At 53.7% G+C, this 56345-nt stretch carries 57 protein-coding genes and 3 tRNA genes (2 of these 60 only partly in view); 31 read left to right on the top strand and 29 right to left on the bottom strand.

Features of this window, described 5'->3' with window-relative positions:
* From deoD to deoC, 4 genes are all read right to left on the bottom strand, one after another.
* Positions 1–572, bottom strand: the 5' portion of a protein-coding gene (gene deoD, locus OGY35_RS11020; protein ID WP_061075292.1) for a purine-nucleoside phosphorylase. It extends 148 nt beyond the left edge of the window; only the first 572 of its 720 coding nucleotides appear in the window; the start codon lies at positions 570–572; its stop codon lies beyond the left edge, outside the window.
* Between the two features lie 105 nt (positions 573–677).
* Complete coding sequence (gene deoB, locus OGY35_RS11025; protein ID WP_286632289.1) at positions 678–1901, bottom strand: phosphopentomutase; 1224 nt, start codon at positions 1899–1901, stop codon at positions 678–680.
* 51 nt (positions 1902–1952) lie between these two features.
* Complete coding sequence (gene deoA, locus OGY35_RS11030) at positions 1953–3275, bottom strand: thymidine phosphorylase (RefSeq protein ID WP_286632290.1); 1323 nt, start codon at positions 3273–3275, stop codon at positions 1953–1955.
* 122 nt (positions 3276–3397) lie between these two features.
* Positions 3398–4177, bottom strand: coding sequence for a deoxyribose-phosphate aldolase (gene deoC / locus OGY35_RS11035; protein WP_286632291.1), 780 nt, complete (start codon positions 4175–4177; stop codon positions 3398–3400).
* Positions 4178–4438: 261 nt separating this feature from the next.
* On the opposite strand from deoC, the gene OGY35_RS11040 reads away from it, so the two are divergent.
* Positions 4439–5986, top strand: a complete 1548-nt coding sequence (locus OGY35_RS11040) for a YjjI family glycine radical enzyme (protein ID WP_286632292.1) — start codon at positions 4439–4441, stop codon at positions 5984–5986.
* Positions 5961–6824 carry a YjjW family glycine radical enzyme activase gene (locus OGY35_RS11045; RefSeq protein WP_286632293.1) on the top strand — a complete coding sequence of 288 codons (864 nt, stop codon included), beginning with the start codon at positions 5961–5963 and terminating at the stop codon, positions 6822–6824. Before OGY35_RS11040 ends, OGY35_RS11045 begins: the two co-directional genes overlap by 26 nt.
* 127 nt (positions 6825–6951) lie before the next feature.
* Here the strand turns inward: OGY35_RS11045 and OGY35_RS11050 are convergent, their stop codons facing one another.
* From OGY35_RS11050 to OGY35_RS11085, 8 genes are all read right to left on the bottom strand, one after another.
* Complete coding sequence (locus OGY35_RS11050; protein WP_286632294.1) at positions 6952–7728, bottom strand: metal-dependent hydrolase; 777 nt, start codon at positions 7726–7728, stop codon at positions 6952–6954.
* Positions 7725–8798: a patatin-like phospholipase family protein gene (locus OGY35_RS11055; protein WP_286632295.1), complete on the bottom strand. Its 1074-nt coding sequence runs from the start codon at positions 8796–8798 to the stop codon at positions 7725–7727. Before OGY35_RS11055 ends, OGY35_RS11050 begins: the two co-directional genes overlap by 4 nt.
* 121 nt (positions 8799–8919) lie before the next feature.
* The gene (locus OGY35_RS11060; RefSeq protein WP_003019081.1) at positions 8920–9081 is read right to left on the bottom strand and encodes a DUF1328 domain-containing protein; all 162 of its coding nucleotides are present in this window, start codon (positions 9079–9081) and stop codon (positions 8920–8922) included.
* 125 nt (positions 9082–9206) lie between these two features.
* Positions 9207–9824 (bottom strand): molecular chaperone OsmY, encoded by a 618-nt coding sequence (gene osmY, locus OGY35_RS11065; RefSeq protein ID WP_178826297.1) that lies wholly within the window; start codon positions 9822–9824, stop codon positions 9207–9209.
* 413 nt (positions 9825–10237) lie between these two features.
* Entirely contained in the window at positions 10238–11827 is a 1590-nt protein-coding gene (gene prfC / locus OGY35_RS11070; protein ID WP_178825928.1) for a peptide chain release factor 3, read from the bottom strand.
* Positions 11828–11919: 92 nt separating this feature from the next.
* Positions 11920–12597 (bottom strand): pyrimidine 5'-nucleotidase, encoded by a 678-nt coding sequence (gene yjjG, locus OGY35_RS11075; RefSeq protein ID WP_178825930.1) that lies wholly within the window; start codon positions 12595–12597, stop codon positions 11920–11922.
* Positions 12598–12611: 14 nt separating this feature from the next.
* Positions 12612–13058 carry a ribosomal protein S18-alanine N-acetyltransferase gene (gene rimI, locus OGY35_RS11080; RefSeq protein ID WP_152402075.1) on the bottom strand — a complete coding sequence of 149 codons (447 nt, stop codon included), beginning with the start codon at positions 13056–13058 and terminating at the stop codon, positions 12612–12614.
* Entirely contained in the window at positions 13027–13440 is a 414-nt protein-coding gene (locus OGY35_RS11085) for a DNA polymerase III subunit psi (protein ID WP_152402073.1), read from the bottom strand. The genes rimI and OGY35_RS11085 overlap by 32 nt, the downstream gene beginning before the upstream one ends.
* A 102-nt stretch (positions 13441–13542) precedes the next feature.
* Between OGY35_RS11085 and rsmC the strand changes: the two genes are divergently transcribed.
* The 4 genes from rsmC (at position 13543) to OGY35_RS11105 (ending at position 15030) form a co-directional block, all read left to right on the top strand.
* Positions 13543–14574: a 16S rRNA (guanine(1207)-N(2))-methyltransferase RsmC gene (gene rsmC / locus OGY35_RS11090; protein ID WP_286632296.1), complete on the top strand. Its 1032-nt coding sequence runs from the start codon at positions 13543–13545 to the stop codon at positions 14572–14574.
* Between the two features lie 136 nt (positions 14575–14710).
* Positions 14711–14797, top strand: a tRNA-Leu gene (locus tag OGY35_RS11095).
* Between the two features lie 28 nt (positions 14798–14825).
* Positions 14826–14912: transfer RNA gene (locus tag OGY35_RS11100), tRNA-Leu, on the top strand.
* A 31-nt stretch (positions 14913–14943) separates the two neighbouring features.
* Positions 14944–15030: transfer RNA gene (locus OGY35_RS11105), tRNA-Leu, on the top strand.
* Positions 15031–15066: 36 nt separating this feature from the next.
* On the opposite strand, the gene OGY35_RS11110 is transcribed toward OGY35_RS11105, so the two are convergent.
* Entirely contained in the window at positions 15067–15303 is a 237-nt protein-coding gene (locus OGY35_RS11110; protein WP_084196628.1) for a DUF1435 domain-containing protein, read from the bottom strand.
* A 262-nt stretch (positions 15304–15565) separates the two neighbouring features.
* Between OGY35_RS11110 and OGY35_RS11115 the strand changes: the two genes are divergently transcribed.
* Positions 15566–16630, top strand: a complete 1065-nt coding sequence (locus tag OGY35_RS11115) for a GGDEF domain-containing protein (protein ID WP_286632297.1) — start codon at positions 15566–15568, stop codon at positions 16628–16630.
* Positions 16631–16743: 113 nt separating this feature from the next.
* A complete protein-coding gene (gene fhuF, locus OGY35_RS11120; protein WP_286632298.1) occupies positions 16744–17532 on the top strand; it encodes a siderophore-iron reductase FhuF in 789 nt (262 codons plus the stop codon).
* A 25-nt stretch (positions 17533–17557) separates the two neighbouring features.
* On the opposite strand, the gene OGY35_RS11125 is transcribed toward fhuF, so the two are convergent.
* Positions 17558–18907, bottom strand: a complete 1350-nt coding sequence (locus tag OGY35_RS11125) for a PTS sugar transporter subunit IIC (RefSeq protein WP_152402065.1) — start codon at positions 18905–18907, stop codon at positions 17558–17560.
* A 235-nt stretch (positions 18908–19142) separates the two neighbouring features.
* Here OGY35_RS11125 and OGY35_RS11130 point away from each other — a divergent pair, with 235 nt between their 5' ends.
* Complete coding sequence (locus tag OGY35_RS11130; protein ID WP_152402063.1) at positions 19143–19601, top strand: YbaK/EbsC family protein; 459 nt, start codon at positions 19143–19145, stop codon at positions 19599–19601.
* A gap of 26 nt (positions 19602–19627) precedes the next feature.
* Here OGY35_RS11130 and bglJ read toward each other — a convergent pair whose 3' ends face one another.
* From bglJ to pobA, 4 genes are all read right to left on the bottom strand, one after another.
* Positions 19628–20260 carry a DNA-binding transcriptional activator BglJ gene (bglJ, locus tag OGY35_RS11135; RefSeq protein WP_286632299.1) on the bottom strand — a complete coding sequence of 211 codons (633 nt, stop codon included), beginning with the start codon at positions 20258–20260 and terminating at the stop codon, positions 19628–19630.
* Positions 20221–20943, bottom strand: coding sequence for a helix-turn-helix transcriptional regulator (locus tag OGY35_RS11140; RefSeq protein ID WP_178826216.1), 723 nt, complete (start codon positions 20941–20943; stop codon positions 20221–20223). Before OGY35_RS11140 ends, bglJ begins: the two co-directional genes overlap by 40 nt.
* A gap of 270 nt (positions 20944–21213) precedes the next feature.
* Positions 21214–22089, bottom strand: a complete 876-nt coding sequence (locus tag OGY35_RS11145; protein ID WP_286632327.1) for a helix-turn-helix domain-containing protein — start codon at positions 22087–22089, stop codon at positions 21214–21216.
* A complete protein-coding gene (gene pobA, locus OGY35_RS11150; protein ID WP_152402057.1) occupies positions 22089–23276 on the bottom strand; it encodes a 4-hydroxybenzoate 3-monooxygenase in 1188 nt (395 codons plus the stop codon). The genes OGY35_RS11145 and pobA overlap by 1 nt, the downstream gene beginning before the upstream one ends.
* A 295-nt stretch (positions 23277–23571) precedes the next feature.
* Between pobA and OGY35_RS11155 the strand changes: the two genes are divergently transcribed.
* From OGY35_RS11155 to opgB, 6 genes are all read left to right on the top strand, one after another.
* A complete protein-coding gene (locus tag OGY35_RS11155) occupies positions 23572–24348 on the top strand; it encodes a threonine/serine exporter family protein (protein ID WP_286632300.1) in 777 nt (258 codons plus the stop codon).
* The gene (locus OGY35_RS11160) at positions 24339–24812 is read left to right on the top strand and encodes a threonine/serine exporter (protein ID WP_152402053.1); all 474 of its coding nucleotides are present in this window, start codon (positions 24339–24341) and stop codon (positions 24810–24812) included. Before OGY35_RS11155 ends, OGY35_RS11160 begins: the two co-directional genes overlap by 10 nt.
* A 96-nt stretch (positions 24813–24908) precedes the next feature.
* A complete protein-coding gene (gene dnaT / locus OGY35_RS11165; protein ID WP_152402051.1) occupies positions 24909–25448 on the top strand; it encodes a primosomal protein DnaT in 540 nt (179 codons plus the stop codon).
* A gap of 2 nt (positions 25449–25450) precedes the next feature.
* Positions 25451–26188 (top strand): replicative helicase loader DnaC, encoded by a 738-nt coding sequence (gene dnaC / locus OGY35_RS11170; RefSeq protein WP_042321989.1) that lies wholly within the window; start codon positions 25451–25453, stop codon positions 26186–26188.
* Positions 26189–26245: 57 nt separating this feature from the next.
* Complete coding sequence (locus tag OGY35_RS11175; protein WP_152402048.1) at positions 26246–26740, top strand: YjjA family protein; 495 nt, start codon at positions 26246–26248, stop codon at positions 26738–26740.
* Positions 26741–27012: 272 nt separating this feature from the next.
* Complete coding sequence (gene opgB / locus OGY35_RS11180) at positions 27013–29304, top strand: phosphatidylglycerol--membrane-oligosaccharide glycerophosphotransferase (protein ID WP_286632301.1); 2292 nt, start codon at positions 27013–27015, stop codon at positions 29302–29304.
* A 56-nt stretch (positions 29305–29360) separates the two neighbouring features.
* On the opposite strand, the gene OGY35_RS11185 is transcribed toward opgB, so the two are convergent.
* Positions 29361–30383 carry a zinc-binding alcohol dehydrogenase family protein gene (locus OGY35_RS11185; RefSeq protein WP_286632302.1) on the bottom strand — a complete coding sequence of 341 codons (1023 nt, stop codon included), beginning with the start codon at positions 30381–30383 and terminating at the stop codon, positions 29361–29363.
* A 139-nt stretch (positions 30384–30522) separates the two neighbouring features.
* Here OGY35_RS11185 and OGY35_RS11190 point away from each other — a divergent pair, with 139 nt between their 5' ends.
* The 5 genes from OGY35_RS11190 to OGY35_RS11210 all read left to right on the top strand — a co-directional run bounded on the left by OGY35_RS11190 (position 30523) and on the right by OGY35_RS11210 (position 34993).
* A complete protein-coding gene (locus OGY35_RS11190; RefSeq protein ID WP_178825967.1) occupies positions 30523–31428 on the top strand; it encodes a GntR family transcriptional regulator in 906 nt (301 codons plus the stop codon).
* A gap of 171 nt (positions 31429–31599) precedes the next feature.
* Positions 31600–32571, top strand: coding sequence for a C4-dicarboxylate TRAP transporter substrate-binding protein (locus OGY35_RS11195; protein WP_046487101.1), 972 nt, complete (start codon positions 31600–31602; stop codon positions 32569–32571).
* 66 nt (positions 32572–32637) lie between these two features.
* Positions 32638–33111, top strand: coding sequence for a TRAP transporter small permease (locus OGY35_RS11200; protein ID WP_152402040.1), 474 nt, complete (start codon positions 32638–32640; stop codon positions 33109–33111).
* Positions 33108–34379 carry a TRAP transporter large permease gene (locus tag OGY35_RS11205; protein WP_286632303.1) on the top strand — a complete coding sequence of 424 codons (1272 nt, stop codon included), beginning with the start codon at positions 33108–33110 and terminating at the stop codon, positions 34377–34379. Before OGY35_RS11200 ends, OGY35_RS11205 begins: the two co-directional genes overlap by 4 nt.
* Positions 34380–34477: 98 nt before the next feature.
* Positions 34478–34993, top strand: coding sequence for a GNAT family N-acetyltransferase (locus tag OGY35_RS11210; protein WP_286632304.1), 516 nt, complete (start codon positions 34478–34480; stop codon positions 34991–34993).
* Here OGY35_RS11210 and tsr read toward each other — a convergent pair.
* Entirely contained in the window at positions 34990–36654 is a 1665-nt protein-coding gene (gene tsr, locus OGY35_RS11215; RefSeq protein WP_286632305.1) for a methyl-accepting chemotaxis protein, read from the bottom strand. The genes OGY35_RS11210 and tsr overlap by 4 nt on opposite strands.
* A gap of 165 nt (positions 36655–36819) precedes the next feature.
* Positions 36820–37827, bottom strand: a complete 1008-nt coding sequence (locus tag OGY35_RS11220; RefSeq protein ID WP_286632306.1) for an Ldh family oxidoreductase — start codon at positions 37825–37827, stop codon at positions 36820–36822.
* 296 nt (positions 37828–38123) lie between these two features.
* On the opposite strand from OGY35_RS11220, the gene btsT reads away from it, so the two are divergent.
* From btsT to yjiA, 3 genes are all read left to right on the top strand, one after another.
* Positions 38124–40274: a pyruvate/proton symporter BtsT gene (btsT, locus tag OGY35_RS11225; protein WP_152402030.1), complete on the top strand. Its 2151-nt coding sequence runs from the start codon at positions 38124–38126 to the stop codon at positions 40272–40274.
* Between the two features lie 107 nt (positions 40275–40381).
* Positions 40382–40585, top strand: coding sequence for a YbdD/YjiX family protein (locus tag OGY35_RS11230; protein ID WP_024130742.1), 204 nt, complete (start codon positions 40382–40384; stop codon positions 40583–40585).
* Positions 40586–40597: 12 nt separating this feature from the next.
* A complete protein-coding gene (gene yjiA / locus OGY35_RS11235; RefSeq protein ID WP_152402028.1) occupies positions 40598–41557 on the top strand; it encodes a GTPase in 960 nt (319 codons plus the stop codon).
* 100 nt (positions 41558–41657) lie between these two features.
* On the opposite strand, the gene OGY35_RS11240 is transcribed toward yjiA, so the two are convergent.
* From OGY35_RS11240 to OGY35_RS11265, 6 genes are all read right to left on the bottom strand, one after another.
* A complete protein-coding gene (locus tag OGY35_RS11240) occupies positions 41658–41960 on the bottom strand; it encodes a BrnA antitoxin family protein (RefSeq protein ID WP_152402026.1) in 303 nt (100 codons plus the stop codon).
* Entirely contained in the window at positions 41947–42234 is a 288-nt protein-coding gene (locus tag OGY35_RS11245) for a BrnT family toxin (RefSeq protein ID WP_178823202.1), read from the bottom strand. Before OGY35_RS11245 ends, OGY35_RS11240 begins: the two co-directional genes overlap by 14 nt.
* A gap of 142 nt (positions 42235–42376) precedes the next feature.
* Positions 42377–43441, bottom strand: a complete 1065-nt coding sequence (locus OGY35_RS11250) for a DUF2955 domain-containing protein (protein ID WP_286632307.1) — start codon at positions 43439–43441, stop codon at positions 42377–42379.
* A complete protein-coding gene (locus OGY35_RS11255) occupies positions 43431–44498 on the bottom strand; it encodes an HlyD family secretion protein (protein ID WP_286632308.1) in 1068 nt (355 codons plus the stop codon). Before OGY35_RS11255 ends, OGY35_RS11250 begins: the two co-directional genes overlap by 11 nt.
* A 6-nt stretch (positions 44499–44504) precedes the next feature.
* Positions 44505–44969, bottom strand: coding sequence for a MarR family transcriptional regulator (locus OGY35_RS11260; RefSeq protein WP_286632309.1), 465 nt, complete (start codon positions 44967–44969; stop codon positions 44505–44507).
* A 150-nt stretch (positions 44970–45119) separates the two neighbouring features.
* Positions 45120–45284, bottom strand: coding sequence for a DUF1127 domain-containing protein (locus OGY35_RS11265; protein WP_152402016.1), 165 nt, complete (start codon positions 45282–45284; stop codon positions 45120–45122).
* Between the two features lie 176 nt (positions 45285–45460).
* On the opposite strand from OGY35_RS11265, the gene OGY35_RS11270 reads away from it, so the two are divergent.
* The 4 genes from OGY35_RS11270 (at position 45461) to mdtM (ending at position 50003) form a co-directional block, all read left to right on the top strand.
* Positions 45461–46903 (top strand): aminotransferase-like domain-containing protein, encoded by a 1443-nt coding sequence (locus OGY35_RS11270; protein ID WP_286632310.1) that lies wholly within the window; start codon positions 45461–45463, stop codon positions 46901–46903.
* A 35-nt stretch (positions 46904–46938) separates the two neighbouring features.
* A complete protein-coding gene (locus tag OGY35_RS11275; RefSeq protein WP_152401981.1) occupies positions 46939–47754 on the top strand; it encodes a helix-turn-helix transcriptional regulator in 816 nt (271 codons plus the stop codon).
* Between the two features lie 48 nt (positions 47755–47802).
* A complete protein-coding gene (locus OGY35_RS11280; RefSeq protein WP_286632311.1) occupies positions 47803–48444 on the top strand; it encodes a LysE family translocator in 642 nt (213 codons plus the stop codon).
* A 326-nt stretch (positions 48445–48770) separates the two neighbouring features.
* Complete coding sequence (gene mdtM / locus OGY35_RS11285) at positions 48771–50003, top strand: multidrug efflux MFS transporter MdtM (RefSeq protein ID WP_187697500.1); 1233 nt, start codon at positions 48771–48773, stop codon at positions 50001–50003.
* Between the two features lie 33 nt (positions 50004–50036).
* Here the strand turns inward: mdtM and metC are convergent, their stop codons facing one another.
* Positions 50037–51227, bottom strand: a complete 1191-nt coding sequence (gene metC / locus OGY35_RS11290) for a cystathionine beta-lyase (protein ID WP_286632312.1) — start codon at positions 51225–51227, stop codon at positions 50037–50039.
* A 25-nt stretch (positions 51228–51252) separates the two neighbouring features.
* On the bottom strand, positions 51253–52491 hold the full coding sequence (locus OGY35_RS11295; RefSeq protein ID WP_152401972.1) for a dicarboxylate/amino acid:cation symporter: 1239 nt from the start codon (positions 52489–52491) through the stop codon (positions 51253–51255).
* Positions 52492–52715: 224 nt separating this feature from the next.
* Here OGY35_RS11295 and OGY35_RS11300 point away from each other — a divergent pair, with 224 nt between their 5' ends.
* From OGY35_RS11300 to OGY35_RS11315, 4 genes are all read left to right on the top strand, one after another.
* Positions 52716–53642 carry a LysR family transcriptional regulator gene (locus OGY35_RS11300; RefSeq protein WP_286632313.1) on the top strand — a complete coding sequence of 309 codons (927 nt, stop codon included), beginning with the start codon at positions 52716–52718 and terminating at the stop codon, positions 53640–53642.
* A gap of 50 nt (positions 53643–53692) precedes the next feature.
* A complete protein-coding gene (locus tag OGY35_RS11305; protein WP_152401968.1) occupies positions 53693–54976 on the top strand; it encodes a DUF445 domain-containing protein in 1284 nt (427 codons plus the stop codon).
* Positions 54977–54985: 9 nt separating this feature from the next.
* Complete coding sequence (locus OGY35_RS11310; RefSeq protein ID WP_046487156.1) at positions 54986–55225, top strand: DUF2164 domain-containing protein; 240 nt, start codon at positions 54986–54988, stop codon at positions 55223–55225.
* Between the two features lie 96 nt (positions 55226–55321).
* Positions 55322–56345 carry the 5' portion of a double-cubane-cluster-containing anaerobic reductase gene (locus OGY35_RS11315; RefSeq protein WP_286632314.1) on the top strand. It continues 128 nt past the right edge of the window, so the window shows 1024 of its 1152 coding nt (coding positions 1–1024); its start codon is at positions 55322–55324; the stop codon falls past the right edge of the window.

The raw sequence follows: 56345 nt of genomic DNA on the forward strand, positions 1-56345 counted from the left end.
GCCGCCACGCCGTAGATACCCGCCGCTTCCATTTCCACGCCCAGGATGCCGTACTTTTCCATGACGTCGAACATTTCGCCGTCTGGAGAGTAGAACAGATCCGCAGAGAACAGGTTGCCGACGCGCGCGTCCACACCCAGTGCTTTCGCCGCTTCAACCGCGTCACGCACCATGCCGAAATCAGCAATCGCGGCAAAATCATGGTCTTTGAAACGAATACGGTTCACTTTGGAATCGGTGCAGGCACCCATACCAATCACCACGTCACGCAGTTTCACATCGGCACGCACGGCACCACAGGATCCTACGCGAATGATTTTCTTCACGCCGAAATCGGTGATCAGTTCTTTGGTGTAGATGGAGCAGGACGGGATACCCATACCGTGACCCATCACGGAAATCTTACGACCTTTGTACGTCCCGGTGAAACCTAACATGCCGCGAACGTTGTTTACTTCGCGCACATCTTCAAGGAAAGTTTCCGCAATGTGCTTTGCGCGCAGCGGGTCGCCCGGCATCAAAACAACATCCGCGAAATCGCCCATTTCTGCATTAATATGTGGGGTAGCCATCTTCAGTTCCCTTTTAATTTGAGTTTCTTTACCCGGCGGCGCTTCGCTTACCGGGCCTACGGTTTTGTAGGCCGGGTCAGGCGCAGCCGCCACCCGGCAATGACCTTAGAACATGGCTTTGCCATATTCCATGTCGGACGTACCAAAGTATTTCGCCAGCGTCTGACCGATATCCGCAAAGGTTTCACGGTGACCTAACGAGCCCGGTTTCACTTTCGGGCCGTACACCAGCACCGGAATGTGTTCACGGGTATGGTCAGTACCGGTCCAGCTCGGGTCGCAGCCGTGATCGGCGGTCAGGATCAGAATGTCATCTTCACCCACCAGCGCCATCAGTTCCGGCAGACGGCGGTCGAACAACTCCAGACCGGCGGCATAACCGGCAATATCGCGGCGATGGCCCCAGGAGGAGTCGAAGTCCACGAAGTTGGTGAAGACAATCGTCTTGTCACCGGCTTCTTTCATCTCTTTGACGGTGGCGTCAAACAGCGCGTCCAGCCCCGTGGCTTTCACTTTTTTAGTGATGCCGCAGTTGGCGTAGATGTCCGCGATTTTACCGACGGAAACCACGTGGCCGTCTTTCTCTTCGACCAGTTTCTGCAACACGGTCGGCGCAGGCGGTTCAACGGCCAGATCGTGACGGTTACCGGTACGCTGGAAGTTACCCGCTTTGTCGCCAATAAACGGACGCGCGATAACGCGACCGATGTTATAGCCGCCTTCGGTCAGCTCTTCACGGGCGATTTCACACAGCTCGTAAAGTTTATCCAGGCCAAAGGTCTCTTCGTGACAGGCAATCTGGAACACGGAGTCAGCGGAGGTATAGAAAATCGGTTTGCCGGTTTTCATGTGCTCTTCGCCCAACTGGTCCAGAATCACCGTACCGGAAGAGTGGCAGTTACCGAGATAGCCCGGCAGGTTCGCACGTTTGACCAGCTTATCCAGCAGTTCCTGCGGGAAGCTGTTTTCGTGATCGCTGAAATAACCCCAGTCGAACAGCACCGGCACACCGGCAATTTCCCAGTGGCCAGACGGCGTATCTTTACCGGAAGAGAGCTCATGCGCCCAGGCGTATGCGCCAATCACTTCCGCGTTAGCGTCCATACCGGCTGCGATTTTGCCGGTAGACCCTTCATGCGCTTTCACCAGACCCAGGCGGGTAAGGTTTGGCAGATTCAGTGGGCCTTTACGACCTTTGTCAGCCTCGCCTTTGGCACAGGCTTCAGCGATGTGCCCCATGGTGTCGGAACCGACGTCGCCAAAGCGATCCGCGTCTTCCGTCGCACCAATACCAAAGGAGTCCAGCACCATAATAAATGCACGTTTCATCTTGTTCTCCATTCATCTGCGCTGCAAAAAAGCGATCAGATCAGTATATCGCTATTCGGTAATGCGACGATAGACCGTTGGTGTGCTTTCCGGCGCTTTATCGTCAAAGATTATTGCCGCTTTGACGGCTTTCGCCGCCTCCTGCCAGCTGGCTTCATCTTTCGCGTGGATCACCGCCAGCGGACGCTGTCCGTCAACGCTGTCGCCCAGACGGGCCATATCGGTAAAGCCGACGCTGTAATCAATGGTATCCGAAGCCTGGCGACGGCCGCCGCCCATCGACACTACCGCCATGCCCAGTGCACGGGTATCCATCGCACTGACGAACCCTTCACTATCAGCATAAACCGCTTTACTGAGCATTGCCGTCGGCAGGTATTTCGCGTAGTTCTCAACGAAGTCGGTCGGGCCTTTCTGGGCGGCAACCATACGTCCAAAGACATCAGCCGCTTTACCGTTATCCAGCACCGCCTGTAGTTTCGCCCGCGCGTCGGCATCGTCTTTCGCCAGGTTGCCGGAAATCAGCATTTCAACACACAGCGCCATCGTCACATCGAACAGGCGTGGATTGCGGTATTCGCCGGTCAGGAACTGCACCGCTTCGCGCACTTCCACCGCGTTACCCGCACTGGATGCCAGTACCTGGTTCATGTCGGTTAGCAGTGCGGTTGTGCGCACGCCCGCGCCGTTGGCCACGCCAACGATCGCTTCCGCCAGCGCTTCAGAGAGTTCATAGGTCGGCATAAACGCGCCGCTGCCGACTTTCACGTCCATGACCAGCGCGTCCAGCCCTTCCGCCAGTTTTTTCGCCAGAATGGAGCCGGTGATAAGCGGAATAGAATCCACCGTCGCGGTGATATCGCGGGTGGCATAAAAACGTTTGTCCGCCGGTGCGAGCGAGCTGGTTTGCCCGATGATCGCCACACCCACGTCCTTAATGATTTCGCGGAAGCGGTTGTCGTCCGGGAAGATATCAAAGCCCGGGATCGCTTCCAGTTTATCGAGCGTACCGCCGGTATGACCCAGCCCGCGGCCCGAGATCATCGGAATGTAGCCGCCGCAGGCCGCTACCATTGGGCCAAGCATCAGCGACGTCACATCGCCCACGCCGCCGGTGGAGTGTTTATCCACGATCGGTCCGTTCAGATTCAGGCTCTTCCAGTCCAGGACAGTTCCTGAATCCCGCATTGCCATGGTCAGCGAAACGCGTTCTGGCATAGTCATATCGTGGAAGAAAATGGTCATCGCCAGGGCAGCAATCTGCCCCTCAGAGACTGTGTTGTCACGAATACCGTTGATAAAGAAACGAATTTCTTCATCGCTCAGCGCATGACCATCACGTTTTTTACGAATAATTTCTTGTGCGAGAAACAAGGGAACCTCCATGGGGAAAAGAGTTTGCAGGCGGTTTTGCCGGATGGCGGCTAACGCCTTATACGGCCTACGGTGATATGTCGTAGGCCTGATAAGCGAAGCGCCATCAAACACTTAGCACCTTAGTAGCTGCTTGCGCTTTTACCGTCGCCGTGGCCGAGCGCTTTCAACAGGCTTGCCAGCAGACTGGATGCGCCAAAACGGTAGTGACGGGAATCCGCCCAGTCAGCGCCAAACAGTTCGTCAGCAATAGCGAGAAACTGCTGAGCGTCTTCTGCACTACGCACGCCGCCTGCCGGTTTGAAACCCACGGTTTTGGATACGCCCATATCGCGGATCACTTCCATCATGATGCGTGCACTTTCCGGCGTGGCGTTCACTGGCACTTTACCGGTAGAGGTTTTGATGAAATCCGCACCGGCTTTAATCGCAATTTCTGATGCTTTACGAATAAGTCGCTCTTCTTTCAGCTCACCGGTTTCGATGATCACTTTAAGCAGTACGTTTGCCGCCGCACAGGCGTCTTTACAGGCTTTAACCAGATCGAAACCGACCTGTTCATTACCGGCGATCAGCGCGCGGTACGGGAATACCACGTCCACTTCGTCCGCCCCGTAGGCAATCGCCGCACGGGTTTCCGCCAGCGCGATCTCAATGTCGTCGTTGCCATGCGGGAAGTTGGTAACGGTTGCAATACGGATATCCGGGGTGCCCTGCTCTTTCAGCGTTTTACGTGCAATCGGGATAAAACGCGGATAGATGCAGACTGCTGCTGGGTTGCCGACCGGGGTTTTCGCCTGATGACACAGCGCGATCACTTTTTCATTGGTGTCGTCGTCATTCAGGGTGGTCAGGTCCATCAGTTTCAGTGCGCGCAGGCTGCTTGCAGTTAAATCGCTCATAACATTCTCCAACGGCGTCGCCGTATAAAATTTTCACCTTGCGAGGCTGTTAGTATTCTAACATCCACTCGCTATTACACTTCGATATACATCACAGTTAATGAAAACTACGTACAAATTTGCATTACTGTAATGAGATCAACTTCAAATAATCTCCCTTTTCTGTCGCTTTCTTCTCCACTCAGCCGCATCAGGATCAAAGTGCCGACAGCACATCTTTCTACAATGACATGATGATCTTCGGCCGATAAAGGAATCACGATGCCCACGCCCCATGAAACCGCGCTGCAACAACGTTGTCAGCAAATCGTCACCAGTTCACTCCTCAGCCCAGAACAGAAACGCCATTTTCTCGCTCTGGAAGCAGAGAACAACCTGCCTTATCCCGCACTGCCCGCCGGGGCCCGTCAGGCGCTGGACGACGGGGTTATCTGCGATATGTTCGAAGGTCACGCGCCGTATAAACCGCGCTATGTACTTCCCGATTACGCCCGTTTTCTGGCCAACGGTTCAGCCTGGCTGGAACTGGAAGGGGCGAAAGATCTGGACGATGCGCTGTCCCTGCTGACCATTCTGTATCACCACGTGCCTTCCGTTACATCGATGCCGGTTTACCTGGGGCAACTGGATACGCTGCTGCAACCGTATGTTAGAATTCTAACACAAGAAGCGATCGATATTCGAATAAAACGTTTCTGGCGTTATCTCGACAGAACGCTGCCTGACGCATTCATGCATGCGAATATTGGCCCCGCCGATACCCCCATCACTCGAGCCATTTTACGCGCCGATGCAGAGTTAAAGCAGGTTGCACCTAACCTGACGTTCATCTACGACCCGGAGATAACACCCGATGATCTCCTGCTGGAAGTGGCGAAAAACATTTGTGAATGCAGCAAGCCACATATTTCCAACGGGCCGATAAATGATAAAATTTTCACAAAAGGCCACTATGGCATCGTCAGCTGTTACAACTCTCTGCCCCTTGCCGGCGGCGGCAGCACGCTGGTTCGTCTCAATCTGAAAGCCATTGCCGAGCGCAGTACCTCTGTCTATGACTTCTTTAACCGCACGCTGCCGTACTATTGCCAGCAGCAAATCGCCATCATCGATGCGCGATGTGAGTTCCTTTATGAAAAATCACATTTCTTTGAGAATAGCTTCCTGGTGCAGGAAGGACTGATCGATCCACAACGTTTTGTACCGATGTTCGGTATGTATGGTCTGGCGGAGGCGGTTAATCTGCTGTGCGAAAAAGCGGGTATGAACGCGCGCTACGGCAAAGATGAGACGGCGAACGATCTGGGCTATCGCATCAGCGCCCAGCTTGCTGATTTTGTTGAAAACACGCCGGTGAAATACGGCTGGCAGCAGCGCGCCATGCTGCATGCTCAGTCGGGGATCAGTTCGGATATCGGTACCACCCCAGGCGCGCGTTTACCCTATGGTGATGAACCGGATCCAATCACCCACCTACAGACCGTCGCGCCGCATCATGCCTATTATCAGTCCGGTATCAGCGACATTCTGACGCTCGATGAAACCATCAAGCGCAACCCACAGGCGCTGGTACAACTCTGTCTGGGCGCGTTCAAAGCGGGAATGCGAGAGTTTACCGCCAATGTTAGCGGCAACGATCTGGTCCGCGTCACGGGGTATATGGTGCGCCTGTCCGATCTGGAAAAATACCGCGCCGAAGGCTCGCGAACCAATACCACCTGGCTGGGTGAAGAGGCCGCGCGTAATACGCATATTCTGGAACGCCAACCTCGTGTCGTGAGTCATGAACAGCAGATGCGCTTTCGTTAGTAAGGTTATTCCTTTCTCCTGTGTGGACGGGCCGGGCAGTCGTCTGGCCCTGTTTCTGCAAGGGTGTAATCTGCGCTGTAAGAATTGCCACAACCCGTGGACGATGGGACGCTGCAATAACTGCGGCGAGTGCGTCCCGCAGTGTCCGCATCAGGCGCTGAGTTTCAATGACGGTAACGTTGTCTGGCAGGCAGAGGTTTGCGAACAGTGTGATACCTGTTTGCAAATGTGCCCGCAACAGGCGACGCCGATGGCACAGACGATGAGCATTGACGACGTGCTGCGCCAGATCCGCAAAGCTTCACTGTTCATTGAGGGGATCACCGTCAGCGGCGGCGAAGCCACGACGCAACTGCCTTTCGTTGTGGATTTATTTACGGCGATTAAGGCCGATCCGCAGCTACAGTCACTTACCTGTCTGGTCGACAGCAATGGATTGTTGAGCGAAACCGGCTGGGAGAAATTGCTGCCGGTTTGCGATGGCGCGATGCTCGATCTCAAAGCCTGGGATAGCGCACGCCACATTGCCCTCACCGGTCGGGATAACGCGCAGATCAAGCGCAGCATTACGCTGCTGGCACAGCGGGGAAAACTGGCGGAACTGCGTCTGCTGGTGATTCCTGGACAGGTGGATTATTTGCAGCACATTGATTCGCTTGCGGTCTTTATTTCGCAATTGGGCAATGTGCCAGTGCGGTTAAATGCGTTTCATGCGCATGGGGTCTTTGGAGAAGCGAGTGAATGGGCGAGCGCTACACCGAACGACGTGCAGCAACTGGCAACGGCATTACAGCAACGCGGCGTGGATAATCTGATCTTTCCGGCGTTGTATTTATGACCTGCCGGATGGCGGCTGACGCCTTATCCGGCCTACAAAAGCTACATATGCCGACCATAGGCCTGATAAGCGAAGCGCCATCAGGCATGCAACTACTGGATGGTGGGCCAATCAATCGTATGATCGCTTATACATCAAACAATGTGGTCGTATTGCGATACAGCGCGTCAGCAATCAGCTCCGCGGGTTCCGGACGTAATTCGCACAACACCCCGAACACTCTCGCCACCTGCTCCGGACGATTAGGCTGCCCCTGAAAACCATTCAGCGGCATATCCGGCGCGTCGGTCTCCAGCAGTAGCGCCTCCAGCGGCAGTCGCGCCATCACATCGCGGGTTTTACTAGCGCGCGGATAGGTGATCGTTCCACCCACCCCAATCTTATAGCCCAGTTGCACAAAACGCTCCGCCTGCTGCAGGCTACCAGCGAAACCGTGCACTACGCCGGTTCGCGGCAGATCCTGACGCTTGAGATGCATTGCCAGCCTGTCATGCGTGCGCCGGGAATGCAGGATTACGGGTAAATCGTAGCGTCTGGCAAGCTGCAGCTGTGCTTCCAGAAACCGTTCCTGCTTCGCGAACTGCGGATCGTCGCGATACAGATCCAGACCGATCTCACCAATAGCAATCACCTTTGCCGGACGCGTCTCCAGCGCATGTTGCAGACGCGCAAGATCCTCATCAGTATGTTGCTCAATCACAATGGGATGCAGTCCCAGTGCGGCATACAGCGGGGAAAAACGTTCCGCCAGCGCCCGCACGCGGGCAAAGTTTTCCGCTGCGGTGGCCGGAATAATGATCTTCTCAACGCCCGCTTCGCCAGCGAGTTGCAGGCTGTGGGCTTCATCCCCCGTGAAAGGAGGGAAGTCAAAGTGACAGTGGGTGTCGATAAAGCAAAAACTCACGCCAGATCCTCATTACTGAATGTCGTATCGTTAGCCTGCGGCGCATCGCTCAGCGCCGCCACATGGGCATCGTTGGCGACCGGTGCCGGCGGAACCACCACCGGCGTCGGCGTGACGGTCGGCAGCAGGTGGCGCGATAACGGCGGCTCAGCTGCCAGCAGTTTTCCCACGGTCGCCAGGAAGTAGCGCCCGCACAGTCGTCCAATTTTATAGTCTTCCCGCAGCGCCGGAATACGACTTCCCAGCGCCATACTTTTCAGCGGCTTCGGCGGGTAAATTTCAAAGATCTTCAGCTTGCCCGGTGGTTTTTCAATGAATTGCTGAATTTCCGTATAACTGGCTTCGTGGTGCTGGACCAGATTGACCAGCGGCTGCAGGCTGCTTTCGCCCAACCAGCGCTCCATCCGCTTGAACCACTGCGGGGTGTAATACATTTGCGAAGGCACCGTGCGGATCACCACCAGCGTTTTCGCCCCCTGCTTCACGGCCTCACGAACCGGAATTGCATCGCTGATCCCGCCATCGAGATAATTGATCCCCTCCAGCGACACGCCGCTACGATAGAACCCCGGGATCGCACTGGACGCCCGGATCAGATCGAGCCAGTTTTGATTGTTGGGAGAGAAATAGTTCGGCGTGTAGTCATCACCCCGACAGGCGCACATGTAGAACGATTTCCCCGTTTCGAACAGGCGCGAGGCGGTATCCATCTGCAATGGCATCTGAGTCGCCGTGGACTCCACCAGCCAGTCGAGATCGATCAGATTCCCGCCACGCACAAAGCGTACCGGGTCAAAGAATTCACGTTTGGTGGTATAGCGCATGATGACTTTGCGCCCATAGCCGGGCTGGTTGCACAGATAGGCCGACAAATTTTGCGCCCCCGCTGAAGTGCCGTAATAGAGATCGAACGGATTAAACTGCGCGCGCATGAACTCATCCAGTACACCTGCGGTAAAGATGCCACGCTGCCCGCCCCCCTCGCAAACCAACGCCAGGCGACCCGGTTTAAACGTTCTTAATGACAACGGCGCAATATTGCCGAGCGTGACGGGTATACGCTGCCCCACCTCTGCCTTCCTGTTTTTTATTGTGTAAAGTGCCAAAGTAACGCAAATAGGCGGCGGCTAAAACCGAAAAAGCCAGTCCACCGGACTGGCTTAACAACAAAATCATGGTGTGGTTTAGGCGCTAGGGCCGCTTACGCCCTGTAAACAGACTGACCAGGAAGAGAATAATCCCGACAACGAAGACAATTTTCGCCGCACCCGCTGCGGTGCCGGCCAGTCCACCAAATCCCAAAGCGGCGGCAATTAACGCGATAACCAGAAATATAATGCCCCAACGAAACATACGCTTCTCCTTTACCATAGTTAATATCGACCGCTTGATATGAGCGCTCAGGCCACTCATTCACGCTATTGTTTGTGTCGTGCCCATGACGTCCTCCGACCCAGGTCGGAGGAGAAAACGAAGACTTACTGCGCTTTCAGATCGTTTTTGACGCTTTTTACGCCATCAACGGCTTTTGCAATGCTCTCAGCACGCTCAATTTGCGCCTGAGAATCAACGGTGCCGGAAAGTTGGACCACGCCATCGGTCGTTTCAACTTTCACTTTGCGGGAAGGAACGATGTCATCCGCCAGCAGTTTCGCTTTGATCTCGCTGGTCGTTGCCGTATCGCCGGCATAGCCTTTCACGGAATCTGATTTGCTGTCGCGAACGTGGAGTTTGTCGCTGACGGACGTGACGCCTTCAACGCCTTTCGCCACATTCACGGCCTCTTCCGCCTGCGCCTGGCTTTCAACGAAGCCGCTCAGCGTCACCACTTTCTGATCGGTTTTGACGGAAATATCGGTGCTCTTAATGCTTTCATGATCCACCAGTGCCGCTTTCACTTTCGCGGTAATGGCGCTGTCATCCATGAAATTACCGACTTTATTCATAGAGCTATCGACTTTCTGCCCTGCGCTTTCTACACCGGATTGCGCTTTATCCATTGTGGTGTTTTCTGCATACGCAGAACCCGTTGCCACAGCGGAGGTCAACATCACGGCCAGCAGAGTTTTAGAAATCTTCAGTCTTGTCATAGTCATCGATTAATTCCTGTATGGTTTGCTCATAATTTGAGCTCAGGCAACATAAGGTTGCATTGCTGAATGTGGTGAAAAATTCACCCAGCTCAGAAGTCAATGGCAGCGGTCACAATCACAAAAGGTGATGATGATGATGATGCGCTGACAGGTGGCTCGCTGAGTCAGTTATTAATATCGTGACTACAATAGACATTAGCTTTAAGTACTTAAATTCACACATTGAACGGTATTTAAAGCCAATATTTATGTCATCACTTTGTTAAATATAGATCACAATTTTGAAAAAGCGCGGCGAAGTGCGCAAAAAACAGGCAGTCATAAGCAAAACAGAGGGATTTAAGAACATTCCGCAACGGGCTAATAAGGCAGGAAAAGTCGCAGGGCGCAGCGGCTGCCACGCCCTGAAGGGGGGATTAGTGTTCGCGCGTCTTGCGGAACTGAACGTCAGGATAACGCTCTTGCGTCAGATTAAGGTTCACCATCGTTGGTGCGATGTAGGTCAGGTTATCGCCGCCATCGAGCGCCAGTTGAACTTCGTTCTTACGTTTGAACTCTTCGAATTTCTTCGCGTCAGCACATTCCACCCAGCGAGCGGTTGCCACGTTGACGGACTCATAAATGGCCTCAACGTTGTATTCGCTCTTCAGACGGGCAACCACCACGTCGAACTGCAGTACACCGACCGCGCCCACGATCAGATCGTTGTTGGCGATTGGGCGGAAGACCTGCACCGCGCCCTCTTCGGAGAGCTGGACCAGACCTTTCAGCAACTGTTTCTGCTTCAGCGGATCTTTCAGGCGAATACGACGGAACAGTTCCGGCGCGAAGTTCGGAATACCGGTGAACTTCATCATTTCACCCTGAGTGAACGTATCGCCAATCTGGATAGTACCGTGGTTGTGCAGACCGAGAATATCACCCGGATAAGCCTCTTCCACATGCGAACGGTCACCAGCCATAAAAGTCAGCGCATCAGAGATCACCACGTCTTTGCCAATACGGACCTGACGCAGCTTCATGCCTTTTTCGTACTTACCGGAAACGACGCGCATAAATGCTACGCGGTCACGGTGTTTCGGATCCATGTTGGCCTGAATTTTAAAGACGAAGCCGGTGAACTTCTCTTCTTCCGCTTCCACCACGCGAGTATCGGTCTTGCGCGGCATTGGCGCAGGCGCCCACTCCACCAAACCGTCCAGCATGTGATCAACGCCGAAGTTACCCAGCGCGGTACCAAAGAAGACCGGGGTAATTTCGCCCGCCAGGAACAGTTCTTTATCAAACTCGTTAGAGGCGCCCTTCACCAGTTCCAGTTCGTCGCGCAGCTGCTGCGCTAAGTCTTCCCCAACGGCCGCGTCGAGATCCGGGTTATCCAGACCTTTAACAATGCGTACTTCCTGGATGGTATGACCTTTACCCGTCTGATACAGATAGGTTTCATCTTTATAAAGGTGATAAACCCCTTTGAACAACTTACCGCAGCCGATCGGCCAGGTGATCGGCGCACAGCCGATTTTCAGTTCGTTCTCTACTTCGTCCAGCAACTCCATCGGGTCACGGATATCACGGTCGAGTTTGTTCATAAAGGTCAGGATCGGCGTATCGCGCAGACGGGTGACTTCCATCAGTTTACGGGTACGATCCTCGACGCCTTTTGCAGCGTCGATCACCATCAGGCAGCAGTCCACCGCCGTCAAAGTACGATAGGTATCTTCGGAGAAGTCTTCGTGCCCCGGGGTGTCCAGCAGATTGACCAGACAGTTATGATACGGAAACTGCATGACGGAGGTGGTAATGGAGATCCCACGCTGCTTTTCCATTTCCATCCAGTCCGATTTCGCATGCTGGCTGGAACCACGGCCTTTTACCGTACCGGCAGTCTGGATCGCCTGTCCGAACAGCAACACCTTCTCTGTGATGGTCGTTTTACCGGCATCCGGGTGAGAAATAATGGCAAAAGTGCGGCGCTTGGCCACCTCCTGCAAATAAGGAGACAACGTCATAGTTCATTCTTCTTGAGTAAACGCGGTGTCGCACCGCGCATGTTGAATACGAAAAATTGCGGCTATTTTACCCATCAGCGGGGGGGAGGCAATCAGTGTTTACACAGGAGCTGCTCCAGTTCGTGTAATGACGATACGGTCCACGTCGGCTCGATGCCTTCCGGCTGCTCACGATGATGCGCATTCAGCCAGCAGGTAGAAAGCCCGGCGTTGATGCCGCCGAGAATATCGGACGCAGCGGTATCCCCCACCATCAGCACCCGAGCGCGATCGGGATTGCCCGCCTGCGCCAGGGCGTAATCAAAAATCTTCGGATCCGGCTTTGCCACGCCAACTTCTTCGGAAATGACCAGCAAATCAAAGTAGTCGCGAAGTCCTGTACGTTCCAGGCGGATCTGTTGTAAAGAGGTGAACCCATTAGTAATAATGCCTATTTTGGCTTTGCCGCGAATCGCATTGAGCAGCGAAACGGCTCCCGGCAGCGGCGCACAAATTTCAGCCATCGCATTCATAAAGGCATCATTCAGCGAGCCGGGCTCGACCTTTAACCGTTCAGCCCAGCTCTGGAAGCGGGCATGCTGAAGCTGTAATGACGTGATCGCGCCGTTCTGATAATCCACCCACAGCGGTTTATTTACGGCCTGGTAGTCCTGAAAATCTTCAGCGGTAAAGGTGATGCTGTAATCGAGAAACATCCGCTGTAAGCCAGTAAACGAGTCAAATGTGAACAGCGTTTCGTCGGCATCAAAGAAAATCCAGTCCCACTTCATCATTACACCTTCTTTTACATACTGATTGGCAGTGCCATTATGATGGCGTCCTCACGACCGTCAGCGGTCGGATAATAATTGCGGCGAATCGTTGCCTCGTTAAAGCCTAAGCTTTCATACAATGCGATGGCGGCAACGTTGGAGGCGCGAACCTCCAGCCACAGCGTCAGGACGCCGCGTTTTTCTAACTCATCAATGAGATGTTCCAGCAGCGCTTTCCCGAATCCCCGGCGCTGAAAATCGGGATCAACGGCAATGTTGAACAGCGTAGCTTCATCCAGCACAACCTGCGTAATCGCAAACGCCGCCATTCTCCCTTCTACCGTCAATTGATAGTTGAGATAGCGCTCCCCCTGATTACTGGCAAAAGTGTGTTCGCTCCAGGGAAACGCATGGGCGCGTTTTTCAATCTGAAACGCGGCGGGTAAATCACTCTGACTGAGGGAAGAAATCGTGTTCATGTGTGCAGATTTGTTGCCATAGCGCGGCGCGTGCCGCTGGGTTTGCCCGCAATTCATCAAAAGCCGGCGTTGCAACCTGCGCACCTTCCAGTGACAGCGGCGCTTCTGTGCCCAGCCGCCAACTGTTGCAGCGGCTGCCCTGCGGCAGCATCGCAACGCGTTCCGGCGTCACCTGCAAAACCTGATCGGGGCTCAGGGTTAATGCACGCAGAATATCGCTTACCAGAGGTTCAGTCAGCGGCGGCAGTATTTCACCTACCATCACCAGACGGACGTGCGCAGGAATGGAAATCGCGATCTCTCCCTGCAACGCGCCGGGGCGACGCAGCGACCACTGGGTAATGCCCAGTTGCTGTAACTGCCAGTCTCGTCGGGTTGTCATAGCGAATCGCTCCTGTATTCAGGGGCGCAAATATAGCAAATTAGTCGAATAGACGCCATCAAACGTCTATAATCGCCCGCTGTATGAATTAAGGAGTTTTCCATGTCTGCTTTTACCCCGGCAAGTGAAGTCTTGCTGCGCCACAGTGATGATTTCGAACAAAGCCGTATTCTGTTTGCCGGAGATTTGCAGGATGACCTGCCCGCACGTTTTGAATGCGCCGCCAGCCGCGTACATACGCAGCAGTTTCACCACTGGCAGGTGCTGAGCCGCCAGATGGGCGACAACGCGCGCTTTAGCCTTGTTGCACAAGCGCAAGACGTTGCCGACTGCGACACTTTTATCTACTACTGGCCGAAAAACAAACCGGAAGCCCAGTTCCAGTTGATGAATATTCTGTCACTCCTTCCCGTTGGCACTGACATTTTTGTGGTTGGCGAAAACCGTAGCGGCGTGCGCAGTGCTGAGCAAATGCTGGCCGAATATGCCTCGCTGAACAAAATCGACAGCGCGCGCCGCTGCGGGCTGTATCATGGTCGTCTGGACAAACAACCAACGTTTGACGCAGAAAAATACTGGGGTGAATACCACGTTGAGGGGTTGACGATAAAAACCCTGCCGGGCGTATTCAGTCGCGATGGTCTGGATGTGGGTAGTCAGTTGCTGCTGTCCACCCTGACGCCGCATACCAAAGGGAAAGTGCTGGACGTCGGCTGCGGCGCAGGCGTACTTTCCGCAGCACTTGCCAGCCACTCGCCGAAAGTACGTTTAACCCTTTGCGACGTTGCGGCGCCGGCGGTTGAAGCCAGTCGCGCCACGCTGGCTGCAAACGGCATTGAGGGCGAGGTCTTCGCCAGTAACGTCTTCTCCGAAGTGACGGGCCGGTTTGATATGATAATCTCCAACCCGCCGTTCCATGACGGTATGCAAACCAGCCTGGATGCCGCGCAAACTCTGATTCGCGGTGCCGTACGTCACCTGAACAGCGGCGGCGAACTGCGCATTGTCGCTAACGCTTTCCTGCCGTATCCGCAGATACTGGATGAGACCTTTGGCTTCCACGAGGTCATCGCCCAGACCGGACGCTTCAAAGTGTATCGCACGGTCATGACCCGCCAGGCGAAAAAAGCGTGATATCACAATGACGGCCATACGAATGGCCGTTTTTGCAGCAATCACCGCTGCCCCACGTAATTAACTATTGACGAATAGCTGAAAACCACTAGAATGCGCCTCCGTGGTAGTGATTCTTTTTAAGAATCGATGGTATGCGAAGGTGGCGGAATTGGTAGACGCGCTAGCTTCAGGTGTTAGTGTCCTTACGGACGTGGGGGTTCAAGTCCCCCCCCTCGCACCATAAACCACGTTGATATTGCTCGCACTGGGCGAAGGTGGCGGAATTGGTAGACGCGCTAGCTTCAGGTGTTAGTGTTCTTACGGACGTGGGGGTTCAAGTCCCCCCCCTCGCACCAACGAGGCGATATCAAAAAGTAAGATGACTGTGCGAAGGTGGCGGAATTGGTAGACGCGCTAGCTTCAGGTGTTAGTGTCCTTACGGACGTGGGGGTTCAAGTCCCCCCCCTCGCACCAATTATCTTACATCCCTCTCTGTAGCATTCCCGGTTTTCATCCCTGATTCCAGTTCATCATTACCAGCATCATTCCACCGATCAGCACGACACACGATGGCAGCAACACAAAGTGCCGCAATTGTTTGTGATAGAGCATCACCGGGGTCAGCAATAGCCCTAATACAATGATGGCTTTCCATGCCCCGAGAGAAAGATCGGCAAATGCCAGCCCGGTAATGACGATTCCAGGCAGCAATACTCCCCAGCCACTCCCCAGCGCCCGTTGCAACATGGTTTCACCTCTCACATCGATAATGATAACCAATATCATATGACAATCTTTCTCATTTGTCAGCAATCCATACGTCACTTATATGAGCTTTACTCAAGCAATGATGACATGAATTATTTAAGGTGATAAATTGCACAACGGTAAACGTACAGATACAATAATCTGATTCCAGGCAAGCATCTTCTCACCCATTATTTATATGTCGTGAACAGTGTATGCGACGTGAACAGTGTAATTGTTAGATAAATAATGACGTTAAGATATGACTGCACAATCCTGGCAAACGCTGCGCACTAAAAAGTACCAACTCTCTCTGCGACTCTTTTTGTTTCTCAACGCTATTTCTGCGTTGTTTGTCATTGCTTTTCCTATCTATCCCAGTAAAACCGTCTCCACACCAGTGTCTCTCATCCTTGTGCTGAGCACTGCGTTGCTGACATGGCATGTCAGGTATACGAAGAAGCGGATTAATCTCCATGTCATCTCAATACTCTTTGGCGGTTTATGGGCAGCGCACATTACGCTGAAATACCAGACGTTGCAGAATCCTGACTATTCCTTTCTGCTGATCGCACTGCTGAGCGTGTTGTTTATTGGATCAATTGCGTTTGCCAATAACATCGTCGCATTTACCCTCCATTCACTGCCGTCCTTGTTGGCCTGTTTATGTCTGAACGGTAGCGAACACGCTCTACGACTGCTCTATTTTATGGCCCTGCCCATGGCTGGTATTGCCATTCAGCATGTGATTCAAAAGCGCTACGACGATTTCGCCCAGCAACTTATGTTCAAACTGCTCGCCGAAAGAGAGACGCTGACCGACCTGAGTATGCTCGACCCCTTAACGGGATTGTATAATCGGCGAGGACTCCAGCATAAGCTGAAAGCTGTGCTGGAACTGGGTACGCATGAGCATTACGTTTTGCTGATCGACATCGACCATTTCAAAGCCTACAACGATCACTATGGGCATATGATGGGCGATCAGGCCCTGATCCGCGTTTCCGCCGCGATCCGCAATGCCGTGCGTTCACGCGATATTGTCGCCCGTTTTGGCGGTGAAGAGTTTATGGTGCTCCTGACGGCGAGCGATCCACTGACAGCCCGCGAGGCGGCTGAACGCATCCGGCAGAATGTTTACGATCTTAAAATTCCCCATATGTTCAATGAGAACGTCGCAACGCAGGTCACAATCAGTATTGGTATTGCGCCTCTGGTAGGGGGAGATGTCGAAGAGGCGATTCGTCATGCTGATAAGGCGCTCTATAAAGCGAAAGATCTGGGGCGTAACCATATTTTAGTCAGTGACGATCCGGGTATCGCCTGACACGCCGTAGCCAATTAATGCGCCGTTGAACGTCAGACTGACAAAGATCTTGCTATCGGTTATGCCTGCCGCTAGGATTGGCAATCATTATCATTTAGATTACTATCTAACTCATGGCCTATCGTTCCGCACCGATTATTGACGATGTCATCTGGCGAGGGCATCTCCAACCGCAGATGCCCTCGCTGGCTGAGGCCGTGCGCGCAACCATAGCCCAGACGCGTGAGCATCTGCTGGATTTCATCCGTCTGGATGAACCCGCCCCTCCGAGCGCGATGACACTGGCACAATGGCGTCGCCCAAGCGAACTCCAGTCTCTGCTGGCAATTTACTCCAATCATATTTATCGCAACCACCCCACGCAGCCACGCGAAAACAAACCATTACTCTCGCTGTGGGCACAGTGGTACATCGGTCTGATGGTGCCCCCACTGATGCTTGCCCTGCTGACGCAGCAGACGGCAATTGATGTCTCTCCCGAACACGTCCACGTGGAGTTTCACGAGACGGGGCGTGCAGCGTGCTTCTGGATTGACGTGCATCAGGATCGCCTGGCGACGACGCAATCACCGCAGGCGCGCATGGAAACATTGGTTAAGCAGGCGTTGACTCCGGTCATCCAGGCGCTTGAGGCAACCGGAGAAATCAACGGTAAACTTATCTGGAGCAATACCGGCTATCTGATTAACTGGTATCTCACGGAGATGAAACCGCTGCTGGGTGAAGAGTTGTTGAACACGCTGCGCCAGGGCTGCTTCTTTGAAAAGCAGTTGTCCTGTGGTGCTGACAACCCACTCTGGCGCACGGTCGTCCCTCGCGAAGGGATTCTGGTACGCAGAACATGCTGTCAGCGTTATCGTCTGCCGGACGTTCAGCAGTGCGGTGACTGTACGCTGAAGTAATCAGGGAGCGTTCGCCCCCTGATGATTACAACGCAATCTGCTCGTTTTCCGCGTCTGAACGCTGTGCCTCTTCCGCCTCTTGTTCCAGCAGTTGCTTCTCGTACACTTTAAAGAACGGGAAATAGATGACGGCAGAAACGATAGCCAGAAGAACCACCAGAATCGCAGCGCGATAATCCCAGCCTAGCGCCCACGCCGCACCGACAGGTGCCGGCGCAGTCCATGGCACCACCGAAATCACGCGACCAATCAGATCCAGTTTCATCGCCGCCCAGGCCAGCACGGCATTCACCATCGGTGCCAGCAGGAAAGGAATAAAGAACACGGGATTCATGACGATAGGCGTACCAAAAATCACCGGCTCGTTAATGTTGAAGATACTGGGAACCACACTCAGTCGGCCTATCGAACGCAGATGTACGGAACGACTGCGCAAATAGCAAATCACCAGCCCCATTGTCGCACCCGACCCACCGATCACGATGAAGAATGTCCAGAATGCCTCCATGAAAATATGCGGTAATGGTGCGCCCTGCGCCAGCGCAGTCTGGTTCATACCGAGGTTGGTCAGCCAAAACATCTGCAGCATCCCGGAGACGATCGCCGCACCGTGAATACCGGCAAACCACAACAAATGACCAATCAGCACCGCCAGTAAGATCGCTGGCAGAGAATCGGCAGCCGATACCAGCGGTTTAAAAATAGACATAATGGCCTGCGGGATAAGCATGTCGAACTGTGCCTGAATCAGCAGGCTGAGCGGGTACAATGTGAGCACCACCACCAGCACCGGAATCAGGAGATCGAATGAGTTTTTGATCATCGGCGGAACCTGATCGGGTAAACGAATGCCAATGTTATGTGCCTTCAGAAAACGCATCATTTCTACGCAATAAATTGCCACCAGAATCGCCGTAAAAATCCCCGTTCCGCCGAGGCTGTCCACAGGCAGAGTGCCTTTTGTTTTAGGCGCAGCGACCAGTAAGAACGCCATGGTGGAGAGCATGGCGCACATGAACGGATCCAACTGATGTGACTTCGCGTAATGTTTGCCCAGGTTATAGGCAATAGCGGCACAAATATAGATCGACATGATCCCCATGGTCATATCAAAAGGGGTCAGGATCTGCCCTTCAAACTGTTTCGCCATATCCAGCCAGGCCCGGGCAAATCCCCAGGTGGTATCCGGCGAAAACGGAGGATAGGCAAATACCAACAGAAACGATCCGACAATCATAAATGGCATCGCGGAAATAAAGCCGTCACGGATAGACATAACATGACGCTGTGAAGAAATGCGCCCGGCAATCGGGCTGACATAGTTTTCAACAAACCGAAAAATCACATTAAAGACTGCATGGTTGGTAGATTTCATAAGTGGCTCTTTTTATGTGATACAGAGGAAGTGACAACTCCAGTATTAATCGCTCTTTCACAGACTGCAACCGGTTACGGTAACCGGTTTCCGTGATTGTGAAGAGGATCGAAAAATCACCCATGTTGCTGGTTTGTTATATTAAAATATTTACAGTACAGGACGACTTATGCCAAATTACACTCGCAGTTTTCTGAAGCGTCGGGGACTGCAGAAATGGTGTCAGGAGAATCGAATGAGTCTGCAATCGGTACGGCAATTTCTGGCCGAACATGCCCCGGATATTGAAATCATTGAATTAAAACAAAGTACCGCGACGGTTGAACTGGCGGCCAAAGCACATAACGTACAGCCCGGACAAATAGCAAAAACCCTTTCGCTGAAGGTGAAAGACACCATCATCCTGGTTGTCGCCAAAGGCGACGCAAGACTGGACAATAAAAAGCTCAAAAGCACCTTCGGTGCCAAAGCGCGCATGCTGAACAGTGATGAAGTCGTCAACGCGACGGGGCATCCCGTTGGCGGGGTTTGCCCTTTCGGGCTGGAAACTCCGTTGCCCGTTTATTGTGACGTCTCTTTACGATCGTTCACCGAAGTCCTTCCGGCAGCAGGCGCCACATATAGCGCAGTGCGTATTGCACCAGAGCGTATGGCTGAACTGACTTCAGCCACCTGGGTTGATGTGTGCCAGTAATCATCCGTTTTTAGCTTTCGCGGCGGTTAAAGCAAAATATCTGCCGCATGCAGTAAACCGGCGTCAGAATTGACGCCCAGTTTCGACATCACGTTAAACTTGTGCGCCCGGATGGTCTTAATATTCCGCGCCAGTTCAATCGCAATTTGCGGCATTGAGTAGCCATTGGACATAAAGCGCAAAATCTCACGCTCGGTTGGACTCAGCATGCGGCTCTGATTGAGATACCAGAGATTGTTATTACTTTCACTGATCCGCCGCGTGCCGCTTAATGCGGTAAATAACGCCTCCTGCAGCGCAGGGAGCGAGTTTGCTTTACTCAGCACACCATCTAACGGGGAGGGCGACAGTGCGCTGATTAAACGCGCTTCAGCATCATCATCCGCAATAACCAGACGACGCATAGCAGGATAGTTTTCAGCCAGTTCGGTAAGGCTCATTAGTTCTACCCGCCTGGCTTTTCGGACCGAGGAGAGAGAAAAAATAACGGCAGAAAAGACTGTCGAACTCATCGCCTGTTGAAAATCATCCAGCGTCAAATAGAGATGCAATTTGAATTGGTTATCTGAGGTTGCATTAAATAGATTCTGAATACCAATTCCACTCATAACACATTTTTCTATGAGTGCGACATTTCGCGTACGGTTTCTATTTTCCATTCCGCTGACTCTCCATATACCGAAGGTAAATTCAGCTCTCTGGCTCCCTGAGAACTGTTAATCCATGCATACATTTCCGCATTACTGTGTATTGATAAGCGGCGCATGGCGCTGTTTTTCTGGGCGCTAATAGTTTTATTACTTTTCTTAAGTAACGCCGCAATTTGATTGATCCCCCACCCCTTCCCCAACAGGCGCAGTACTTTTCGCTCCGATAGCGTCAAAAGAATAGCATGGGAACTGAATTCCAGATGTTCTAACGGGGGGGGCGACAACAGCATTTTGCTGATTCGGTCAGGACTGTTATGCCCGGAACGGATAGTGCTTACCAGACTCTCAATTGGTTCGACGTCAGACAGCAGCGTACTGGAGGGGCGTATCAGCAATTCAACCGCCTGCGCGTAATACGCACGTGACACCAGGAAAACCCAATGGATATCACGATATTGAGAAAGGAGTGCGTAGAATCGTTCGCAGACCGTGCGCGGGTGTTGGCATTCACCGGTTAAATCCACGATCGCCAACTCCGCCCGCCGGAGTTGTAGTGGCGTGAGTTCTTCTACCGCACCACAAGCGGTAAGCTCATACTCCGGGAAATGCCGTTGCATAACGCCGTGGAATCCCGCTTGTATAACAGGGACTTTACTGATGACAATTCCGTTTTTGCAGCATCCTGGCAACATATATCCTCCACATTCATATGAATTTATCTGCTATTAACTGGATCGCATGAGTATTAATACATACAACGATACAATACAAAAAACAGAATAATAGCCAATATGAATTGTTTATCCTTGGTGTTTTTCTTTAATTTCGCAAGATGTGGTTATACAACTATCACGGGGTATAATACAAGTCGATATTGTCAATATGTACACTATATTCCTGAATGGGACATTAAACATTCCTATTTTATATACGATTTTTTTATTTATCCAAATTTGGACAAACTATTTGTTTTTAATTAATTCCCGATATGACTTCGGAGACAACGTTGAATGTTTTTTAAAAAAACGGGAAAAATAGGTTACATCACTGAATCCCAGATAGTCGGAGATCTGACTTATGGTCATGCTGGTATATTGCAGGCTGCGCTTGGCTTCGAGCATCAACCGCTGATGCAAAACGTTTAATGCACTGCAATGATGAAATTCACGACATAACTGATTCAGATAATTGGCAGAGAGGCCGATTCGATGCGCATATTCTGTAAGGGGAAGATGCTCACGATAGTGGCTCTCAATCTGCCGGGCAAAAAGACGGAGTGTGCTACGCCGACGCGCCAGAGTGTCATTCGATTGCGCAATGGGCCGACTCTGCCGACGAAGCCAGACCAGCAACGCACTCAGCAACGAAAACAACATCATTTCCCGCGCCTCGTTATCCGTCTGATACTCCTTCTGCAAGGCGGAAAAAAGCGTGCGGATGTGACTGCGGGACTGAGCCACCGATATGCACTGCGGACTATTCAGCAAAGGCAGCGGCTGTGGAAACTGGGATTCCAGGCGGCCAATCAGCGGCAACGCCAGAGAGAGAACATAGCCCTGGGTTCCGGGGGAAAAGCGAAAACCGTGGACACAAAGCGCAGGAACGACCTGAATACAGGCATCGCGCCTCACCGTCGTCTGCCCCTCAATTTCAATCGTTGCTTCACCCCGATGCAAGTAGAGTAACTGGACGATCTCCGCATGCTGATGCACCCGAATATGCCATTCATACAAACTGCTACGCTGATGAATCGACTCGCAGTGCAGCAGATCGGGGGTTGGCCATCCCTGTTGTTCACCATACAGTTTAAAAACAGGAATAACGTCAGCCAGTTGCATCATTTACCCACCGTTTCATAAGGCAGTCCGACGTAATTCTCCGCAATCGTCGTCAGCCCAGCCCTCGAACCCAGATAGTACTGACGATCCGCCTCCTGCATCTTGCGATCAAAATCGCTCTTTTCCTGAAAATCATGCAGCAGGTGGGTCATAAACCAGCTGAATCGCTCTCCTTTCCACACCCGGTTAAGGGCCAACCGGGAATAGGTCGCCAGCAGATCGCTACGCCCGTGCTGATAGTACTGCGTCAAAATACGCCATAAATAATTCACGTCAGACGCGGCCAGATTCAGCCCCTTTGCACCGGTCGGCGGAACGATATGTGCCGCATCACCGACCAGAAAGAGCTTGCCGTACTGCATCGGTTCCACCACGTAGCTGCGTAATGGCGCGATACTCTTTTCAAGTGAGTGACCAGTCACTAACTTCGTGGCCAGTTCCTCAGGCAAACGCCGTTTCAGCTCGCCCCAGAAGCGCTCATCGCTCCAGGATTCCACCTGCTCGCTGAGCGGGACCTGCAAATAGTAGCGACTTCTGGTTAGTGAGCGCTGACTACAAAGTACAAATCCGCGCTCATGATGCGCATAAATCAACTCCGGATTGACCGGCGGCGTATCGGCAAGTAACCCCAGCCAGCCAAACGGCCAGATACTTTCGTACTCGCGGATGACATCTCGCGGAATACTTTGTCGCGAAATGCCGTGGAATCCATCACACCCGGCAATGAAATCACACTCAATGCGGCACTTCTCCCCCTCTTTCTCAAACGTGACTGAGGGGCGGTCACTTTTGGCATCGTGAATCTCAACCTGCTGGACGCCATAAATCGTAGGCGCGCCACAATCGCTACGCGCCTGCATCAGGTCCCGTGTGACTTCCGTCTGCCCGTAGACCATTACGCTTTTGCCGCCGGTTAATTCGCTCAGCGCGACGGGAATGCGTTTGCCGTCAAAAATAAACTCAACGCCGTGATGCACCAGACCTTCGCTGTCCATACGCTGCGCCACGCCGGCCTCCCGCAAGAGCGAGACGGTCCCACTCTCGAGGATCCCTGCCCGGATGCGCCCCAACACATACTCTGGCGTCTGACGTTCAATGATGAGTGTGCGGATCCCCGCCTTATGCAGCAACTGACCTAACAGCAGCCCGGAAGGTCCTGCCCCAATAATTGCGACCTGAGTTTTCATTACATTCCCCACCTGCTTGGTTGATTATTTGTTTAATCAATGTTGAATAAAAGTTTCAAATTGCATTTTTGATAAGCAGGCACAGAAAAAGAAGGTCCAAATGCGGGCAAAAATTGCACTTTTCACCGATTTAGCAAAACTGTGGAGCAGTTCAAATTCTGGCCACCGCATGGCAGGTTCTTTTTTCAACAAAAAGATTGATCTCAGCCGGAGCCAAAAAATGCGCGCTTCGTGATACAAAGGAGTCTTTCGTCATTCGACAGTACGCAATACGTCTTTTCAGCCAGGGCGAGTCATGCAAGAAGAGCAGTCATTACAGCGAACGGTTACACGGTTATGCATTCAGTGTGGGCTTTTTTTACTGCAACACGGCGCGGAGAGCGCGTTGGTTGATGAACTTTCTACCCGACTTGGGCTGGCATTGGGGATGGACAGCGTCGAAAGCGCTATCTCCTCCAATGCTATCGTTCTGACCACCATTAAAGACGGGCAATGCCTGACCTCCACGCGAAAAAACCAGGATCGCGGCATTAATATGCATGTGGTCACGGAGGTTCAGCACATCGTCATTCTCGCTGAACACAAGCTGCTGGATTACAAAGCCGTCGAGAAGCGCTTCAGTCAGGTCAGACCCTTGCGCTATCCGCGCTGGCTGGTCGCGCTAATGGTCGGCCTCTCCTGTGCCTGCTTCTGTAAGCTGAATGATGGTGGTTGGGACGGCGCGGTGATTACCTTTTTTGCCAGTATGGTGGCAATGTATATTCGTCAGATCCTGGCACATCGCCATTTACATCCGCAGATCAACTTTTGCGTTACCGCATTTGTCGCGACCACCATTTCCGGTCTGATGCTGCATCTTCCTACCTTTAGCCAGACGCCCTCGGTGGCAATGGCCGCCAGCGTCTTGCTGCTGGTTCCCGGCTTTCCGCTGATCAATGCGGTGGCGGATATGTTTAAAGGACACATTAATACCGGTCTGGCGCGCTGGGCTATCGCCAGCCTGCTGACGCTCGCGACCTGCGTGGGCGTGGTTATGGCGCTGACACTTTGGGGGCTTCGCGGATGGGTATAATCGATTTCATTCTTGCGCTAATGCAGGACATGTTGCTTTCCGCGATCCCCGCCGTGGGGTTCGCGATGGTCTTTAACGTCCCGCACCGCGCGCTGCCCTGGTGTGCGCTGCTTGGCGCGCTCGGTCACGGTTCGCGGATGGTGATGATGACCGCCGGATTTAATATTGAATGGTCCACGTTTGTCGCCTCGCTGCTCGTCGGTAGCATTGGCATTCAATGGTCGCGCTGGTATCTGGCGCATCCCAAAGTGTTTACCGTTGCGGCGGTGATCCCGATGTTCCCTGGAATCTCAGCCTATACGGCGATGATCTCGGCGGTGAAAATCAGCCACTTCGGCTACAGCGAACCGTTGATGATTACGCTGTTGACCAATTTCCTGAAAGCCTCGTCGATTGTGGGCGCGCTTTCGATCGGACTCTCCGTGCCCGGCCTGTGGCTCTACCGGAAACGCCCACGCGTTTAATCGCCGCGGCAGGCGCATCCCTGCCGCTGCTCCTCATCGATGTGTTACTATAGAAGCAGTGTCCCTTCTCGGTTGCAGTCAGTCTTGAGAAACGTTATGTCATCCAGAATTTTGACCCCAGACGTCATTGGTATTGACGCCTTATTACACGATCATCAGACGGTGCTGGCGAAGTCAGAAGGCGGCGCGGTGGCGGTGTTTGCCAATAACGCCCCGGCCTTTTACGCGCTGACCCCCGCTCGTCTGGCACAACTGCTGGCGCTCGAAGAAAAGCTCGCCCGACCGGGGAGCGATGTGACGCTGGATGCACAGTTTTATGAAGAACCGCAGCCTGTACCGGTCGCCGTACCGCTGGGGAAATTCGCCATGTACCCCGACTGGCAGCCGGATGACGACTTTCAGCGTCAGGCCGCGCTGTGGGGCGTGGCGTTAAGAGAACCGGTCACCGCCGAAGAACTGGCCTCATTCGTGGCTTACTGGCAAGCGGAAGGCAAAGTTTTTCATCACGTGCAATGGCAGCAAAAACTGGCACGCAGCGTCCAGATCGGTCGCGCGAGCAATGGTGGCCTGCCAAAGCGCGATGTGAACACGGTCAGCGAACCAGATAATCAAATTCCACCGGGTTTTAGAGGTTAACCATGAAAAACGTTGGCGATCTGATGAAACGTCTGCAAAAAATGATGCCAGCCCATATCGAACCCGCGTTCAAAACGGGTGAAGAGCTACTGGCATGGCAGAAGGAGCAAGGTGAAATTCGCGCCGCCGCGCTGGCTCGCGAAAATCGGGCGATGAAAATGCAGCGCACCTTTAACCGTTCTGGCATTCGTCCGTTGCACCAGAACTGCTCGTTCGATAACTATCATGTTGAATGCGAAGGTCAGATGAATGCGCTGAGCAAAGCGCGCCAGTATGTGGAAGAGTTTGATGGCAACATCGCCAGTTTTATCTTCTCCGGCAAACCGGGGACGGGGAAAAACCATCTCGCTGCGGCAATCTGTAACGAACTGCTGCTGCGCGGAAAGTCGGTGCTGATTATCACCGTGGCAGACATCATGTCGGCGATGAAAGAGACGTTCAGCAATCGCCAGACCAGCGAAGAACAGTTGCTGAACGATCTCAGCAATGTTGATCTACTGGTCATTGATGAGATCGGCGTACAAACCGAATCGCGCTATGAAAAAGTGATCATCAACCAGATCGTCGATCGTCGTTCCTCTTCAAAGCGCCCGACCGGCATGCTCACCAACAGCAATATGGAAGAAATGACCAAGCTGCTGGGTGAACGCGTGATGGATCGCATGCGACTGGGCAACAGCCTGTGGGTGATCTTCAACTGGGACAGTTTCCGCAGTCGGGTAACCGGCAAAGAGTATTAAGACCATTCTTAGACTGAGCGGCGCTATACTTCGACGAAGGTCTATACACGAGTAATCATAATGAAAACGACAAAACGTTTGCTGTGCTGCGCGATAGCGGCCAGCGCCTGCTTCGCAGCCAATACTTTCGCCGCCTCCTGGCAAGACTCGCTCTCCAGCGCCGCCAGCGAACTGAGCAAGCAGAGTACCACCTCATCGCAAAGCGGCACGTCGCTCTCTTCCCTGACCAGCCTGCTGAATGGCGGCAACCAGGCACTGAGTGCAAACAATATGAATAACGCAGCCGGGATTTTACAGTACTGCGCGAAGCAGAAGCTGGCTTCCGTTACCGATGCGGAAAATGTGAAAAATCAGGTACTGGATAAACTGGGTCTCGGCGCAACCGAGCAAAAACAGGACACCAACTATCTGGACGGTATTCAGGGTCTGCTCAATACCAAAGATGGTCAGCAGCTTAACCTGAACAACATCGGCAGCACGCCGCTCGCAGAAAAAGTGAAAACCAAAGCCTGCGACCTGGTGCTCAAACAGGGTATGAGCTTTATTTCCTGATTCCCGACGCCGCGTTTTGGCCGTTTTTAGCCAGACGCGGCGCTTCTCGTCCCTTTTGGCCCTTCTCTTTTGCCCACCTCAGGAACAACGGGAGGTGACGGCGATCAAAAAAGTCCCGATCTAAACCAATTCTGAATAACAACGTAATTAAATGTCACTAGAATTGCAGCTAAGTGACAACCCCATTACATTGTACTTTCTGTAAACGCTGAACTGCCAGTCGAACACCTGGTTTAGAGCCTTATCGCAAGGCTATTTGTGAGGATCGTCCGTTGTCTGAGTTACTCTCCATCGCGCTGTTTCTTGCCTCTGTACTGATTTATGCCTGGAAAGCGGGTCGCAACACCTGGTGGTTTATCGCCACCCTGACGGTGCTGGGACTTTTTGTGGTTCTGAATATCACGCTATTTGCCAGCGACTATTTCACAGGTGATGGCATTAACGATGCAGTACTCTACACGTTGACGAACAGTCTGACGGGGGCCGGTGTCGGCAAATACATTCTGCCGGGCATTGGCATTGCGCTGGCGCTCGTGGCGGTGTTTGGCACGCTGGGCTGGGTGCTGCGTCGTCGCCGTCATCATCCTCACCATTTTGGTTACAGCCTGCTGGCATTGCTGTTGGCGCTGGGTTCCGTCGATGCCAGCCCGGCATTTCGTCAGATCAGCGAGCTGGTCAAATCTCAGACCCGCGACGGCGATCCCGATTTCGCGGCCTACTATAAAGAACCGGCGAAAAGCATACCCAACCCGAAGCTGAATCTGGTGTACATCTACGGTGAAAGCCTGGAGCGAACCTATTTCGACAATGAGGCCTTCCCGGAACTCACTCCGGAACTCGGCGCGTTGAAAAACGAAGGTATGGATTTTAGCCATACCCAGCAGTTACCGGGAACAGACTACACCATCGCCGGGATGGTCGCCTCCCAGTGTGGCATCCCCCTGTTCGCACCGTTTGAAGGCAATGCGTCAGCATCGGTCTCCAGCTTCTTCCCGCAGAATCTCTGTCTTGGGGATATCCTGAAAAACTCCGGCTACCAGAACCACTTTGTGCAGGGCGCAAACCTGCGTTTTGCCGGGAAAGACGTGTTCCTGAAGTCCCACGGCTTCGATTATCTGTATGGCGCCGAAGAACTAAAAAGCGTCGTCGCCGATCCAAATTACCGTAACGATTGGGATTTCTATGACGATACGGTACTGGATGAAGCGTGGAAGAAGTTCGAAGCACTCTCTCGCTCCGGCCAGCGTTTTTCGTTGTTTACCCTGACGGTCGATACCCATCATCCGGATGGTTTTATCTCGCGCGCCTGTCAGCGCAAACGCTATGATTTCGACGGTAAACCCAATCAGTCTTTTAGCGCCGTCAGCTGTAGCCAGGAAAACATCGCGGCGTTTATCAATAAAATCAAAGCCTCACCGTGGTTTAAAGATACCGTCATTGTGGTCTCTTCAGACCATCTGGCGATGAACAACAGCGCATGGAAATACCTGAACAAACAGGATCGTAACAACCTGTTCTTCGTGATCCGTGGCGACAAGCCTCAGCAGGAGACACTGGCGGTCAAACGTAACACCATGGATAACGGCGCGACGGTACTGGATATTCTCGGCGGCGATAACTATATCGGCCTGGGACGCAGCAGCCTGTCGGGTCAGTCGATGTCGGAAGTGTTCCTCAACAGTAAAGAAAAGGTCCTTGCCATGAAGCCGGACATTATTCGCCTGTGGAACTTCCCGAAAGAGATGAAAGACTTCACCGTCGACCGGGATAAAAATATGATCGCCTTCTCCGGCAGCCATTTCCGTCTGCCGCTGCTGTTGAGGATATCGGATAAGCGCGTCGAACCCCTCCCGGAAAGCGAATACTCCGCCCCGCTGCGCTTCCAGCTTGCCGATTTTGCCCCTCGCGATAACTTCGTCTGGGTCGATCGCTGCTACAAAATGGGCCAGTTATGGTCACCGGCGCTGGCGCTCTCAACCGACTGGTGCGTCTCGCAGGGCCAGCTTGGCGGAGAGCAAATCGTCCAGCATGTTGATAAAGCGCAGTGGAAAGGTAAAACGGCCTTTAAAGACACGGTGATCGACATGGAGCGCTATAAAGGCAACGTCGATACCCTGAAAATCGTCGACAACGACATCCGCTATAAAGCCGACAGTTTTGTCTTCAACGTGGCGGGCGCACCGGAAGAGGTGAAGCAGTTCAGCGGGATTTCTCGTCCGGAATCCTGGGGACGCTGGTCCAACGCGCAGCTGGCGGAAGAAGTGAAGATCGAGTACAAACAGCCGCTGCCGAAAAAATTCGACCTGGTGATCACTGCGAAAGCCTTTGGCGACAATGCCAATCGCCCGATTCCGGTGCGTGTAGGCCAGGAAGAGCAGACGCTGGTGTTAAGTCACGATGTCACCACCATCACGCTGCATTTCGACAACCCGACGGATGCGGATACGCTGGTGATTGTCCCGCCCGATCCGGTCTCGACCAACGAAGGCAACATCCTCGGCCACTCACCGCGTAAGCTGGGGATCGGGATGGTTGAAATCAAAGTGGTCAGCGCCCAGGGCTGACCACCGGTGATAAAAAAACAGCGCCCAACACAACCCCGGGCGCTGCATGGCAATCGTCAGAACGTAATCACCCCTTTGATTAGCGTCCGGTTATTAATCACATCGCGTTCGAAGACCTCCGCTAGTTGGCTAAACGGATAGCGATGCGTAAGCATCATTTCAGCGTTCAGTTTGCCTTCCGCCATCAGTCGTCCCACCTTCGCAAAATCCTCCGGCGTGGCGTTACGACTGCCCATCATCGTGGTCTCTTTCTTGTGAAATTCCGGGTCAGAGAACTGCAAGTCGCCTTTGAACAGCCCGACAAAAACAATGGTGCCGCCGTGGCGGATCAGGTTAACGGTATTGTTCATGGCATGCTGGTTACCCGTCGCATCGAGCACCTTCTGCGCCAGCGAACCGCCAAATTGCGAACGTAGCTGAGCCTCAAAATCGTCCGCAGAGGGATCCACCACCGGCAGGCCGAGGCGGGAAGTCACGTGTTCGCGACGAGCGATACTGGTATCGGCCACCACCACCTGTGCCCCATCAGCCCTCGCAATCGCTGCCGCCCCGATCCCAATCGGCCCGGCCCCAACGACCAGCACCTGATCACCCGGTGCGATCGCTGCCCGACGCACCGCATGTGCGCTGATCGCGTAAGGCTCGATCAAGGCTGCCGCGTGAGGATCAATCCCTTCCGCCAGCAACAGATTGGTCACCGGAACGCTGAGATACTCGCTAAACCCCCCATCCTGATGCACGCCGATCACGGAGATCTTTTCACAGCAGTTCGTCCGTCCCCCCAGACACGCCGGACACTGCTGGCACGCAACGTAGGGAATTACCGCCACCTGCTGACCCACCTTAAATTGCGTTACCTTCTCGCCGAGCGTCACAATATCCCCACATATTTCATGGCCTAATACGCGTGGATAACTGAAAAAAGGTTGATTGCCTCCCCAGGCATGAATATCGGTTCCACATATACCGACAGACTTAATTTTAATTAATGCTTCATGTTTATCCGGAATCGGAATGTCGCGTTTCTCATGAATTAATTTCCTGGGTTCCTGGCAAATCAACATATTCATTGTGGACATCGTTATGCGCTCCTGTTTCTTTGTTGCTTCAGATATTGATGAAAATAGAAATAGCCGCGTAACGAGAAAGCTAATTTGTGAAACCCTGCGCATTAAAATGTTTTAAATCGGGTTTTAATGCAGGCAAAAGGAGATCCCGATGAGCCGTTCGCAAAATTTACGTCACAATGTCATTAACCAGGTGATCGATGATATGGCGCGCGGTCATCTTCCTTCCCCGCTGCCGTCGCAAAGCGCATTAGCCGAGATGTACAACATCAGTCGCACCACGGTGCGGCACATGCTCAATCACCTCAGCGAGTGCGGCGTATTGACCCTGGTCGGCAACGACCATGTCATTACCCGTAGCCCTGAACATGATGATGGTTTTGCCTGTACTACCGCCTCCATGGCGGAGCAAAATCGTATTTTTGAGCAGGCGTTTTATACGATGATTAACCAGCGCCAGCTTCGCGCTGGCGAGACGTTTTCTGAACTTCAACTGGCCCGGATGGCGGGCGTCAGCCCGGTAGTGGTGCGAGAATACCTTTTAAAATTTGGGCGTTACAATCTCATCCAGAGTGAAAAGCGCGGCCAGTGGAGCATGAAAAAGTTCGATCAGTCCTATGCCGAACAGCTTTTTGAGCTGCGCGAGATGCTGGAAACCCATGCGCTACAACACTTTCTCAATTTGCCGGATGACGATCCGCGCTGGCTGCAGGCAAAAATGTTGCTTGAACGCCACCGTCTGCTGCGCGACAGCGTCGGTAGCAACTTCCGCATGTTCTCCCTGTTAGACCGTGATTTTCACGCGCTGCTGCTCTCTGCCGCCGACAATATATTTTTTAATCAGTCGCTTGAAATCATCTCCGTGATCTTCCATTTCCATTACCAATGGGATGAACGCGATCTTAAACAACGCAATATCATCGCCATTGATGAGCACATGACCATCCTCAGCGCGCTGATTTGCCGCAGCGATCTCGATGCGCTTCTTGCGCTGCGAAACCACCTGAATACGGCGAAACAATCGATGATTCGCTCCATCCGACAAGAAAATGAATGAATTAAAAACACATTAAAAACAACAAACCTTTAGCAAGAGCACGATTTCATACAACGCATACAGCACCATGATGACTTTCTGCTTACTTTCTGATTAGGCAGGATTCACTATGAATTTTTCCGCCAGTACAAATGTTGGTTTTATTCGTTGATCCCTGGGAGCAAGTAGAAAATGAACAAGATAATAGCCGTGCTGATTACTGTTTGTACTTTTTTTCTGCCATTCACCATTCAGGCTAAACCGCTTTCTATTAAAGTCGCATATGAGAATAATCCAGGCGAGCCATTAGATGTGGTGATGCGCTACTGGGCTGAGATTCTGAATAAAAAGAGTGATGGAGAAATAACGCTGGTTCTCTATCCCAGCTCACAGCTAGGGTCAAAACAAGATGTGACTGAACAAGCCATGATGGGAATGAACGTCATCACGCTCACCGATGTGGCTTTTCTCGCCGATTACGAACCTGATTTAGGTATTTTGTTTGGACCTTATCTGACCGATGACCCGCAGAAACTCTTCAAAATTTATGAGAGCGACTGGTTTCGTCAAAAAAATGAAGACCTGAAGAAAAAAGGAATTCATGTGGTGATGAACAATTATCTGTATGGCACCCGTCAGATTATTTCTAAAAAACCGATTCGCAAAGTGGAAGATCTTGCGGGAATGAAGATCCGCGTACCGAATAACGTGATGCAAATTAAAGCCATTCAGGCAATGGGTGCCACACCAACCCCAATGCCGCTGGGTGAGGTTTACCCTGCGCTGACTCAGGGCGTTATTGATGGCGTCGAAAACCCAATTTCGGTTCTGCAAGGGCAAAAACTGTTTGAGCAGGCGAAATATCTGTCGATGGTAAATTACCTGACCAACACCTCGGTATGGATTGGCGGCGAAGCCTTTTTCAGTACGCTCTCTCCTGAGCAACTGGAATTGATTCATTCAACGGGTTATGAAGCCGGCCTTTACAGCCAGAAATTAACGATTGAACGCGACGCCGAAATGCTGAAGAGCATGGAAGCGGAAGGCGTTGAAGTTATTTATCCGGATACCGAAGCATTCCGCCAGAAAGCACGCGAAGTTTACTCGCAATTCCCGGAGTGGACACCGGGCTTGTATGAAACCATTCAACAGCAACTGCAATAAATACAGGCACAGAGCGCCCAACGCCTTTTCCTCTCAAGGCCAGGGCGACTCTCTGAAGGAGGATTAATGCGTTTCTTTGGCAAGCTTGTAGAACTGAGCGCAGCACTGGCACTGTTTATCCTGGTGATAATGACCATTGCAGCCGTATTCATGCGCTATTTTGTAGGACAGCCCATTCAATGGACTGAGGAAATGTCCGGACTGCTGATGATTTGGGTTGTGATGTTGGGCGGAGTGGTGGCTGAACGCGATCGGGCGCATCTGACTATTCCTTTTGTCGTCGATATGTTTCCACATAAAGTCAAACGCATTATTGCCACGCTGGTTGCCCTGCTTTCCATTGGGTTGCTGGTTTATATGGCCTGGCTGGGTTACCGACTGGCGGAAATGGCGCAGTATAAGGTCACGCAAATATTGAAAGTTTCCTGGTTCTGGATTGATATCGCTGTTCCCGTCGGTACTCTGGCAACGGCAATTTATACGCTCTACTGGTTAATTAACGACGTTAAACAGGTAGATGTCGGCGAGGAAAAACAATGAGCTGGTTATTGATTATTCCACTAATGATCGTGTGCTTATTTCTGAATATTCGTGTGTATCTGGCAATGTTTATCGGCATTATTGCCTATTTCCTCTTTTTTTCCACGGTTCCGATTGAAATTGCCGTTCAGCGGTTAATTGCGCCAACCCAGAGCCCATCATTGCTGGCGATACCTTTCTTTATTCTGTTGGGTACGCTGATGAGTTATACCGGTATTGCAGAACGTATTCTGCAAGTGGCGAATATTCTGGTGGGTAAAATGCGGGGCGGACTCGGTGTCGCCAATATTCTGGTCAGTACCATGATGGGAGGGGTCAGCGCCTCAAACCTGGCCGACGCGGCGATGCTGTCGCGCATGATGGTTCCTGAGATGGAGCGTAAAGGCTACAACCGTGCCTTCGCTGCTGCAATCACCGCCGGAGGGTCTCTCGTCACTCCAATCATCCCGCCGGGGATTGCCCTGATTATTTATGGCCTGGTGGCAGACGTCTCCATCGGAAAGATGTTCATGGCCGGTCTGATTCCGGGTCTGCTCTGTGCGGTACTGTTAATGATTACGGTTTATCTGGTTGCCCGTAAAACGAACGCTAAGCCCTCACGCGACACCTGGCCTACCGGTAAGGAAGCGCTCTTTTCTATTGGACAAGCCTGGCCCGCGCTGTTTTTGATTTTTGCCGTCGTAGGAGGGATTCGCGCCAACATCTTCACTCCAACAGAAGCCGGCGCGGCTGCGGTACTCATTGTGTTGATCATCGGTTTCTTCATTTATCGTCAAATGACCCTTGGCCATGTCGTAAAAGCGCTGGGAGAAACGGCACGGGCAACGGCATCGGTCATGTTAGTCATCATGGCAAGTGCCGCGCTCGGTTGGATCTTCTCAATGGAACATGCCGGCGTCGCGGTGGCGAACTTTGTCACGACGCTGACAGAAAACAAATACATGTTCCTGTTAATTATCAATATTCTTTTGCTGACACTGGGGATGTTTCTTGAAGGGAATGCCATTCTGCTGATTCTGGTTCCATTGCTTAAACCTGTCGTGGCGCATTTTGGTATCGACCCGGTACACTTTGGTATCATCATGATCTTCAACCTTTCTATCGGCGCCTTCACGCCGCCGGTTGGCACCGTCATGTTACTGGTCTGCAATATTACTCAGGTTTCAGTCGGACAGTTTTTCCGTCAATCTCTGCCGTTGCTGGGGACTTTATTGCTCATGCTGTTGCTGGTGACCTACATACCGGCCATTTCGTTATTACTCGTTTAACCCGTTAACACCGTAAAGTCCCCGCTGCCGGGGACTTTTCCCTGTGGCGGGGCACCGCGTTATACTGCCCACACTGTCACCTTAATCCCGGTATCGTTATGCACATTACCTTTCGCCCAACCACACTGGCAGATGCTGCCGCCCTGCCCGCCATTGAACGCTCAGCAGGACAGCGCTTTTTAGACGTGCCGGAACTGGCATGGATCGCGGACGATCGCATTGTCAGCGTAGAACAGCATCGGGAATATGCCGGTAAGGGGATGAGTTGGCTGGCGCAGGTTGACGACAGACCCGTTGGATTTCTGCTGGGCGAAGCAATGGAATCGTCCCTGTATATTGCCGAATTTTCGCTGCATCTGGCGTGGCAGGGTAAAGGCATTGGCCGTCAGTTAGTAGACACAGTCGCGCAGTGGGCGCGCGAGCAGGGCTTTACCTCTCTGACGCTCACCACTTTTCGCCATGTCGACTGGAACGCGCCGCTGTATCAACATCTGGGATTTGAAATACTGGAAGATGACGCGTTGCCGACAGCATTGCGCCAGAAGCGAGAGGAAGAGACAGCGCATGGTATCGCGTTTGAATCACGTTGTGCCATGCGCCTGATGCTTAATTAAAACGTTTCCCAGTTATCCCCGGTCTCCGCCACAGCGGCTTTACGCGGTTGAACCGTCGTGGAAGCGGGCTTAACGCTGGCAACGTCACGCGCACGCCGCTGTTCCTGCTGGATGTGGAACACGGCAACGGCCTGAGTCAGACGACTGGCCTGCTCTTCCAGCGCGGCGGCAGCGGCGGCGGACTCTTCCACCAGCGAGGCGTTCTGCTGGGTGACGCGATCCATTTCCGCTACGGCCAGACCCACCTGGTCAATCCCACGACTTTGCTCATCGGAAGCCGACGCGATCTCGCCCATGATGTCGGTCACGCGGGTAACCGCATTCACGATCTCATCCATGGTTTCACCGGCGCTTTCTACCAGCGTAGAACCGACGTCAACACGGCTGACGGAGTCTTCAATCAGGCTCTTGATCTCACGTGCTGCCTGCGCGCTGCGCTGCGCGAGGTTACGCACTTCACCAGCAACCACCGCAAAACCACGCCCCTGCTCACCGGCACGCGCCGCTTCTACCGCCGCGTTCAGCGCCAGAATGTTGGTCTGGAAGGCAATGCCGTCGATCACGCTGATGATGTCAGCAATTTTCTGTGAACTGGAGGCGATATCACGCATGGTTTGCACCACGTTATCGACCACTTTCCCGCCTTTCTGCGCCGTTTCGGACGCGCTCAGCGCCAGATGGCTGGCCTGACGGGCGTTTTCGGCGTTCTGCTTAACGGTGGCCGTCAGCTCTTCCATGCTCGCCGCCGTCTCTTCCAGAGACGCCGCCTGCTGCTCGGTACGGGAAGAGAGATCGTTGTTACCCATCGCGATTTCGCTGGCACCGCTGTAAATGGCGTTCGCGCCGTTACGCACGTCGCCCACGGTACGCACCAGCTCACCCTGCATGTGGCGCAGGCTTTCCGCCAGTTGGCCCATTTCATTGGTGCCTTCCACATCAATACGCTTCACCAGATCGCCGCTGGCAATATGACGAATGCTCGCGATCAGGCGGTTCATCGGTGCTATCAGCGACAGCTTGATGCCAAACCAGACGGCAATAATGACCACCAGCACCGCCAACAACACGCTGACCAGAACCCACATCGCCTGGCTGTATGAGCGGTTGTTGTCCTCTACCGCCAGGTCATACAGGCGGTCGTTCTGTTGCAGATAGTTCACATACTGCTTCTCAAAACCGTCCTGATATCCTTGAGTGGGCTGATCGAAAAACTCGTTGATTTTCCCGGCACCCAGCAACTGGATCAGTTCAGCTAACGCGTTGTGATAGATGTCGTAATTGCGTTTGATTTCCGCCGATGCCGCTTCGCTTTGCCGCGGGTCACGCGGTAACGCTTCGTAATCCGTCCAGTTCTTTTCCGCCTGTTTCAGGGAGACACTGGCAATCTGCATCAGATCCGCAACGGTCGCACCGCTACCGATATTGCTCTGATCCATCATGTAGCGGATACCCGCACGGTTAAGGGTGTTACGCGTTTGCAACAGCGCCACCCAACTGCCATTCAGCGTGGACTGCTGCTGACGAATAGTTTGCAGAACGGTGAAGTTCTCTTTGTCATTTTTCAATGCATTAAAGAACAATCCGCCTGAAGTGAGTTGTAAAAGGCCAAATAAAACCAGAACCAACAGTAGGCTGGTCACAATCTTGATACGTTTTAACATGTTTTCTCTTTCCGCTAGACAGATACACTGGTTTTCGGCCCGGAATGAGAAAACTTTATGTAATCGCAGGGGGTATCACAGGAAATTTGTTCAATTAACTGGCAAAAAATGCGATTACCCTCTACCCGAACGGGAATCAGGCGAGGATGCCTCGCCCATTCTGCCTTATCTCAGCGCGGAAATGTCCGCAAACAGAGAACGGGTAATCGTCACGCCTTCCTGCAGTGATTTCTCCCGCGAACGGAAGCGCCTTTCTCCCGGCAGTCGCGCCCCCTGCGCCTGCATCGCGGCAAACAGGGTTTCTGCCCGCTCCAGATGGAGATGCGCCTCATCCCCGAGGAATCGGGACGGGTCAAACGCCAGAATCAGCTCACCGCCGTACGGCAGACCGCCCGCCCCGTCATCCCAGGCCAGCGATTCCGCGCTGGTCATATCACCGATGAGCGGCCCTGCCAGCAGTTCAACCATTGCTGCAAACGCCGAGCCCTTGTGACCGCCAAAGGTCAGCATGGCACCGTTTAATACCGCCTGCGGATCGGTTGACGGTTGCCCCTCACTGTCGATGCCCCACCCTTCCGGGATCGCTTTTCCGGCTCGCTGATGCAACTGGATCTCGCCGCGCGCCGCTGCGCTGGTTGCCATATCAAAAATGTAAGGCGGTTTGCCTTTACGCGGCCAGCCAAAGGCGATGGGGTTCGTGCCAAACAGCGGGCGCGTACCGCCTGCCGGGGCGACCCAGGCGTGGCTTGGCGTACAGGCGTAACCCACCAGTCCGGCGTCCGTCAGCGGTTCAATGTCCGCAAACAACGCGGAAAAGTGAACACAGCTGTTGATCGCCAACGCCGCAATGCCGCACGTGCTGGCTTTACTGATGAGCAACGGCAGCGCCTGTTCATAAGCCACCAGCGAGAACGCGCCGCCAGCGTCCGCCCTGACGATTGCGGGCGCCCGATCGGAAATCTGCGGACGTGCATCAGCGGAGACTTTTCCTTTACGCAGGGTCTCGACGATCCCCAACAATCGCCATAACCCGTGAGACGCGCAGCCATCACGCTCGCCTGCCGTCACGTTACGCGCGATGGCATCCGCATGTTCCGCGCTAAAGCCGTTGGTGCTCAGCACCTCACGCGCCAGCGTGTAAGCCTCAGATAGTGTGAGGTTTACTGTTTCCATGTTGTTCTCCTTATGATGTTGTCGGCAATAAGCGTAGTCGGTATTCGCCAGTCGTTGGCGGATTTTTCTTTGTGATCTCAGTCACATAATATCCGTCGTTCAGCGATCCTCTTTACCGCTTACTGACACTTCTGACCGCTTAACTCACCATTTGACCGCTCACTTATTTACCGTACTTTACGCGCGCGACTCTCTGGCAAGATCGTCACCAGCATAGCAGTCCAATTACCTCTTCAAACGCAACCCAAACCAAACGGCTTCGGCCAATTATTAATCTTATAAAACCAGGTTTTACTATGGATACGAAAAAGATATTCAAGCACATACCCTGGGTGATCCTCGGGATCATCGGGGCATTCTGCCTCTCGGTTGTCGCCTTACGCCGGGGTGAACACGTCAGCGCCCTGTGGATCGTGGTCGCTTCCGTGTCGGTATATCTGGTGGCTTACCGCTACTACAGTCTGTACATCGCCCAGAAGGTGATGAAGCTCGACCCTACACGTTCGACACCTGCGGTCATCAATAACGATGGCCTGAACTACGTTCCAACCAACCGCTATGTCCTGTTCGGACACCACTTTGCCGCCATCGCTGGCGCCGGTCCGCTGGTCGGTCCGGTTCTGGCCGCGCAGATGGGCTACCTGCCTGGTACCCTGTGGCTGCTGGCGGGCGTCGTGCTGGCGGGTGCGGTTCAGGACTTCATGGTGCTGTTTATCTCTTCTCGCCGTAACGGCGCGTCGCTTGGCGAGATGATTAAAGAAGAGATGGGCTCCGTGCCGGGGACGATTGCGCTGTTTGGCTGCTTCTTAATTATGATCATCATCCTTGCGGTACTGGCGCTGATCGTCGTAAAAGCGCTGGCCGAAAGTCCGTGGGGGGTCTTCACCGTTTGCTCCACCGTGCCTATTGCGCTGTTCATGGGGATCTACATGCGCTTCCTGCGTCCGGGACGTGTAGGTGAAGTGTCGGTGATTGGTATTGTTCTGCTGGTGGCATCTATTTACTTCGGTGGCGTGATTGCTCACGACCCGTACTGGGGTCCGGCGCTGACCTTTAAAGACACCACCATTACCTTTGCACTGATCGGCTATGCGTTTGTGTCTGCACTGCTGCCGGTATGGCTGATCCTCGCCCCGCGCGACTATCTGGCCACCTTCCTGAAAATCGGCGTTATCGTCGGCCTGGCGCTGGGTATTGTGATCCTCAACCCTGAGCTGAAAATGCCGGCCATGACGCAGTACATCGACGGTACCGGTCCGCTGTGGAAAGGGGCCCTGTTCCCGTTCCTGTTCATTACCATCGCCTGTGGCGCTGTCTCTGGCTTCCACGCGCTGATCTCTTCCGGTACCACCCCGAAACTGCTGGCCTGTGAAACTGACGCCCGCTTCATCGGTTACGGTGCGATGCTGATGGAATCCTTCGTGGCGATTATGGCGCTGGTTGCGGCTTCCATTATCGAACCGGGTCTCTACTTTGCGATGAACACCCCACCGGCAGGCCTGGGCATTACGATGCCGAACCTGCATGAAATGGGGGGTGAGAACGCGCCGCTTATTATGGCGCAGTTGAAAGACGTGACCGCGCATGCGGCGGCAACCGTCAGCTCATGGGGCTTCGTGATTTCGCCTGAGCAGATCCTGCAAACGGCGAAAGACATCGGCGAACCGTCCGTTCTGAACCGTGCCGGTGGTGCACCGACGCTGGCGGTTGGTATCGCGCACGTATTCCACAAAGTACTGCCGATGGCTGACATGGGCTTCTGGTACCACTTCGGTATTCTGTTTGAAGCGCTGTTCATCCTGACCGCACTGGATGCGGGTACGCGTTCCGGTCGATTCATGCTGCAGGACCTGTTGGGTAACTTCGTACCGTTCCTGAAGAAAACCGACTCTCTGGTTGCCGGTATCATTGGTACGGCGGGTTGTGTAGGCCTGTGGGGCTACCTGCTGTATCAGGGCGTGGTCGATCCGCTGGGCGGCGTTAAGAGCCTGTGGCCGCTGTTCGGTATCTCTAACCAGATGCTGGCAGCCGTGGCGCTGGTTCTGGGTACCGTGGTACTGATTAAAATGCAGCGCACCAAATACATCTGGGTGACCGTTATCCCGGCTGTGTGGCTGCTGATCTGCACCACCTGGGCGCTGGGTCTGAAACTGTTCAGCACCAACCCGCAGATGGAAGGCTTCTTCTACATGGCTAACCAGTACAAAGAGAAGATTGCCAACGGCGGCGAACTGACCGCTCAGCAGATTGCCAACATGAATCACATCGTTGTGAACAACTACACTAACGCAGGCCTGAGTATTCTGTTCCTGGTGGTGGTGTACAGCATCATCTTCTACGGTTTCAAAACCTGGATGAATGTGCGCAACGTGGACAAACGTACCGATAAAGAAACCCCGTACGTTCCGATTCCTGAAGGCGGCGTGAAAACCTCTTCACATCACTAAGCTGACGCCGGGTAACGTTTCGCTTACCCGGCCTACAGAATGCTGTAAGCGTAGGCCGGATAAGGCGAAAGCCGCCATCCGGCTTTAATCATTCACGAGGCGGCACAATGTTTGGTAACTTAGGTCAGGCAAAAAAATATCTCGGCCAGGCGGCAAAGATGTTGATTGGTATTCCAGACTACGACAACTACGTCGAGCATATGCAAACCAACCATCCGGACAAGCCGTACATGAGCTATGAAGAATTCTTCCGCGAGCGCCAACAGGCGCGCTACGGCGGCGACGGTAAAGGCGGCATGCGCTGCTGTTAGAAGGAGAAGTGAATGACCCCGATTGCAGTCACCCTACTCACCGGTTTTCTTGGCGCAGGTAAAACTACTCTGCTGCGCCACATCCTCAACGAAGAACACGGCTATAAGATTGCCGTTATCGAAAACGAATTCGGCGAAGTGTCCGTTGACGATCAGCTGATTGGCGATCGCGCCACGCAGATCAAAACCCTGACCAACGGCTGCATCTGCTGTACGCGTTCGAACGAACTGGAGGACGCGCTGTTAGACCTTCTCGACAACCTCGATAAGGGCAATATCAGCTTCGATCGTCTGGTGATTGAATGCACCGGCATGGCCGATCCCGGCCCGATTATTCAGACCTTTTTCTCGCACGAGATCCTTTGCCAGCGCTATCTGTTGGACGGCGTTATTGCACTGGTCGATGCGGTCCATGCCGACGATCAGATGAACCAGTTCACGATTGCCCAGTCGCAGGTTGGCTACGCCGATCGCATCCTGCTGACCAAAACCGATGTCGCAGGCGAAAGCGAGAAACTGCGCGAACGTCTGGCGCGTATCAACGCCCGCGCGCCGGTTTATACCGTGACACATGGCGATATCGATCTCTCCCTGCTGTTCGACACCAACGGCTTTATGCTGGAAGAGAACGTCGTTAGCGCTAAACCGCGCTTCCACTTCATCGCCGACAAGCAGAACGATATCTCTTCTATTGTGGTGGAACTGGATTACCCGGTGGATATCAGCGACGTCTCCCGCGTGATGGAAAACCTGCTGCTGGAGTCCGCAGAAAAACTGCTGCGTTACAAAGGGATGTTGTGGATTGAAGGCGAACCGAACCGTCTGCTGTTCCAGGGCGTGCAACGCCTGTACAGCGCCGACTGGGATCGCCCGTGGGGCGATGAACCGCCGCACAGCACGCTTGTGTTTATCGGCATTCAGTTGCCGGAAGAAGAGATCAGAACCGCGTTTGCGGGGCTTAAGAAGTCGTGATTCCCGTGCCCGATGGCGCTTCGCTTATCGGGCCTACGCCGATTTGTAGGCCCGATAAGGCGTAGCCGCCATCCGGCATCTACACACGAGTAAACACTCACTATTTCTTGTTTTGCTCCCGTAGCATCGCTTCCCGCAGAATCGCGTTAAGTCGGGTCTGATACCCTTTGCCCGGACGCTTCAACCATTCCATCACATCGGCGTCAATCCGTACGGACGCCTGAGTTTTTAGCGGGCGAAAAAACTTACCGCGTACCGCGTCAGACCACTGCGCCTCTTCCGAGGAGGGAATATCGCTGTAATCAATTTCATCATCGGATTGCTTCGCCAGCGCGTTGAGTTCAGCTTCATGCTGAGCACTGAGCGCGGATTGTGTACCGCGTTTATGTTTAACCATGCTCATAACGATTCCTCTCTTTACGATCCGCCTTTCGGGCGCTGATGATGCGAATGACTTCAATGCCGCTTTCAAACCGAATGCTGTGGGCAACCAGAATAATCACGATGCCATGAACGAGACCGATTGTTTGCCAGCGATATTCCCCGTTCTCTATGCGATCCTGTCGTGACAGATGTCGGGGATCGTCGAATACCAGAATCGCATCTTCAAAACGGACACCGTGTTTACCGACGTTGCTTTTTGCCTTGTTTGCATCCCATTCAAACTCCGTTGGCATATCACGCTTCCTGATTGTATATACAAAAAAGTATAGACAATTATCTTATGAGTATAACGACGCTGTTGGAAAAAGCATCACAATTTACGTATTTTTCTGCCTGCGTTCATGTGTGGATTAGCTGAGATCGCTATGAGGAACCTCACTCCACCACCACAAACCGTGTCGCGGCGAAGCAGTTCAATATCCGGTGGACCAGAAAAACCATGGTCAACGTCACCACCAGCGCCACGGTCACTGAGGTGATGCGATACAGATCGCTGAACACTAAGTCGCTGTCCGGGTGCAGGTTCTGGCCGAACATAATGCCGATAGTGGTGATGCTGGCGAAGCCAACGCCTGCACCCACTTTTTCCATCACGTGCAGACGGGCGCTGAAGGCCAGCCCGAGGCCAATCAGCGGCATCATCAGCAGCATATGGTTACTGAAATCATAAATAAGTAACTGCACCACCAGAATGTAGAGACAGGCCAGCACCACGCCCACGACGCGCCAGATAGAACTCAGGACCGCGCCGCGATAATGCATGGGAAACAGAATCAAAATCCCCGCCATCAGCGCCGACAGCGAATCACTCAGATCGCAGACCTGAAAGATGACAAAAATCATCGTCGCCACGCTCCCGGAAAGCAGCGATTCATGGCGAACGCGGGCGTCATCTTTCTCAATGCGCGGCGGCGGCTTGCGTGGTTCCACGTCGGGGATCAGATAGTGCAGCAGCGCGCTCAGCGCCACCGCCATCACGCAGGCTTCCATGTTGGAAAACATCAGCGTGTGCCAGTTCGTGGGGGAATAGCTCATAAAGTTGAGCATCGTGCTCTGGCAGACCACGCCCATTGACCCCAGCAAAAACAGCGGCCCCTTGCTCATAAAGCGAAAGCGCAGGACGTACAGACCAAACACCACCAGCGTCATGATCACCGGCCACTGCGAGAGATAACCAACGATAAGCACCATTTCGACGCAGTTCACCGCTGCACTGAACACAAACTGTCGCGCCACGTGGCGGTTGAATACCGGCACCAACGACATCAGCATCAGTGGATAAACCACGAAGAAAACGCCGTACTGCACGTTGTAAAAGGTCGAAATACTCAGCGCGATCGTCCCGGCAACGGCTATCCGCAGGGTCTGGCGAAAGTCGTTCGCCGTATAGACGATATTGTCATGTGGCGTAAACACACGCGCCAGCGTGTTAATAGACATAATGCAGCCAGCTAACCAGATGAATTTGCGCGCCGGCAAAGGTGCGGGCAAACGGCCCTTCACTGTTGTACAACTGCACCGTCGCGCGGGCACCGGTCGGCAACGGTTTATCCAGTGGCTCACTCAGCGTCACATGAATACGCATCCGCTGCGCATCGCGCACCCAGCGCGTGGATTGCTCCGGCTGCGACAACTGACCGTTGACCGCTTCCTGTCCGGCGAGGATCCCGGCATCGCTGCTGGTCACGCGCGCACGGAACACTTTGCCCGGCATGGCATCAAATACCACGGCGGCATCGGTGTTCACGCGGGTATGACGCAGGCTTTTCTCGCGAAAATCGGCCACGATATCCGTCTGGTTGCTGACCAGCGCCAGCAGCGGCGTGGCGGCGGTGGCGTAAAGCCCGGCGTTAAGCTGGAGATTACTCACCGTCCCGTCCGTCTCTGCGTGCACTTTTGTCCATGCCAGATTCAGCTGCGCCTCTTCCAGCGCATTACGATATTTTTGCAGCGTCACGTTATGGCTATCTTCACGCTCGCCACGCTGGATCAGCAGATTCTGGATGTTGGCATGCAGGGCGGTTACCGACTGTTCGCTGGTTTGCCAGGTCGTCCGCACCTTGTCGAGATCCGCCTGCGACACGTTCTGCATCGTGCTTAACCGCTGATAGCGATCGAACGTCAGCTTGTCATTACGCGCAGTATATTCGGCAGTACGCAGACTGGCGCGGGCAGAGGCAATCTGCGCATCCAGTTGCTGATTGCTCAGTCTGGCCTGCGCAAAGGCGATTTGCGCGGCCTCGACTTTATTGATAAATGGCGTGGGATCCAGCTCATAAAGCAGATCGCCTTTTTTCACCTGGCTATTATTGCGCACATAGACGTGCGAGACGTATCCGGAAACGCGCGACGAAACCGGCGTGACCGAGCGCATCACCGTGGAGTCCGGCGTCAACGGGATCCAGATATCGGCAACGATAAACCAGGCGAATATGGCAAGGAAAGCGGCAATACTCACCCTTACCCAACGGGCAAATTTCTGTTCTGGGGTCATCATAGTTTTTTAGTGTTGATTATCTTCTTCGCGGATTGTCCGCAAATTGCAGGCGATTAAATTTAGGGTGGCGCTGAAGGAAGCGAGATCCGCTTCAGGTATGGAACGCGTGACGCGATGTTGATAGGCCTCAATCACCCGATTTAACTCTTCCAGCCGGGCACGGCCTTCCGCGGTCAGCATAAGCAGGCGGATGCGTTTGTCATATGGCGATGTGGAACGCACCAGATAGCCCTGATTTTCCAGTTGCGTGAGAGTGCGCATCAGCGGCGGCAGTTCAATGCCCTGCACCTCCGCCAGTTCGCTGACCGAGACGTTATCGCCCAACTGATGCAGTTGCATCAGTACCGTCCAACTGGACTGGGTCAGGCCGGTATCGGTAATAGCCGCATCAATAATGGCACGCCATTGACGCACTACCATCGCCATACGCATTCCCATCGGGCGGCGGGCAAACCGCTCATCTTCAGTCATGTGTCTTTCCTCTCTTAGCGAAAGGGAAAATAATACTTATCAGGGTAAGTATCAAGAAACATACTGTCAGGAAGCATAAATTGATAAATTTTCTGAATGTAAAAAAGGCCGGACAGGGTCAACATCCAGCCTCTGACTCCCGAAATCGCGCTAGTCAATCTGATCCCGGCGTAATCCCAGGTCTTTGAGCCGTTCATCGCTCATCTGTTGCAGGATCCGTCGGGTCTGTACCTGCAAGCGCCATTTTTTAAACGCTCGCCAGATCAGGACAAAACCAATAAACGGCTGCTTCGCTCTGTTTTCATGAAATTCCATACTCCACCCCCTCGCCTACCAGAGCCTTTATTCTGGCGGTTTCCGGGCTGAACAATACAGATTCAAAAACAGCTTTTATTTAACATACAGATCCGCTAAAACAGTCTCTGCACCGCACATTTTCCGCCTGTCTGTACTGATTTTTGCATCTGTATGGCATCTTCGAGGGATACAGCATGACGCGTTACCAACATCTGGCCAACCTGCTGGCCGAGCGTATTGAACAAGGGCTGTATCGTCACGGAGAAAAACTGCCGTCGGTGCGCAGTCTGAGTCAGGAGCACGGGGTCAGCATTAGCACTGTGCAGCAGGCGTATCAGGTACTGGAATCACTGCAACTCATCACGCCGCAGCCCCGCTCAGGTTACTTCGTCGCACCGCAGAAAGCGCAGCCGCCGGTCCCGCCGATGTCGCGTCCGGTACAGCGTCCGGTTGAGATTACCCAATGGGAGCAGGTGCTGAACATGCTGGAAGGCCATCACGACCAATCGGTTATCCCGCTTAGCAGCGGTATTCCGGATGTCAGCCAACCCAGTCTGAAACCGCTCTGGCGCGAACTCAGTCGCGTAGCACAACACAATCTAAGTGCGATTCTGGGCTACGATGAACTGGCTGGCAGCCTCGCACTACGCCAACAAATCGCGAGGCTGATGCTTGATGGCGGTTCGGTTGTTAACGCCGATGATCTGGTGATCACCAGCGGCAGTCAAAGCGGCATGTCGCTGGCACTGCTGGCCGTCTGCCAGCCTGGAGACATTGTGGCCGTGGAATCCCCGGCTTATTACGGCACCATGCAACTGCTGCGTGGCTTAGGGATCAAAGTGATTGAAATCCCGACGGATCCGGATACCGGCATCAGTATTGAAGCGCTGGAGCTGGCGCTGGAACAATGGCCGATCAAAGGGGTAATTCTGGTGCCGAATTGCAACAATCCGCTGGGGTTTATCATGCCGGATGCCCGTAAGCGGGCCGTACTGGCGCTTGCCCAACGCCACGACATTGTGATTTTTGAAGATGATGTGTATGGCGAGCTGGCGACAGAGTATCCCCGTCCCAGAACCCTTCATTCCTGGGATATCGACGGTCGGGTTATCCTTTGCAGTTCATTCACCAAATCGGTCGCCCCCGGCCTGCGCGTTGGCTGGGTCGCACCGGGTCGTTATCATGACAAACTGCTGCACATGAAATACGCCGTCATTGGCACTAACGTTCCCGCCACACAGCTGGCCGCGACGGCGTTTGTCCGGGAGGGGCACTATCATCGCCACGTTCGGCGAATGCGCCAGATTTATCAGCGTAACAGGGAGATGTATACCTGCTGGGCGCGGGAATATTTTCCCTGTGGGATCTGCGTTACGCGGCCAAAAGGCGGTTTTATGCTGTGGGTTGAACTCCCGGAGCAGGTCGACATGGTTTGTGTCGCCAAACAGCTCTGTCGCCTGAAAATTCAGGTCGCGCCGGGTTCATTGTTTTCCGCATCCGGAAAATACCGCAACTGCGTGCGCATAAACTGCGCGCTCCCGCCCAATGAAAAGCATCGGGATGTGATGCAGAAACTGGGTGAGGCGTTAAAGGTGGCGATGGAAGAAGTCGCGACGCCAGGGGCCGTGAACCTGTGATATAACAAATCATCACTTTGTCGGAGGCGCTGACCGTGACCCATACCCGAGATATTCCGCAATCGTTCTGGCGCGATGAACGGCTTACGTGGCTGGAACTGCGCAGCACCTGGCGCAGTCATCAGGCCTATAAGCGTCATCATCATCCGCAACTCTCTATTGGGGCCATTCTGGAAGGTGAAACCTGCTGCGTCAGCCACGGCAAAGAATATCGCCTGCAGGTGGGCGATCTGATTGTGATCCCGCCACTGGTGCCTCACAGCTGTAACCCTGTCGACGGACAGTTTCGCAGCTACCATATGCTCTACCTTGACGCCGACTGGTGCCTTGCTCAGTTGCCCGAACTGACGCCCCACACACCACTCTTCGCACCGAATCCGGTGGTCCGCAACCCACAACGCTTTCAGCACTTTCTGGATCTTGTTGCGTTAATGGAGAAGCGGCAAACCGCACCGCTTGTCGATGCCGCCCGCCTCCTGTTGCGCGCGCTCCCCTTGCAGTCAGGAAATCCGCAGCGTTCGCGTGCGACCAGTCAGTCTCTGAAAGCGCGACTGCAACGCAATTTGCTTTCTCCACCGTCGCTTGATGACGTCGCGCAAGAGTTCGGCATGCGTAAAGAAACGCTGATCCGCACCTTTAAGCAGGACACCGGTCTGACGCCGGGCAGCTATCTGAACATCGCGCGGATCGATTTTGCCAGGACGCGACTGCGCGCCGGAGACGACATCGCCGACGTCGGTTATCAGAGCGGTTTTGCCGACCAGAGTCATTTCCACCGTACCTTTGTCAGCTATACCGCCGCCACGCCGCGCCAGTATGCGCGGGCACGATCAATATCAGACAATAATTAGCGTTTCACCGGGCGTAACGTGACCTCAGGTTTGCACACTGAGGTCACTATGGAAGCGTTGTCTGTACTCTTTCCCCCAGCATTTCCCGCACTGGCGCTGGCGCACTTTGTGGCACTGCTCAGCCCCGGACCAGATTTCTTTTTGCTGGTGGGCTACGCCGTTCGCTATCAATTGCGCGGTAGCGCCGGGCTGTGCCTGGGGATCGCCGCCGGTAATGGGATCTATATCCTGCTGGCGATTGCCGGCTGGGGAATTCTCCGTCAGTATCCTCTGCTCTTCACGCTGATCGCGCTGCTGGGCGCACTCTATTTACTGTGGATCGGTAGTCTGCTGTTACGCAGTCGTCCGCAAGCGCTGACGGGCGCAGATGCCCAGTCCACGTGTCCAGGCCTGGGCAAACAGGTGCTGCTGGGGCTGGGGTCATCGCTGCTCAATCCGAAAAACGCCCTGTTCTATCTGGCGCTGATGACCGCCCTGCTTGGCCCGTCAGTGACGCTGTTGCAGCAGGCCGTCAGCGGCGTCTGGATGACCAGCGTCGTGCTAGGCTGGGATCTGTTGATTGTGATGGGAATTGGCCTGCCGTTTGTCCAGCGACGGCTCAGTCATGGGATCGTGTGGATCGAACGCATTGCCGGGGCCGTGTTGATCGCCTTCGGCTGCGGGATCGTCTGGCGTTTTCTCTTCCCGTAGACCACTGGCGCGCGGAATGTTTTCAGCTCAATCTATTGACTAACATCAAATTATAATGAAACTTAAGGTGTATATTTTCCGTTCAACTTACTTTTCCCGAGGTGTGATGTGCTGATAACCATTTGTAATCGATACACATTCTGACACAGGTCAGAATGTGTTCCCCTGTCTGTGATTCCCCATGGGCAGTGCTTTTGATTACATGAAATTCAGTACATCCGCAGTCTGCTGTTCTCTATTTTCTGCCTGATGTCCCTGTGACAGTATTGAATTTCGTTGTTCCCGTTAAGGGGTTCTCCACATGGAGTTCGTTTTGTATGCAATGGATTATTGAGTTTTTCAAGCGGCACGCCACGACGCTGTTCTTTCCGATGGCGCTGATTCTGTACGATTTTGCCGCCTATCTGTCGACGGACCTGATTCAACCAGGCATCATCAACGTCGTGAGAGAGTTTGATGCCGATGTCAGTCTGGCACCGGCAGCGGTCAGTCTTTATCTCGCGGGGGGGATGGCGCTGCAATGGCTGCTGGGGCCGCTTTCCGACAGGATCGGTCGTCGTCCGGTACTGGTCACGGGGGCGCTCATCTTTGCTCTCGCCTGTACCGCCACGCTGTTCACCACCTCAATGACACAGTTCCTGGCGGCACGCGTGGTGCAGGGCACCAGCATCTGCTTTATCGCGACGGTCGGTTATGTCACGGTGCAGGAAGCGTTCGGGCAGACAAAAGCCATCAAGCTGATGGCGATCATCACCTCTATCGTGCTGGTGGCGCCGATCATCGGCCCGCTTTCCGGCGCGGCGCTGATGCACTTCGTCCACTGGAAAGTGCTGTTTGCCATTATTGCGGTGATGGGTTTTATCGCCTTTATGGGCCTGTTGCTGGCGATGCCGGAAACGGTCCAGCGCGGTGCGGTGCCATTTAGCGCGATCGGCGTCGTACGCGATTTCCGTGATGTCTTTCGCAACCGCGTGTTCCTCTTTGGGGTCGCCACGATCTCGTTGAGTTACATCCCGATGATGAGCTGGGTCGCCGTTTCCCCGGTGATCCTGATCGACGCGGGCGGCATGAGTTCCTCACAGTTCGCCTGGGTGCAGGTCCCGGTATTTGGTGCGGTGATCGTCGCCAACATGGTCGTTGCACGTTTTGTGAAAGATCCGACCGACCCACGCTTTATCTGGCGTGCGGTGCCGATTCAACTCAGCGGCCTGTTTGTACTGATTGCCGGGAACCTTTTCTGGCCTCACGTGTGGCTGTGGTCGGTACTGGGCACCAGCCTGTATGCGTTTGGTATCGGGCTTATCTTCCCGACGCTGTTTCGCTTCACGCTGTTTACCAACAATCTGCCGAAAGGCACCGTGTCAGCCTCGCTGAACATGGTTATCCTGGCGGTCATGGCCGTTTCCGTCGAAATCGGGCGTGGACTGTGGTTTAACGGCGGCAGGATCCCGTTTCACCTGCTGGCGGTGATTGCGGGTGTGGCGGTGGTATTCACGTTGAAAGGGTTGTTAGCGCGGGTGCGTCAGTATCAGGCAACGGAGCTGGCAACAGAGAAGTAAAATCAGGCCTCGCCATGCGGGGCCTGTGACTTTTTACGCGATGCGGGCAAAGCCGGCTTCAAGGTCGGCAATCAAATCGCCGACATCTTCCAGACCGATATGCACCCTCACCAGCGTCCCGCTGAAATCGACATCTCCGGCCGGGCGAATACTGTTCAACTCCTCCGGCTGGTTTGCCAGAATCAGCGACTCAAACCCGCCCCACGAATAAGCCATATGGAACAGCGAGAAGTTATCAAGGAAATCCGCTAACTGCTCATCCGTCAGTCGTTTTTTCAGCACAAACGAGAACAGACCGGAACTGCCGCTGAAATCACGCGTGAAGTATTCGTGCCCCGGACACTCCGGCAGCGCCGGATGATTTACTCGCGCCACTTCCGCTCGTGCTGACAACCAGCGCGCAATCTGAATACTGCTCTCCTGATGCTGCTTCAGGCGCACCGACAGCGTGCGCAGGCCACGACTGCCGTTATACGCGGTATCAGCATCCAGCGTTTGCCCCATCAGATACGAGTTCTCACGCAATTGATCCCAGCAGCGCGCATTGGACACCGCCGTTCCCAGCATGCCGTCCGAGTGACCGATCGTGTATTTAGTCCCCGCCTGAATCGAGATATCCACCCCGTAGTCCAGCGCCTTAAACAGCACGCCCGCCGCCCAGGTGTTGTCGATCATAATGACGATCTCCGGATTCACCGCGCGGATCGCCTTCACCATTCCCGGCACATCCTGAACTTCCATCGTGATCGAACTCGGTGATTCAAGAAACACCACTTTGGTTTCCGGGCGGATCAGGTCGACAATCCCGGCGCCAATCATCGGATCGTAGTATGTTGTTTCGACGTTGAATTTACTCAGGATCTTATTGCAGAAATCCTGTGTCGGTTCATACGCTGCCCCGGTCATCAGCAGATGATCGCCGCTCTGTACAAACGCGAGGATCGCGTTTGTCACCGCCGCCGCGCCGCACGGGTAAAGCGCGCAGCCGACGCCGCCTTCCAGTTCACTCATCGCCTTCTGGAACGCGAAGTGGGTATAAGTGCCACGGCGACCGTAAAACAACTCGCCGTTTGCGCGATTGGCGGTGGCGAATTTTTTGTCCTTCACGGTATCAAACACCAGCGAAGAGGCGCGCTGGATAACCGGGTTTACCGCGCCCTGGGTATAGCGTTTATCGCGTCCGGCGATGATCAACTGGGTTTCGAGTTTCACTGAATCTTTCATAACTTTTCTTATCCTTAATTCTGCGTTAAACCTCGGCTACCGTAGCCGTCGCATCTATCTCTGCATTCACCGATTTTTTCCCGGAGAAGCGTTCTACAATTTGTGCCGCATTCAAATCATGAATCACGTTAATCAGCGTCGCCGGCGCATCGGTAATGGTGCCCAGCACCACTAACATAGGAATGGTTTCCATCGGCAGCCCCAGCGTAGTGACGATAAAGATCTCCCCAAGGAATGCCCCACCCGGCACGCCGCCGACGATAATCGCGGAAAGCACGGCGATCAGCATGGTCAGGAAGAAGGTTTCCGTCGTGAACGGAATCCCCAGCACCGAGTAGATAAAGACTATCTTCAGCGCCGCGATCATCGCCACGCCGCCCTTATTCAGGTTGACCAGCAGCGGGATCGAGACATCCACGATTTCCGGGTTAATCCCCATCGCTTTGCCCGCGCGCAGCGTTACCGGCAGCGTTCCCAACGAAGAACAGGTGCCCAGCGCCGTCACGGAAGGCTCAATAGCGTGACGCCAGAAGGCTTTCACTGCCGGTATGCCGCCGCCAATGTAAGAGTAAAGAATAGAACCCAAAATGTAGTAAGCCAGCGTGGCAACCATGAACAGACCAATCGCCCGGGCAAAGGTGAGCAGCAGTCCGGAATCCTGACTGGCCATCGTGGCGGCAAAGTAGCAGCCAAGCCCCAGCGGCGCGACCTTCATGATGATCGATACGATCTTCATAATGACGGTGTTGGCATCTTCCAGCAGCGAGGCAATGCGTTTGCCCGCCTGTTCTGACTGACCAATCGCGATCCCGGCAATGATCGCCATCACGATCAGCGCGAGGATATTCGACTTAGAAAACAGGCCAATAAAGTCGTTGGTGGTGATCATGCTGACAAAATCCATCTTGCCGCTGCCCGCCTGCACGGACTGCGAAAGATCGATGGTGACCCCCTGCGCCGGGTTGTACCACAGGGCTAACGCCACGATCCCGGCCGCCGGAATAAACGCCATTGCGATGGAAACGATAAAGATAATCGCCATAATTCGCCCTAAGCGTTTCAGGTCGGTCATGCTGGCGATGGAGGACATTACGCTGATTCCCACCAGCGGAACGATAATCATAAATAACAGGTTCAGGAAAATCTGACCTATCGGCTGGAGTTTACTGGCAAACGCGGGGGCGTAAATCCCTAATAAACCACCTGCAACCAGAGCAAGTAATAAAATAATTGACGATTTGTAGGGTTCGAGTCGTGTCCACATAATCGGTACCTTTTATAAGAATGGAATTAAATGAGAGTAAATTCACAATTTGGCGACGTTCTGTTTTTGCCTCCTTACTATTTGTGACGCAACTCACTTAAGTTGTTATTTTTTCATTTTGTGCGTAGGTCGTTTCCTGTGGTTCAATAGTTACATGTTTCAAAACCCAATGTAACGGCCTATTCGTACCGTTTTTGCAAATCACTTGTGAGTAAAAGGAAACAATGAGCACACCCATTTCTCTCAAGCATTTAGAATTTTTTGTCCGGATTGTGGACTGCGGAGGATTATCCGAAGCCGCGGTGCAACTTAACGTGTCGCCGTCGGCGGTCAGTAAAAGTCTGGCGGCAATGGAGGATACGCTGGGGACAACATTAATTAAGCGCACGACCCGCAGTATTACCCTGACCGACGCCGGGCAATATTTATTTAACCGGGCCAATAAATTACTGAAAGAGTTTGATGAAACGTTAAATACCACCTCCGGTTATTATCACAATCCGCAGGGTGAATTACGCATTACCTGTTCGATTGCCTTCGGCTATTCCCGACTGGTCAATCTGGTGGACAAATATCGCACCCAGTACCCGGATGTGAATTTGTATATCGATCTCAACGATAACTTCGTCAATCTGAACGACACGGATTTCGATATCGCCCTGCGCATCTCCACCGCGCCACCGCAAAACTATGCCATGCGTAAACTGGTGCCTATCCGCTGGGCGTACTGCGCGTCTCCCGGTTACCTCTCGAAAAAAGGAATGCCGCTACGGCGTACCGATCTGGTGAATCATGACTGTCTGGTTTACCCCGGCCTGACCCCCGTTCTGAAGGTTGCCGACGAGCAGGATCGCCTGCATCAGTTGAAACTGCATATGCCTATCCAGGCCAACAGCAGCCTGGTGCTGCTGAAATCGGTGCTGGAAGATCAGGGCGTCGCCTATCTGCCCACCTATCTGATTGGCGATCATATTCAGAAAGAGGAGATCACCCCGCTAATGCTCGACGGCACCATCACCTGCGAAACGCACACCCTTTATGCGCTCTATTTCCCCAGCAAATACAGCAACCCGAAGGTGCGTTCATTTATTGATTTTCTGGTCGCAGAGCTAGGGACGCTGCCGGCGTGGGACAACTGGATCCCCGGCTGATCCCCGGTTGTTTTTGCACGATCCCCCCGTCTGGCTCTATCCTTAACCCTATGAATAAAATCGCTGAACTCAAACGCGCCAAACTGTTGGCGCTCTCATTACTGCTGATCGCTGCCACCACGTTCGTCGTCACCCTCTTCCTGCCGCCCGGCTTTTGGGTCAGCGGGATCAAAGCCATTGCCGAGGCGGCGATGGTCGGTGCGCTGGCGGACTGGTTTGCGGTGGTGGCGCTGTTTCGCCGCGTCCCCCTCCCGTTCATTTCTCGGCACACGGCGATTATTCCCCGTAATAAGGACCGGATCGGCGAGAACCTGGGTCAGTTCGTGCAGGAGAAATTCCTCGATACCCAGTCTCTGGTCGCGCTAATCCGCCGCCATGAGCCCGCGCTACTGATTGGCAACTGGTTCAGCCAGCCGGAAAACGCCCAGCGGATCGGGCAGCATCTGTTGCAGATCATGAGTGGTTTTCTGGAGCTGACCGATGATGCCCGTATCCAGCGCCTGCTAAAACGTGCGGTGCATAAGGCAATTGATAAGGTCGATCTCTCTGGCACCAGCGCCCTGATGCTGGAAAGCATGACCAAAAACGATCGCCATCAGGAGTTACTCGACACGCTGATCGCCCAGTTGATAGCGCTCCTCCAGCGCGACAGTTCCAGAACCTTTATCGCCCGGCAAATCGTCCACTGGCTGGAGACCGAGCACCCGCTGAAGGCCCGAATTCTGCCCACCGAGTGGCTGGGCGAGCACAGTGCAGAACTGGTGTCAGAGGCGGTGAACTCGCTGCTTGATGACATCAGCCACGATCGCGCACATCAGATCCGCCACGCCTTCGATCGCGCCACCTTTATGCTCATCGACAAACTGAAAAACGATCCGGAGATGGCGAACCGGGCGGAAAGCATCAAGGATTACCTGAAAGAAGATGATGCCTTTAACCGCTATCTCGGCGAGCTGTGGGCGGATTTACGCCAGTGGTTAAAGAATGATATCAACGCCGAGGATTCCCGGGTGAAACAGCGAATCGCCCATGCCGGACAGTGGTTTGGCGAAACGCTGGTTGCCGACGATGCGCTACGCGCCTCGCTCAACGGCCATCTGGAGCAGGCCGCCCATCGGGTAGCACCGGAGTTTGCCGCCTTCCTGACCCGCCACATCAGCGACACGGTGAAAAGCTGGGATGCCCGCGATATGTCGCGGCAAATTGAACTCAACATCGGTAAAGATTTGCAGTTTATCCGCGTCAACGGCACGCTGGTGGGCGGGACTATCGGGCTGGTGTTATATCTGTTGTCGCAAATCCCCTCACTACTGCCCGCACTGCCCACTTTTTAAGGAGAAAAAATGGCTGACATTACCCTGTCCCCGGCGGAACGCGACGGTCTGCGCGAGGCGCTCAGAGACTACTGCCGCGATCATTTCGAACTGGAGCTGGAACAGTTCGACGCCGAGTTTTTTATTGATTTTATTAGCGAAAAATTGGGTCCGGCGTACTACAACGCGGGCATTGAGGAGGCGATTCGCACGCATCTTGCCTGGAGCGAGCGCATCCAGGAAGAGATGGATCTGAAGAAAATTTTATAGTGCCTTACCTGGCGGGAGATCAATAAACCCACAATAACGACATGGTTATAATGCGAACACTTTTAACATCTCCCGTGTCACGGGGAAGGAAAATCCATGTCGCTTATCACCGATCTACCCGCCATTTTCGACCAGTTTTCTGAAGCCCGCCAGAAAGGCTTTCTCACCGTGATGGATCTCAAAGAGCAGGGTATCCCGCTGGTGGGGACCTATTGCACCTTCATGCCGCAGGAGATCCCGATGGCGGCGGGAGCGGTGGTGGTCTCGCTGTGCTCAACGTCCGATGAAACCATCGAAGAGGCCGAAAAAGATCTGCCGCGCAACCTCTGCCCGTTGATCAAAAGTAGCTACGGCTTCGGCAAAACCGACAAATGCCCCTATTTCTACTTTTCGGACCTGGTGGTGGGTGAAACCACCTGCGACGGCAAAAAGAAAATGTACGAGTACATGGCTGAGTTTAAAGCCGTTCACGTCATGCAGTTGCCAAACAGCAGCCAGGATGCCGCCTCACGCGCACTGTGGAAAGCAGAAATTCTGCGCCTGCAACAGGCCGTGGAAGCACGCTTTGGGACGCCGGTAACTGAAGCGGCGCTGCGTGAAGCCATTGTCCTCAAAAACCGTGAACGTCGCGCGCTGGCGAATTTCTATCGTCTCGGGCAGCTTAATCCCCCCGCATTGAGCGGCAGCGATATCCTGAAAGTGGTGTACGGTGCAACCTTCCGCTTTGATAAAGAAGCCCTCATTGACGAACTGAACAGCATGACCGCGCGGGTGCGCCAGGCGTGGCAAGACGGCAAACGACTGGACGCCCGTCCGCGCATTCTGATCACCGGTTGCCCGATTGGCGGGGCGGCAGAAAAAGTGGTGCGCGCCATTGAAGACAACGGCGGTTGGGTGGTGGGATACGAAAACTGCACCGGCGCGAAGGCGACCGAGCAGTGCGTTGCGGAAACCGGCGACGTCTATGACGCGCTCACCGACAAATATCTCGCCATCGGCTGTTCGTGCATCTCTCCAAACGAACAGCGTCTGACGTTGCTCAGTCAAATGGTGGAAGAATACAAGGCGGACGGCGTGGTGGATGTGATTTTGCAGGCCTGTCATACCTATGCCGTTGAGT

The sequence above is a fragment of the Citrobacter sp. Ct235 genome, assembly GCF_030332305.1.
GTDB lineage: Bacteria > Pseudomonadota > Gammaproteobacteria > Enterobacterales > Enterobacteriaceae > Citrobacter_A > Citrobacter_A telavivensis.

Excerpts from the sequence above, each read along its gene's own strand:
- OGY35_RS11060 (WP_003019081.1), bottom strand. The coding sequence starts at position 9,081 with ATGTTTCGTTGGGGCATTATATTTCTGGTTATCGCGTTAATTGCCGCC.
- OGY35_RS11255 (WP_286632308.1), bottom strand. The coding sequence starts at position 44,498 with ATGATGACCCCAGAACAGAAATTTGCCCGTTGGGTAAGGGTGAGTATT.
- fhuF (WP_286632298.1), top strand. The coding sequence starts at position 16,744 with ATGGCCTATCGTTCCGCACCGATTATTGACGATGTCATCTGGCGAGGG.
- OGY35_RS11240 (WP_152402026.1), bottom strand. The coding sequence starts at position 41,960 with ATGAGCATGGTTAAACATAAACGCGGTACACAATCCGCGCTCAGTGCT.
- OGY35_RS11110 (WP_084196628.1), bottom strand. The coding sequence starts at position 15,303 with ATGTTGCAACGGGCGCTGGGGAGTGGCTGGGGAGTATTGCTGCCTGGA.
- OGY35_RS11245 (WP_178823202.1), bottom strand. The coding sequence starts at position 42,234 with ATGCCAACGGAGTTTGAATGGGATGCAAACAAGGCAAAAAGCAACGTC.
- deoC (WP_286632291.1), bottom strand. The coding sequence starts at position 4,177 with ATGAGCGATTTAACTGCAAGCAGCCTGCGCGCACTGAAACTGATGGAC.
- OGY35_RS11145 (WP_286632327.1), bottom strand. The coding sequence starts at position 22,089 with ATGCAACTGGCTGACGTTATTCCTGTTTTTAAACTGTATGGTGAACAA.
- OGY35_RS11295 (WP_152401972.1), bottom strand. The coding sequence starts at position 52,491 with ATGTGGACACGACTCGAACCCTACAAATCGTCAATTATTTTATTACTT.
- rimI (WP_152402075.1), bottom strand. The coding sequence starts at position 13,058 with ATGAACACGATTTCTTCCCTCAGTCAGAGTGATTTACCCGCCGCGTTT.
- OGY35_RS11200 (WP_152402040.1), top strand. The coding sequence starts at position 32,638 with ATGCGTTTCTTTGGCAAGCTTGTAGAACTGAGCGCAGCACTGGCACTG.
- dnaT (WP_152402051.1), top strand. The coding sequence starts at position 24,909 with ATGTCATCCAGAATTTTGACCCCAGACGTCATTGGTATTGACGCCTTA.
- OGY35_RS11280 (WP_286632311.1), top strand. The coding sequence starts at position 47,803 with ATGGAAGCGTTGTCTGTACTCTTTCCCCCAGCATTTCCCGCACTGGCG.
- OGY35_RS11130 (WP_152402063.1), top strand. The coding sequence starts at position 19,143 with ATGAGTCTGCAATCGGTACGGCAATTTCTGGCCGAACATGCCCCGGAT.
- OGY35_RS11160 (WP_152402053.1), top strand. The coding sequence starts at position 24,339 with ATGGGTATAATCGATTTCATTCTTGCGCTAATGCAGGACATGTTGCTT.
- OGY35_RS11185 (WP_286632302.1), bottom strand. The coding sequence starts at position 30,383 with ATGTCCACAATGAATATGTTGATTTGCCAGGAACCCAGGAAATTAATT.
- OGY35_RS11265 (WP_152402016.1), bottom strand. The coding sequence starts at position 45,284 with ATGGAATTTCATGAAAACAGAGCGAAGCAGCCGTTTATTGGTTTTGTC.
- metC (WP_286632312.1), bottom strand. The coding sequence starts at position 51,227 with ATGAAAGATTCAGTGAAACTCGAAACCCAGTTGATCATCGCCGGACGC.
- osmY (WP_178826297.1), bottom strand. The coding sequence starts at position 9,824 with ATGACTATGACAAGACTGAAGATTTCTAAAACTCTGCTGGCCGTGATG.
- OGY35_RS11085 (WP_152402073.1), bottom strand. The coding sequence starts at position 13,440 with ATGACAACCCGACGAGACTGGCAGTTACAGCAACTGGGCATTACCCAG.
- pobA (WP_152402057.1), bottom strand. The coding sequence starts at position 23,276 with ATGAAAACTCAGGTCGCAATTATTGGGGCAGGACCTTCCGGGCTGCTG.
- OGY35_RS11305 (WP_152401968.1), top strand. The coding sequence starts at position 53,693 with ATGAATAAAATCGCTGAACTCAAACGCGCCAAACTGTTGGCGCTCTCA.
- btsT (WP_152402030.1), top strand. The coding sequence starts at position 38,124 with ATGGATACGAAAAAGATATTCAAGCACATACCCTGGGTGATCCTCGGG.
- dnaC (WP_042321989.1), top strand. The coding sequence starts at position 25,451 with ATGAAAAACGTTGGCGATCTGATGAAACGTCTGCAAAAAATGATGCCA.
- OGY35_RS11300 (WP_286632313.1), top strand. The coding sequence starts at position 52,716 with ATGAGCACACCCATTTCTCTCAAGCATTTAGAATTTTTTGTCCGGATT.
- yjiA (WP_152402028.1), top strand. The coding sequence starts at position 40,598 with ATGACCCCGATTGCAGTCACCCTACTCACCGGTTTTCTTGGCGCAGGT.
- OGY35_RS11115 (WP_286632297.1), top strand. The coding sequence starts at position 15,566 with ATGACTGCACAATCCTGGCAAACGCTGCGCACTAAAAAGTACCAACTC.
- OGY35_RS11220 (WP_286632306.1), bottom strand. The coding sequence starts at position 37,827 with ATGGAAACAGTAAACCTCACACTATCTGAGGCTTACACGCTGGCGCGT.
- OGY35_RS11040 (WP_286632292.1), top strand. The coding sequence starts at position 4,439 with ATGCCCACGCCCCATGAAACCGCGCTGCAACAACGTTGTCAGCAAATC.
- prfC (WP_178825928.1), bottom strand. The coding sequence starts at position 11,827 with ATGACGTTGTCTCCTTATTTGCAGGAGGTGGCCAAGCGCCGCACTTTT.
- rsmC (WP_286632296.1), top strand. The coding sequence starts at position 13,543 with ATGTCTGCTTTTACCCCGGCAAGTGAAGTCTTGCTGCGCCACAGTGAT.
- OGY35_RS11205 (WP_286632303.1), top strand. The coding sequence starts at position 33,108 with ATGAGCTGGTTATTGATTATTCCACTAATGATCGTGTGCTTATTTCTG.
- OGY35_RS11125 (WP_152402065.1), bottom strand. The coding sequence starts at position 18,907 with ATGAAATCTACCAACCATGCAGTCTTTAATGTGATTTTTCGGTTTGTT.
- OGY35_RS11210 (WP_286632304.1), top strand. The coding sequence starts at position 34,478 with ATGCACATTACCTTTCGCCCAACCACACTGGCAGATGCTGCCGCCCTG.
- OGY35_RS11045 (WP_286632293.1), top strand. The coding sequence starts at position 5,961 with ATGAACAGCAGATGCGCTTTCGTTAGTAAGGTTATTCCTTTCTCCTGT.
- OGY35_RS11230 (WP_024130742.1), top strand. The coding sequence starts at position 40,382 with ATGTTTGGTAACTTAGGTCAGGCAAAAAAATATCTCGGCCAGGCGGCA.
- OGY35_RS11195 (WP_046487101.1), top strand. The coding sequence starts at position 31,600 with ATGAACAAGATAATAGCCGTGCTGATTACTGTTTGTACTTTTTTTCTG.
- OGY35_RS11140 (WP_178826216.1), bottom strand. The coding sequence starts at position 20,943 with ATGTTGCCAGGATGCTGCAAAAACGGAATTGTCATCAGTAAAGTCCCT.
- OGY35_RS11250 (WP_286632307.1), bottom strand. The coding sequence starts at position 43,441 with ATGTCTATTAACACGCTGGCGCGTGTGTTTACGCCACATGACAATATC.
- OGY35_RS11155 (WP_286632300.1), top strand. The coding sequence starts at position 23,572 with ATGCAAGAAGAGCAGTCATTACAGCGAACGGTTACACGGTTATGCATT.
- yjjG (WP_178825930.1), bottom strand. The coding sequence starts at position 12,597 with ATGAAGTGGGACTGGATTTTCTTTGATGCCGACGAAACGCTGTTCACA.
- OGY35_RS11270 (WP_286632310.1), top strand. The coding sequence starts at position 45,461 with ATGACGCGTTACCAACATCTGGCCAACCTGCTGGCCGAGCGTATTGAA.
- OGY35_RS11310 (WP_046487156.1), top strand. The coding sequence starts at position 54,986 with ATGGCTGACATTACCCTGTCCCCGGCGGAACGCGACGGTCTGCGCGAG.
- deoB (WP_286632289.1), bottom strand. The coding sequence starts at position 1,901 with ATGAAACGTGCATTTATTATGGTGCTGGACTCCTTTGGTATTGGTGCG.
- OGY35_RS11260 (WP_286632309.1), bottom strand. The coding sequence starts at position 44,969 with ATGACTGAAGATGAGCGGTTTGCCCGCCGCCCGATGGGAATGCGTATG.
- bglJ (WP_286632299.1), bottom strand. The coding sequence starts at position 20,260 with ATGGAAAATAGAAACCGTACGCGAAATGTCGCACTCATAGAAAAATGT.
- OGY35_RS11190 (WP_178825967.1), top strand. The coding sequence starts at position 30,523 with ATGAGCCGTTCGCAAAATTTACGTCACAATGTCATTAACCAGGTGATC.
- tsr (WP_286632305.1), bottom strand. The coding sequence starts at position 36,654 with ATGTTAAAACGTATCAAGATTGTGACCAGCCTACTGTTGGTTCTGGTT.